The following is a 57,671-nucleotide window of genomic DNA, read 5'->3' as shown; positions in this document are numbered from 1 at the left end:
TGAGCGGTGTCACCGTTGGCAACAACCAGATAAGGAAAGGTGCCGCAGATGCCGTGTTTGCCCACATCCTCGCATGCGGCAAATCCGAGATCTCGGAGCAGCTCAGGCAGGCAGTTGACGACATCGCCCGGGCCGGTGGAACTCCGCTGGTTGTTACGAAAAACGGCAAAGCCCTCGGTGTCATCTACTTAAAGGATATTGTAAAAGGCGGGATCAAGGAGCGCTTTGCCCAGTTGCGGAAGATGGGTATCAGGACGGTCATGATAACCGGTGACAACCGGCTCACTGCCGCAACGATCGCTGCTGAGGCGGGAGTGGATGATTTTCTTGCAGAAGCTACACCGGAGAGCAAACTGAAACTTATCCGGGAGTACCAGACCGGGGGAAGAATGGTAGCCATGACCGGCGACGGCACCAATGACGCGCCCGCCCTCGCACAGGCGGATGTCGCCGTGGCTATGAACACCGGCACCCAGCCGGCCCGGGAAGCTGCAAACATGATCGATCTCGATTCCAACCCGACAAAACTGATCGAGATTGTCGAGATCGGCAAACAACTGCTCATGACCCGGGGAGCTCTTACCACCTTCTCGATTGCAAACGATATTGCAAAATACTTCGCGATCATCCCGATTGCATTTGCTTCAACCTATCCGGCACTTGGTGCCCTTAATGTCCTCGGGCTTCACCACGGGATCCTGTCAGCCGTGATCTTCAATGCGATTATCATCGTTCTGTTAATACCCCTCGCGCTTCGCGGGGTCGGGTACCGTGCCATGTCCGCAGAAGAGGCGCTTCGCAATAACATCCTCCTCTACGGGATCGGAGGGCTTATCGCTCCGTTCATCGGAATAAAACTGATTGATATTCTACTCGTTCTCACAGGTGTGTAAAACTCATGGCCACTCCTCCCCAGTGTCGCCCGGATCCCGATACGCTGCTTGCGCATATACAAAGCGAAGAGCGACAGAGAACGCGGGGCAAGCTCAAGATCTTTTTAGGCTATATTGCTGGCGTGGGAAAAACGTACGAGATGCTCCATGCGGCCCACCTGCGAAAGCACGACGGGATTGATGTCCGGATCGGGTACGTTGAAACCCACGAGCGGTTTGAGACCGAAGCACTGGTCGAGGGGCTTGAGATCATTCCAAGGAAAATGATCGAATACCGGAACGTTACCCTTCCGGAAATGGATCTCGACCGGATCCTCGCGGTCCGCCCGCAACTCGTGCTTGTCGACGAACTGGCGCACACGAATGCACCCGGTTCGCGCCACCTGAAGCGCTACTTGGATGTCGAGGAACTGCTCGATTCCGGTATTGATGTGTACACAACATTAAATGTCCAGCATATCGAGAGCCTCAACGACGTTGTTGCCCAGATCACGGGCATCATTATCCAGGAGACGATCCCGGATAGGGTTATCGACGAGGCAGCCGAGATCGAACTGGTGGACCTGGCCCCGCCGGAACTTCTCCAGAGGCTCCGCGACGGAAAAGTGTATGTTCCAGAGATGGCGGCCCGGGCTCTTGAGAAGTTCTTCAACGAAGGCAACCTGTATGCCCTGCGGGAACTGGCCCTCCGCCGGGCAGCTGATCGGGTCGACAACCAGATGCTTGCCTATATGCAGACCCGCTCCATTCCGGGACCCTGGGCTGCCGGAGAAAGCCTGCTGGTCTGCATTGGTCCGGGACCCTTGTCGGAACGGCTGATCCGTACTACCCGGAGGCAGGCGGATCGGATGAATGCCCCCTGGAGTGCTCTCTATGTCGAGACACCCTCCCATCACCGCCTCTCGAAGAAGGGAAAAGAACAGGTATCAAAAACGCTCCATCTTGCAGAAACCTTAGGTGCCACAACGGCTACGGTATTCGGGGTCAACGTGGCAAACACGGCGATCGAGTATGCCCGCAGGCACAATGCTACCCGGATCATCATAGGAAAGACGCTCCGGCCCCGCTGGCAGGAATTCGTCTTTGGTTCTGTTGTGGACCAGCTCATCCACAACAGCGGCACCATCGATATCTATGTCATCAGCAGCGAGGAAATTATGCCGCCGTCATCTGCGGAGATGGAACCATTGCTCCCGGCAACACCCCCGAAGGATTATGTTGCGAGCGTGGTCCTTGTTGCTATCATCACAGCTGTTGGCTGGCTGATCCATGCATTCATCTCCCCGGTAAATCTCGCCATGTTCTATATGCTTGGTGTTGTTTTCATTGCATGGAAACGAGGACTGCGCCCGGCAGTCTTTACCGCAGTCATCGGGGTTCTGGCGTTTGATTTCTTCTTTATCCCGCCCTACCTGAGTTTCCAGGTGTCTGATACGGAGTACCTCATCACGTTTGCCGGGATGATTGTTGTAGGAGCCTTAATCAGCATCCTGGTGGCACGGGCACACGAACACGCCGAAGCAGCACAGATCCGTGAACAGGAGACCGGAACCCTGTATGCCCTCTCGCAGGATCTGGCTGTTGCTGCGGATGCTGATTCCATCATTGCGGCAGTCACCCGGCATATCCGGGAGATTTTCTTATGGGAGAGTGTTGTCCTCATACCGGAAGATGATCACCTTATCGTTCGTCCACAGGGGACAGGACCTGCCCTGACAGCCGATGATATCGCAGTAGCTACCTGGGCATTCCGGCATGGTGCTGTTGCGGGTTACGATACCGACACTCTGCATGGATCCCGGCTCAGGTACATACCCCTCATGAGTTCGGCCGGGGCTATCGGGATCCTTGGCGTGAAGCCAACCGAGACCGACGGTATCATCGACCATGAACAGGAACGCATCCTCACGGCCTTTGCGAGCCAGATCGCGCTTGCGCTCGAACGGGTGAAGCTGACGAAAAGCAACCGGTAAGGACGGAAGATCTTTTTTTAGAGCTACCCGGTATCAATCTGTCAAAAAATGCATTCAGGAGTGCAAGCCTGCCGGCTGCTCCTGTAGAGGCGTGCATTACGATCGGGCAGGAAACACCGGGCCGTAACCCTGGCAATTGCCGGATGGGTCCGGGCCGGTATCGGGAAACACTACCGGAACACGAATACGAATAACCTCTTTCCGGGGGCCCGGAAAAGAGGTTTTATTCCACGTCCGCAAACCGGTATCCCCCTTTTGGCACCGCAATCTCGAACCGTGCCCCCTTCCCCGGTTCCCCGGTCTCGGCAATCGTGATTTCGGTAATTTCAAGGATCTCGCGGGCAAGAAAGAGCCCGAGGCCGGTATTTCTCCCATAGCCCTGATCGAAGATCTTCTCCTTCTCATCTGCGTAAATACCATCCCCGTCATCTTCGCACACAACAACGGATTTCCCTGCGTGCTCCTCAACAGAGAAGCAAAGGGTGGTGATCTTTCCCCCGTGCCGGATTGCATTGTCGATCAGATTGAAAAAGACCCGGGCAATCAGCGGATCGGCGAAAACCTTTGCCCCTTTGGGGATCTCGTTCTTCACGAGAATCTGCCCCGGCAAAACCTGGTGTATCGCTGAGTCTATGAGCGTGCGGCAATCGTACCATGCAGGAGAATTAACACCGATTGATTCGTATTCCCTGCCAAAGGCTATCTGGCGTTCCATGGTCTTTGCAACCTGCTCTTCCTTCTCAACAAATTCTGCCATCTTTGCCGGATCACTGAAATATTTTTTTGAGAATCCCAGGTATGCGGTTAAGGCGTGGATCTGGTTTTTCAGATCATGGCGTGTTATTCCGGACAGGATACTGAGTTTCCGGTTCGACTGCCTGAGTGCATCCTCGGCCTGTTTTCGTTCCGTGATGTCCCGCATGGACTCGATTGCTCCCGTTATCTCGCCTTTCGTATTGTACAGCGGCGTTGCAATGATCCAGAGCACGGTCCGTCTTCCCCGGAGCCGGGAGATGTCCAGTTCTGCTGCGAACATATCCCGTTCCTTATGGAGATCCGGGTAATGTTTTTTCATGATCGCATCATCGCCCTGGATGATGAGATCGATGAGGATCGGGCGGCGGCGCCCGAACATCCTGAACGCATGTTCAAAATTCCCTTTTCCCAGGATCTCAGGAGCCTCGACTTGTAAGAGACTGGCAATGGCCTTGTTCCAGGCAATCACTTTTCCTTCCGTATCAATGGCAAAGGTAGGGTCGGGCAGGAAATCAATGATCGCGCTCATCCGGCGCTCCGATTCGAGGAAGGCCTCCTCTGCCAGTTTGCGTTCCGTAATGTCCCGGGCAGATCCGAGAGCGGCAACTCCCCCCTTGTACTGGATGGTGGACACGGTGAGTTCCACATGCCGGATCATCCCGTTTTTACGGATAATGCGGCACTCATACTGGTCCGGGGCGTTTTCTCCCCGCCTCCGTTGCACGGCAATATCCTCAACCCGCTGCCGGTCCTCCGGGTGGACCAGGTCCATAAACTTCATTGTCTGGAGCTCCTCCTTTGAGTACCCCGTGATCTCGCTGACTTTGCTGTTGGAAAAGACGAAGTGGTCTCCCTGGTAGATATAGATACCATCGTTCACCTGTTCGGCAAGTGTTCGGTATTTTTCCTCACTTTGTATGAGATCCTGGTGGGCTGCAGCAATCTCTTCCACCTGCCCGCGCAGTTCCTCTTCGGTTGAGGTGATCTCTTCAAAGGCTGCGCTGAGCTCCTCGTTTCTCTGGTTCAGCGCACATTCCCGTTCTTTATGCTCTGTTATCTCCCGGATGGATTCGATGGCGCCGGTGATCGTTCCCTGCGCATCGTAGAGAGGAGATGAAGTAAACCAGAGATAACCTCCCCTGCCGTCATGAAGATGCGGGATGAACCGTTCTGCGGTAAGCCGGTTGCCATCTTTCCTGATTCCCGGGTATTGTTCCGCAGCGGTCTCGTCGTAACGGAGGACGAGATCGATGAGGATCGGCCGGCGTTCCCTGTACAGCGGAAGCGAGTACTCATAATTCCCCTTATCGAGCATGTCGGCCTGCAGAACGCCTGTCAGGACTTCCATGGCATGGTTCCAGGCTATCACCACGCCGTTTTTATTGATGGCAAACGTTGCATCCGGGAGAAACTCAATGATGTCCTCAAGTTCCCGCATCGAATCCCGCAGTGCCAGGTCCTGCTCTGTCAGGACATCCAGGTTGGCCCGGAGTTCCTCTTCAGCAGCCGACAACTGCTCGTACGAGGCAAAGAGTTCCTCGTTTTTCTTTGCCAGCTCCTCTTCGGCACGTTTCCGGTCGGTGATGTCGGTCAGCATTGCAAAGGAGCCCTTGAACGAACCGTCCGGGCCGAGGATGGGAGTTGCTGACACGCTCATGGTCCGGATACTTCCGTCCGCTCTCACGAACCGGCGGTCGTACCTGCCCGGCAGCCCTTTCGTCCGCTCTTCGAGCCGGATCTGCTGGTCGGAACGTTCCTCATCGGTAAAGAAGGACTGGATCGATCTGCCGATACATTCATCCGCTGCAATTCCCAGCATCTCCGCCATCTGTTCATTGACATAGGTGGTGACAAAATGCTCGTCCATTGCCCAGATGCCCTCAAGGGAGGTTTCTACAATGCGGCGGTAATTCTCCTGGCTCTTTTTCAGTGCGGCATCCGTTGTGCGATGCTCAACGGCGATCCGGATCTTGTGCGAGAGCTCGGCAAACTGGGCCCCGGGATCCCCGCCTTTCTGGAGATAAAAATCCGCCCCGTTGTTGATGGCCTCGATGACCACTTGCTCTCTTCCCCGTCCCGTGAAGAGAATGAAGGGAAGGGTGCTGAATCGTGACCGGACTTCTTTGAGGAAGGTGATGCCGTTCATTCCCGGCATCTGGTAATCGGAAACAACGGCATCAAAAGAATCTTCGCCGAGTAACCGGATGCCGTCAGGTGCGCTCAGTGCAGTTGATACGATAAAATCCCCGGACTCTTCCAGATAGAGTTTACCGATATCGAGCAGGGCCGGTTCGTCGTCTACATAGAGGATGCGGTACATGGATCACATCGGACTGATATTCCGTATTGATCTACGGGGATAATATACTCATGGTTCTTCCTCCTGTTATTCTCAGGACGCGGACTCCGGAAAACCCGTGCAGCATGGGGAGCGGGGACGGGATTAAATACGCCTGTTTCGGGCTCCGTTTAATTTTTTTGTATCCGGGCCCCTGACGGAAAACCCCGTAAAACGTTTCTTTTTGCTTCCTGTGGAAAATCTGCTGGAATATGGCCCCGTTTGCCAAAATACGCCTGGAAACGACCTCGTCTTTTGGCAGTTACCGGCCCTGCAACCGGGGTTGTTTTCGCCACGTGATTTACTCCAACCGGGCCTAAAAACGCCCACAGAATGTGGATACGGGGGTCATATATCCGGAGAAAAATAGTAAACATTGCGGGTCTGTCTTCGGATATGGGGGAAGAGGACCGCTCAGCAGACAGCCGGGATTATTCCGGGGATGGCGGGTTGATATACGGCGGAGGGGTGATTTTTACCTTATTTTTCCCGGTAAACCGGTATGTTCCCTCCGGCACTACCATCTCGAACCGTGCCCCCCTGCCCGGCTCCCCGTTCTCGGTGATGGTGATACCCGTAAGAGACAGGATCTCGCGGGAGAGGAAGAGGCCAAGACCGGTATGTTTGCCAAACCCTTTTGTAAAGAGCTGCGCTTTATCCTCCGTGCTGATGCCATTGCCATCATCTTCCACCGCGATGATGAGCTCCCCATTGTCTTTTCGGGTCATAACACGAATGAACGTCATCTTTTCCCCGCCATACCGGAGGGCATTATCGGTAAGATTGTAGAATACTTTTTCCAGCAGCGGATCGGCAAACAGTTCCAGATTTGGATCCTCCGCGTCAACGCGGATATTCCGCAGCGTGAGCCGGGCTTTTACTTTTTCCAATACAGCCTTCACATTCTGCCATGCAGGGGCATGCACCCCCATCTCCTCGTAATCCTTGGTGAAATGGATCTGATGAGCCATGGTATCGGCAATTCTCTGTTCTTTGGCAATGAACTCTTTTAGTTCAACCGGGTTTTCCACTGCCTCCTCACTGAGCATGATATAGGCATTGAGTGCCATGAGCTGATTATTGATATCGTGCCGGGTAATGCTTGAGAGGAGGTTGAGTTTTTTGTTTGCCTGTTTATAGGCCGCCTGTGCCTGGCTGAGTTCGGCTGTTCGTTCAATTACCCGCTTCTCGAGTTCATCGTATAACGTCCGGAGTTCTTCCTGTACCCGTTTCTGTTCAGCCATGGATCGTGCGAGTTTTAAGTTGCTGTAACTGAGCCGGGAGATGATACCGGAAAACTTTACCATGTAATTCATCAGGTGATTAATCTGCTCGTGGCTGAAACGGGGGACCGTGCGCAGGGCCGCCATATAGTTTTCCCGGTCAAACCCGAACTCTTCAGCCTGGGCAGAAAAGACAGAATCATCAATGATCTCATCCTCATAGAAGAACTGTCCCGTGTAAATATTGCCAACATGCTTGTCGCCGATAACGAGCGGTGTCACCACGTCCCACAAGTTGTTCCGGCACTTGTATGCGACATACTGGCCGGGTATCAGGTTCCGGGCGAAAAAGAGATCACTTTCCTTACAGATCCGGGCTGATCGTTCGTTGACACGGTGGAATTTTTTACAGATATCCGTCCAGCCGGACGATTCAATCACGTTCCCTTTCAGATCAACAATTGCCGTCCCCATGCCGGTCAGTTTGGAAAAATCATCCATCAGGGACTGGATTGCCGGGATATCCAGGATGTTGATGAGTTCCAGGTCACTGATATCCGTACCGGGCATTAAAATCGAGTCCAGTTTTAACTTGAGTCTCTCCTCGCTCTCGTGGAGATCTGCTGTCCGTTCCCGTACCCGTATCTCCAGCTCGTCGTGAGCCTTTTGTAACGCCGCCTCAGCCTGCCTGCGTGCCGTACTATCGGTACCGATACTGAGCAGACCCGAATACTGTCCGTTTTCATCCGTGAGGGCTTTGTTCTGCCACCGTACCCAGACCCGTTTCCCGTCACGGGTGATGTTTTCATTCTCGTTGAATGTATTGTTCAGGGGATGGCGGACAATCTCGTCAACCATGAGCTGGAGATCACGCCCGGATTCTGATTCTACGACCGGGACAATGGTCCCTATCGCGGGTTTACCGATAATTTCGTCGCTGGTATACCCGAAAAAACGCTGGGCGAATTCATTAAAAAAGGTAATATTCCCTGTTTTATCCACTTTCAGGATGATGCTGTTGGCGTTCTCGACCAGGGTCCGGTACTTCTCCTCACTCTTACGGAGGTCTTCCTCAGCGCACTTGCGCTTTGCAAGCTCGTTCTCGGCACTATTTTTCAGATCCCGGTACTCACGGGTCTGCCGGTAAATGTCGGTTACGTCTTCAATGACGATCATTGCATTGAGTTCTGCACCGGACCGGTGCGGGACGACCGTTGTGCTCTGGAACCGTTTTCCCCCGTTCGGATGGATCGCCGGGATGATGTGGGGGTGGAACTGCGGGGAGAAGATCGCAGCCGGGCCGCCGCTAAAGACGATATCAATCCGTCCCCTGATAACATTCCTGTTCAGATCAGGAAACCGCTCCAGAAGGTTTGTACCGGACATCTCATCCGCTGAGATATCGCTCCAGTCTGCGATGCAGTTATTCCAGAACAGAATAGAATAATCCCTGCGGATGATGATGATGCCGACCGGCAGCATGTCATACTCCGACCAGTCCGTAACAGGGATCTCTTGTTGGGGCATGTACCTAATCCCGGGAAGTCATTCTCTCAATTCCTTCAAGAAGCGCATCCATTGAACCGATCTCAAGGATGAGCAGGATATTTCCGCTTATGGTGGTGCCTTCAAGATGGAAGTGGGCATTGGCAAGCACAACGCGGTTATCCGCAGATTCTTTTAAGGATTGGGCAAGGGCAGATATCCTGATTTCCTGGTACCTGGGGAGAGAATAATTCAGGTGCTGGTCGAGTACGTTTGCGATCGACCCCATAACGGCATTGATGATGATATTTCCAACTTCCTTGAGAGTCTCTATGCGCATGACGTCAAGATCCTGGGCATCCTTATCCTCCTGGGTCATGAGGGTAACGAGCAGCGCAGCACTTTCCTGCGGAAAAACGAGAGCCGCAACACCACTCATCGTGCCCTTGAAGTGGAGCGAGATGGTTGAAAGGGGGGGAACGTTCTCATCAAGGATACGGGTAAGTTTCTCCATGCTTTCGATACTGATTGAGGGAACCTTGAGGGTGATGGGGCATTGCGTAATCTCGTTGAGCATCCCGGCGGCCCGGCCTACGCCAATATTGATAAGTTCGCGTATTGCATCCACCGCGTCTGCATCGAGTTCCATTACACTCGATCTCCAGCGAGAATTTTTTTCACTGCGGGCAGGAGGGTATCCTTGTTCACCGGCTTGTTTATCAGTCCCCGTGCCCCCATCTGGTAACATTTTTCCCGGGTGGGCTTCTGGATATCGGAAGTGAGGATAAGGATCGGGATGGCAACCGTATTCTCTTTCAGCTTTTCGAGAAGGTAAAAACCATCGAATTCCGGCATAAGGAGATCGCTGATGATGAGATCGGGGGCTGCCGTGCTGATACATTCTATCCCATCGTTGCCGTTTTCCGCGGTTAGTAGTTCATAGCCCTCTTCTTTGAGGATCGAACTGATGATCTTCCGCTGGAAGGATGAGTCATCAATGACAAGGATCTTTACCATATCTCCAGAACTCCACACAATCCCTGAAAGGATTACTGGTGAAAATATACGCCGTATTCTGATATAATTACTGAGGGTTTAAGAGGGAATCTCTGTTCTCCCCCTGGAGGTCCACCAGGGATTTTTTGCAGTATCTCTTCCCCATTTCCCAGTTCATTACCTTCGCACGATGGTGCGGCACGTTTTTTTAGTCCCGGGGCCCAGGTCTGGTTTCTCGCGTAGCAGCGATCAATGCGTTTTGAAAGAAGGAGCATATCAGGATCGTGTTCCGGACCGTGTTTGTGGGAATGGAGGGGCAGGTGCAGGGGGTGGACAGGGCACCCGCTCAGCAGAGTGTCGGGATGATTACCGCGATGGGGGGGGGATGTACCGGACCCGTGTGATTTCACTCCTTATTTTTATCGGTAAACCGGCATGCCCCCTTTGGCACCGTCATCTCGAACCGTGCCCCTTTTCCGGGTTCTCCGGTCTCGGCTATCGTGATTTCGGTAATGGAAAGGATCTCCCGCGAAAGAGCCAGGCCCAGCCCGGTGTTCTTCCCGAATCCCCGCTCGAAGATCAGCTCTTTTTCCTCTGCCGGAACGCCGATTCCGTCATCCTCGCACACGATGAGATGATCGTTGCCGGATTCCTGCACAGAGAACCGGATGGTTGAGATCTTCCCGCCATATCGCACCGCGTTCTCCATCAGGGCGTACATGACTCTCACAACCAGCGGGTCGGCGAACACTTCTGCACCGGAAGGGAGATCGTTTTCTATCACTACCTGCCCGAGCGGCGCCTCCTTTGCCGCCGTGTCTACCAGCGAGCGGACGTCCTGCCAGACCGGGGCATTGATCCCGATGTTTTCATATTCTCGTGTGAACTGGATCATGGATGCGATGCGCTGTGCAGCTTCTGCTGCCTTTATGAAAAACTCACTTTGAGCGGTCGCCGGCTGCTTCTTCTTAAGTATCGCGAGGTACCCCAGCAGCACGGTGAGCTGGTTTTTGATATCGTGCCGGGTGATACCGGAGAGGAGGGTGAGTTTCTTGTTTGCCAGACGGAGTGCTTCTTCCGCCCTCCTGCGTTCCGTGATATCCCGGAATGTCCAGATCCTCCCATGGTACTGCCCGGTGCGGTCAATGACCGGGGCTGAATAGCGGTCATACACTTTTCCGCTCGAAAACTCAACAATGGCCTGATCGGATTCTTCCGGATGACTATTGAGATCCCTCACGTTTCTGATAAACTGGTCCGGGGACGTTGCTCTTAAGGCCACGTATTGCAGGAGTGCTTCGTCATTGGAATCCTGTAAAATGGTGTCCGGAATTTCCCACATGCCTATAAGCCTCTGGTTGATGAGGATCCGCTCGTTCTTTTCATTGACAACAAGCATTCCGTCCGGAGAGGCTTCAGCCTGGGCTTCCAGAAATGCCGCCCGCTTAATCTGTGCCAGCCCGGCGGTTCTCCGTTCATCCTCGATTGCAATCGCTTTTGCAACGACTGCGAGAATCTCGAGATCCTGCTGGGCGGGGGAGACGGTATCCTGGTACACTACACAGAGTGACCCGAGGAACCGGTCCCCGATTTTTACCGGGATACCCACGTAGGTCCTGAGCTGGTAGCGCCTCACATTCGGGTCCGTATCAGCATAGGCGGATTCCAGAAGATTGGGAATAATGGTTGGAGAAGCGCTGCCGTTCTGGATGATATCAGTACAGATGTGTCCATCCGGCGTGTCGGAGGGAGCAAAATCCGAAGGAGTGTTCCACATCCCGAGCGAACAGAGCATGCCCCCTTCCAGCCGGTTATAGAGTGCACAGGATCCCTTGAGCATCCTGCCGGCCAGTCCGGTCAGGATCGTGATATTTTCCAGGGGATCAGGACCGAATGTCAGAAACGTGCGGTTGATCTCCGATAAGCGCTCTTTGGCCTCTTTTTGTTCGGTGATGTTTTCATGCATCAGGACAAACCGTTCCGGTCTGCCGGACTTGTCTTTTAACGGAAAAATGATCGCACGCACCCAGACGGGAACATCCGGGTAATCCGGATACGTGTCATGCGCATTGAACCTGATATCCGGCATCATCACCAGTTCGCCGTTTTTCACCCGTGCGATCAGGCTCTCAAGTCCGGGTTGTTTCTTCACAAGATCAACAAAAATGGAAAACTCCGGCGGGGGAACCGAACCAAAAAGCCGGGTGTGGGCATGATTGACTTTTAATGTGAACCCCTCCTTATCCACGATCTGGATTGACAGGGGATTTTTTTCAATGATATCGCGTAACCGTTCTTCACTCTCTTTGAGCGCCATCTCCATCTGCTTGCGCCCGGTGATATCTGTTATGAACCCTTCAAGAAACAGCAGGTGCCCGTCATCCGCAAAAATACCCTGTCCCTGTTCCCAGACCCAGCGGGTCTCCCCGTTTTTTGTTCTGAGGGGATACTCTTCTTTAAAGGGTTCTCTCCGGCTCAGGGCGTTCTGTATGTTGTCCCAGAGGGGCTTTTGGAAATCCGTATGCACGAGATCGTTATACGTGAGTGTTTTATTCTCCAGGAGTTCATCGGGGGAGTAGCCGGTTATTTCCCGGCACCCGCTGCTGATATATTTCATTGTCCAGCTGCTGTCGTTAGTACAGCGGTACACAAACCCGGGCAGGTTACTGATCATGGTTGCCTGGACCCGTTCACTCTCCCGCAGCGCAATCTCTGCTTTCTTCCGTACTACCGCGGACCGGATCTTGTGCGCAAGTTCCGTGAACAATGCAACCGGTTCCCCGCCTTTCTGGAGATAGAAATCAGCCCCCTCGTTGAGTGCCTGGATCACGATCTCTTCCCGCCCGCGACCGGTGAAGAGGATGAACGGAATGATATTTCCCAAAGACCGTACCCGTTTTAAAAGATCGATGCCGTCCATTTCGGGCATCTTGTAATCCGAGATGATGGCATCGTAGTTCCCCGAACTCAGCATCGGAAGCGCAGCAGATGCTGACGTGACGATGTCGACGCGGAACTCTCCCTGGCTCTCTAAAAAAAGCTTTCCCATATCCAGAAGGCCACGTTCGTCATCGACATACAAAACAGTGAGCATGATGATTCGGGAGGATGTGATTACTGCATTTGTACCGGTAATGACTATTATACGTTACGATGGGGTGTCCATGTATCAGGGAAAAACCTTCCGGCCCTGATTATCCGCCGGTATTCCATCCCCCTGAAGGACCGGAATTCCCGAATGTGATTCCCGGGGGAGAACAGGCCCTGTACGAACCCGGATTCCCCGTCTGGTTTTTGGCCCTCTTACGGCAAACTCCGTAACACCCTCCGTTTCAGTTCTCGTGGAAAATATGTCCAATTATCGCCCTGTTTTCCAAAATACGGCTGGAAACGACCACATCTTTTAGCCGTTAATGGCCCGCTCATCGACGTCGTTTTTGCCACATGGGTTACCCCTGCCAGCCTCCGGAAACGCTGGCAGAATGCGGATATGAGGGCAGATTTTTTTGGTGTAAAAACAGGAATTCATTGCTCTGGCCGGTCTCGTTCCCGTGCAGGTTTCCGGATCCGGTGACCGCATATACGGTTATTTGCGCGATCCTGTGGCCGGGGGCGTTACAGGGAAACCCTTCTGTCCTTCAGATTTTAACGAGCACCATGAATCGTGAAAAAATTTATTTAGTCAACCCACACACGTTGACATATGCTTCTGCCCATGGACGAAAAACAGTTCGCGTTCTGGACAATGCGGCGCAGCGGAACATCGAACATCACCATTGCCAACCGGCTTGGCATCTCCCGGCAGGCTGTGTCCAAGGCCCTGCTTGCCATGGACGGGAAGATCGAATCGGCCCTCCGCGATATGGCGAAGTCAAACCAGATCGCGATCGAGGCGGTCAATACCGGGCGGGGGATCCTGCTCGGGCGGTCGATTCCCCTCCAGATCCCGGCGCTCATCTTCATCTCGGAAAAACACGGGGTCCAGGTATGGTACGATCATGAGGGCGACTGCGGCACGTGCCAGCGCTACACCGAATGCATCGAACTGCTCTGGGACTATGCAGGCGAGCTTGGCATCAGGATTGAGAAGACTGCCGACCCGACACAAATGGCAGAAGAACTGTTTACCAACGTGAAGGCTCTGATATGACATTTCATGTTTCTGAAATAATCCGGAAATATCTTGCATGGTGTCCGAACTCTGTTGCACGACCCGTGCGTGCAGCACCCCCGGCGATAGCAACACCCCCGGTTGCAACCGGTCCGGCACAGCCTGACGGCGGGGCCGGGGGATCCGGGCGGATCGACCGGGGAATCAGGCTCACGACCGGGAGTATACTGTTCCTGTTCCGGAACAAACGTCTGCTCTGGTTCTCACTCCTGTTAGGCCTGGTGATGATCTTCAATCTTGTCTCGAGCACCTGTCTCCAGATCATATCCGGCAGCTCGCTGTTTCCGGGAGCAGGCTTTGTTACCAGCCCTGCACCCGTTATGATAGAGCAGGGCTCGGTTACCTGGATTGCCCTTGCACTGATCGTCAGTTTTGTCAATGCCCTGCTGACGTACTATCTGCTGGCAGCGCTGATAGCATCGGTATCGCTTCTCCTCTCGGGCCATGATGCAACCCTTCGCAGCGGACTGGCACGCGTTGCAGGCTGCGTGCGGCCGCTTGTCAGCTGGGCTGCAATAGCAGCAGTTGTCGGGACCGGCTTCCTGATCCTCATGGAGTCTGCAAAAACAACGAGCGGGACCATCGAAAACTCCGGCATTTTGTATGGTGCCCTGGCATTCGGGGCCTGTTTCTATGCCCTTACCCTCTTTGTTGTCCCGGCCCTTGTCCTTGCGGGTAAAAACCTGATCGGCGCAATCAGGGAATCGGTATCCCTGTTCAGGAACCTGTGGGGCGAGGTCATCGTCTGTTTCATCATCTACTTCCTGATCGTGTTTGCTGCCATGGTGATAACCATGATCCCCGTAATCGCGATCGGGTTTTCAGCAGGCAGTACTGCAGCACTGGGAGCGGTTTTTGCTCTCTACCTGCTGGTGATGTTCGTCCTTATCTTTATCGGCACAACCGTCATGGGGATCACGATCACCGGCCTCTATACCTATGGGAAGACCGGGATCTTTCCCGCACTGTCTGAAGGAAAACGAATGGATACGAAAGACGCATGATCTCCGGCGATACAAGATCCGACTGGGACGAAGATGTCCTGAAGGTTGAACACCTCACCAAGACCTTCGACCGCAGGCATATCCTTGAAGATATCAGTTTTTCCGTTGGCAAAGGCGAGGTGTTCGGCCTTCTGGGTCCGAATGGTGCGGGTAAGACCACGCTCATCCGGACCATTCTCGATATCTTCCGGCCCGATACCGGGACGATAGCGCTCTTCGGTACGACATTCTCCGACGACATTAAGGACTCCATCGGCTACCTTCCCGAGGAGGGGAGCCTTGACAAGGAGATCGCAGTCTCGGAGTGTATCCGGTATTTTGCCGAGCTCAAGCACGTGGAGGCGATCGACCGGAAGATGGACGCATGGCTGGAGAAGCTGGATCTCACCGCGTACCGGGATAAAAAGATCCAGGAACTGAGCAAGGGCATGCACCGCCGCCTCCAGGTTATTCTTGCGGTCATCCACGAGCCGGACCTCCTCATCCTCGACGAGCCGTTCTCGGGGCTCGACCCTCTCAACACAAAAACCCTCAAGGATATTCTTCTTGACTTGAGCAGTAACGGCACGACACTTATCATGAGCACGCACCAGATGGACGAGGTGGAACGGATGTGCAACCGGATCCTCATGCTCAATAACGGGAAGATGGTGCTCTACGGAAGCCTTGATGAGATACGCCAGCAGTTCGGCCTGTCGATCGAGGTCCGTTACGAAGGCACGCTCCCGCATATCGATGATATCCTTGGCATCAACGACTCCGGAAACGCGGCGGAGCTGATCGTGGAGAAGGATGCCGATACCCAGGCGATATTACAAACGCTTGCTGCAAGCGTTGTCATCCGGAAGTTCGAGGTCAAGCAGCGGTCCATGAACGAGATCTTCCTCGAGGTGTGCAGGCGATGACGGCAAAATCCCTTGTTGTTGCAAAATTTGAATTTCTCAAGACCGTAAGGCGCAAAGGGTTCATCCTTGGCACGATCGGGCTTCCCGTGTTCATGCTCGTCATCCTCGGGCTCACCATGTATGCCGGCGCCGGGATAGGCTCGGCCGCAGCGAACCAGACCTGCGGGTACGTTGATGGTACCGGTTTTGTGCAGGCAGCGCCCGGCTTTGTCCCGTACCCGGACCCTGCAACCGGCAAAGCGGCGCTGGTAAACGGCGATATCCACAGCCTGCTGATAGTCCCCGGGGGGTATATCAGTACCGGCGTGCTCAAGGTCTATACGATGGACAACTCCCTGCTCGGGTCGACAGGTTCCAGCAGGTCGGTGCAGGAATTTATGGCACAGAACCTCCTGCGGCACGAGAACGTGTCCGACCGGGCTGCGCGGAATATCCTCTCCCCGATACCCCCGAATGTGATTGTCCTCGATGAGGCGGGTAATCCCAAAGGCGACCAGGAACTTATGGGCTTTCTCCTGCCGTTTGGCTTGACGATGGTCCTTGCGCTCGGCATCCTCACCTCGTCCGGTTACCTGATGCAGGGAATCGGCGAGGAGAAAGAGAGCCGGAGGGGCGAGTTTCTGCTCTCCCACTGCTCTGCCGAGGAACTGCTCGCCGGAAAGATCCTCGGGTACGCGGGAGTGAGCCTGCTCCAGATCGGGGTCTGGGTTGCGATCGGTCTTGCCGTGATCGCCGCAAGCCCGTTTGCCGCCATGTTCTCTATGCTCCAGGTAACGTGGCTCGTCTGCCTCGCAGTCGTCTACTTTATTCTCGGGTACTTCCTCTTCTCGGTCTCGATAGCCTGCGCCGCCTCCCTTGCACCCTCCGTCAGGGAAGCCCAGCAGGTCTCGGCGATCTTCTCGATGTTTGCCGTCTTCCCGCTCATCTTTCTCCAGTTCCTCTTACAGGATCCAAATTCCCTCCTGATGCAGGTCCTGACGTATTTCCCGTACACGGCCCCGTTCATTGCAATGGTCCGGCTCACGCTCGTGACGGTACCGCCGTACCAGATTATCGTGAGTATCGCAGTCCTCGTCATCTCCATTGTTGTCCTCACAAGGCTTGCCGCACGGATCTTCCGGATGGGCATGCTGACCTACGGGAAACGGGTGACCCTCCGGGAAGTCCTGGGATTTATCAGAGAAAAATAATTATTTTTTGGTGACGGGAAGCCGGCGGGGTCATGCCCTTGCCAATCCGAAATCAGCCCATCCGGTCTTCCTGATTGTCATGAGGATCCCCGTTGTCAGAGTTCCCGGAGGAGATGGGATCAGATACCCCGAAGGAAAACAACCGTCGCCTCTCCCCGGATCGTTTGAAAGATTACTTTTATTGGGATCATCTCTCCACTTTTTTTATGATTCATGATTCATTACCGGGGTCAATACAATGTATCCCCATACAAGAGGCTGACCTTCTGAGAATTAATGAACTTTCAAATATTCCGGAGATAGCAGAACATTTTGAGACGATCCCGCCAGTACCCATGGAAACAACGAAGGCGTTGTGGTCGCACATACAGAGCGGGATAATGTCCCTCTGGGGCATACACACAAACGGCCGGATCATCGGCGGCGCCGGGTTTTATGCACAGCCCAAAGGTACCAGGCTTTCCCATGCAGCAACTTTTTTTCTCTATATCGAACCTTCCTTCTGGGGCAGGGGGATCGGCACCCGGGCAATACAATTTCTCGAAAAAGAGGCAGGTAGCCGGGGATATCTTCGTATGGAGTGCATGGTGGCAGCAACAAATCCGGGTGCAATCCGCCTGTATGAGCGGCTGGGATACGAAAAGGAGGGAGTGAAAAAGCAGGCATTCAGGCTTGACAATTCCTATGAGGATCTGGTACTGATGGGCAAGGTTTTTTCACGGTAAATGGCAGTTGATTTTGTCCGGCAATCTGCCGGATTCTGAAAGGGAGAAATGTTCCTGTCCTGCCCATAACCACCCCGGATTACCTGCCACAAAAGACCACGCCGGAGATTTCGATACATTCTTCTCTTAAAAAACCGGGAACCTTTACTTACTCACCCATGGCAGCAAAGGAAGATCGTCATGTACTGATCCGGGAGTTTCTCCAGGCGCGTTACCCTGAGGCAGTATCCATATCCTTCATTGCCCGGGAACTGGGGATGAACCGGGGGGCGGTTGCAAAATACTTGGAAGTCCTCTTATCCCGGGGCCATGTGGAGATGAAGCCGTTTGGCAAAGCCAAATTATATGCCTCGTCCCAGAACATCCCGTTTGACGATCTCTTCAACTATCTCTCCGATGCGATTCTCATTCTTGACGCCGATCTCCGTATCCTGATGGTCAACAGGAGTTTTTTCAACACGTTCAATATCCGAAAGGACAGGAACATCATCGGGACCGAATTATCCCGGCTCAGCCTGCCCCTGTTCGACAATACCACGGTCCAGGAAAATATTACGCGGATCATCCAGTCGCAGACATTCATCAACGAGATGCTGCTGATCGAACGGGGCACCGAACGGATCTTCCTTACCGAATTCGTCTCAACCGTCATTCCCTCCCTTGCATTTACCGGAAAACCCGGGATCATGGTAAGCCTGCGGGATATCACGACATGGAAGAAAACGGAGGATGCCTTAAAAAACAGCGAACGGAAGATCCGGACGCTTTTTGAAGAAGTCCCAAGCGGTATCTTCCTCTTCCACGAAGACGGCACGATCATCAATGCCAACCGGGCTTCCCTTGATATCCTCGGCCTTGCACGGTTCACGGACCTTGCGGATCTCAGGCTTTACGATATCATGTGTTCAAGGAACACGATCCAGGACCTGATCCAGAAAGGAAAGATTGCCGAACTGACCCTCTCCTGTAACTTCGACCGGCTGAAATCGGAGACCCTCACGACAACAAAAAAGAGCGGGGTCGCCTATTTCCAGATTGTCTTTGCACCGGTTGCCGGCAGCGTGGGAACTGCCCCAAAAGAGTTTTTTATCCTCTTCCTCGACATTACGGCAAAAAAACTGGCGGAAAAACAACTGAAAGAGCGGTACCGTGGGATCGTTACCAACCTTCCGGGCATTGTGTACCAGTTCTATGCCCGGGACTCCGGGGAATGGGGAGCGTATTATGTCAATGAACGTACCCAGGAGATATACGGTGTGCCCGCAGAACCGCTGGAAACCTGGTTCGACCGCTTCGGTGACTGCATTGCGCCGGAAGACCGTACGCGCTGGGGAAAATCGATCGAGGATGTGATCCGGCGTGTTGCTCCCTGGGAATTTGAAGGACGGTTCATTCGCCCGACCGGGGAGGAGATGTATGTCCGCGGGATCTCGCAGCCGGTCCGGCTGAAGAACGAGACGGTCTGGAATGGTATTTTCCTCGACATCACCGACCGGAAACGGGCTGAGGAGGCATCGCACCGGATCGAGGAGCGGCTCCGGGGAATTACCAGCAACCTGCCGGGAATCGTGTACCAGTTTTATACAAGGGATTCCGGGGAATGGGGCATGCACTACGTGGATGATCGTTCCAGCGAAGTCTACGGCCTGGACCCGGAACCGCTCAATACATGGATCCAGCGGTACGGTGACTGTATTGCGCCGGAAGACCAGGAGCGCTGGATACGATCGATCGAAGATGTTATCCGGCGTGTTGCTCCCTGGGAATTTGAGGGAAGGTTCATTCGCCCGACCGGGGAGGAGATGTACATCCGGGTCCTCTCGCAGCCGGTCCGGCTGAAGAACGAGACGGTCTGGAACGGTATTATTCTTGATATCACGGACCGGAAACGGGCTGAGGAAGCGCTCCGGAGGACCGAGCTTAAGGAAGTGCGGTACCATTCCTTTTTTGAAAATACCTGCAACGGCGTCCTGATCTACGAACCGGTCGGGAACGGTGATGAGTATATCATCAAGGATGTCAACCGGGTGACTGCTGCACTCTTAAGGATGAACAAGGAAGACCTTGTCGGAAAACGACTCTTCGAAGAGTTCCCCGAGCTGCCAAACCCGGTAATCCATGACCTCCTCCTGCGGGTTCTCTTAACCGAGCAACCGGAGTTTGCGGCACCGCTCAAGTACAGGAACCGCGAGGACTTTCCCTGGATCTCGCACTATGTCTTCAAACTCCCGTCCGGTGAAATTGCTTCGTTCATGGTCGATGTAACGGATGCGGTAAAGGCGGGAAAAGATTTTAAGAAACAGCCGGTTTTTTAATAATGCCGGTGACGTTTTTCTCCTGCAGGGCAATGCAGGGAAACCTGCGCACAGGCTTGTCTAACCGGGGGATTTACGGTTTCCCGCTCCCATGGAACTGTTTTAATGGCGAGCAATAATGGATCTTTATCGTGAACGGGATGGTGAACAATATCGTCGGAATCCTTGCCTCACGGGAATCCCGTTAATGGCGAGCAATAAAAATTACCTTTATTCTTGCATTGGCGAAATGGTGTCGTGTGGAAACGAGTTCCACAAAAAACCGGAACTAAAGCGAGTCCTCATGGGCGAGGCCGGCCGGGTTCACAAAAACCAGAATGTGGCAGCACCTTTCGACAGTATCGCCTCATAGTCAGTGAACGCGGCGGGTTACCCAGATGAGTATAGTTATTGCAGGCAAATCAGGATTTGGATCGCAGGCTATTTCCCGCCCGTGACCTCGTCTTTTCCGGCCCGAGGCAGTTATCATGGAAACAAAGATTGGATATTTCGCATCAATCGAGCAGTACAAACCGATGGATGCTCTGGAACAGTCCGTACGGGCAGAAAAAGTCGGGTTCGACTCGATCTGGGTTGACGACCATTTCCACCCGTGGTATCACGACGATGCACAGTCCGGTATGGCGTGGGCCTGGATGGGGGCTACCCTGCAGGCAACCAAGAAAGTGTTTGTCTCGACCTGTATCACCTGTCCCATCCTGCGGTACAACCCGGGGGTAGTTGCACAGACCTTTGCAACCCTCCGCCAGATGTACCCGAAGCGCGTGGGTGTCGCGGTGGGAGCTGGCGAGGCATTGAACGAAGTACCGGTGACCGGCCAGTGGCCGAGCATTGGCGAACGCCAGGATATGACGATCGAAGCTATCGAGGTCATGCGGAAACTCTGGGAGAGCAAGACGCCGGTCTCCCACAAGGGAAAATATTTCACCCTGGAAAAAGCGTTCATGTACACCAAGCCGGATGACGAAGTCCCGCTCTACTTCAGCGGCATGGGCCCCAAGGGAGCAAAGCTTGCCGGCAAGTACGGCGACCACCTCATGACGGTCTCTGCCGATACCGAAACCCTGAAAAAAGTTACTATCCCGAAGTTCGAGGAGGGCGCAAAGGAGGCGGGCAAGGATCCAAAGAAGATGGAGCGGGCCATGCTCATCTGGTACTCCATTGATCCGGATTTCGACAAGGCTGTTGAAGGCAACCGGTTCTGGGCAGCCTGTCTCGTGCCATCGATGTTCAAGTACCGCGTCAGCGACCCGCCTGAAGTCCAGCTCCATGCAGACCTTGTCCACTCGGATATGCTCAAGAAGAATTTCCTCTGCGCAACCGATGCGGAAGGACTCATCAAGGAGATAGAGCGGTTCAAGAAGGCCGGTATCACCCACTTCTGTCTCGGGAATTCAAGCCCGAACGTCAATCTCGGAATCGACGTGTTCAAGGAAGTAATTCCCCACGTCAAATAATTTTTGGGATTGATAATCTCTTCACATCCATTTAACGAGACATGCGATGGAGTCTGACAATGGAACCAAAAAAAAATGCAGAGATTTTTGAACAGGGCGTTGTTGTTTTTCCCCGTATGGAAACCGAGGCAAATGCAAAACCCTGGTATTCGCTCCCGGGATGCGAGGGAGTATTTCTCAAAGACCTCGTGACCGGAAAAGAGACCTTAGGAAAATTCAGCTACCACCTTGTCAGGATCTGGAAAGACAGCGAGGTTGCGGACCACGACCACGAGACCCAGTGGGAGTGGAACCTGATAATCAGCGGGAAAGGAACGTTTGTCCTGGGGGACAAGGAGATCACGATTGCACCCGGCCAGACGTTTGTAACTCCCCCGAAAAACCATCATACCGTGAGTGCCGGCCATGAGGATCTCTCGCTCCTGGCACTCTTTGTCCCGGCGCTCGTCTGAAATTGTAGCGGATGGACCGGTTTACAACCGGTTCTTTTTCCGGGTTTCCCCCGGGGGGTTGGGGGGATAAGCGGATTTCCTCATTCCCCATTGACGGTAATGCCCAAATCAGGGGGTCCGGGCACCTGGGGGAAAACAAGCCCTGTACGGGATTCGTTTCTGCTCTCGGTACTATCCCCCTCCCGGAAAACCCCGTAAATCGCCCGGATTCAGTTCCCATCAAAAATACGCTCAAATATCGCCCCGTTTGCCAAAATACGACTGGAATCCACCTCGTACAATAGGGCCTATCACTCGTAGAATCGATGTAATTTTTATCGGTAATTTCCTCTGTCCGGCTAAAAGAACTGCCAGCAGAACGCGGATAACGGGGTCATATATCCGGGAGAGGATAAAAAGGATCGGGAAAAATGAGGTTACCCTGGAATATTCCCGAGACTTTCCCGGAGTTTCTGGATGATAACAAGCTTGTCGCTCACTTCTTTCCTCTTCTCCTTCTCGATCGTATTCACGATTTCCCGGAACGGGACGACAAGCGAAAAAATATTCATAGGCCTTCCCTTGTTTTTAGAAACCGCGACCCTCCGCGTCACCCAGTCCCGTCCGATCAGGTATTTCAGCGCCTGGCTTACTTCCGGCTGGCGCAGGTCCGCACAACGCTCAATCTCCCGGGAGGTAGTTTCCGGTATGACGGAAAGGTACACAAGCGTTGCTGCAACGTACCGTCTCATGCCGGTCCTTACAAGGAGATCGATATGTTCCATCTCCTTTTTAGAGAATCCTACAATTATTTGTTCCTGCATGGTAACTTCCTGTTCCAATTTATCCATAGTGTTTTATCCAGTAATAAATATTTATGAAGCAGTGCGAAAATTCCGGAACCGGAAAATTATTCAATGCTGAATCCGGCAGTGAATCTACCAGATGCGGATTCCGTCCAACAGCGAAGCCGGGGGCCCTGCTTCAGAAAGGGCTATAATCCTTCAGACGGTATAAAAGATGTAACAATTATGCAGAAATTATTTAAGATTGTGATCAGCCGGATTCAATCGCTCACGCGATCCGGAGGATCCCGGATCCGGTCCCTGGTCCGCCCGGTCGGGGGCATTACTTCAGAAAAGAGCCCGGCCCGGAAGTACACCATTGCATCCGCAATGCAGTGCGCCGGGAACACGGGGCCGTGGACCACGCTTGCCAGCAATCATGCGCCCATCTTTTCGCTCTTCACCTATTTTCCCAATCGTACATAATGCCGGTCAAGGATCTGCCGGGCTTTGCGGGATATTTTTCACCCAAGTACCTGTCCTGAAGCACGGCTTGATGAACCGGCTGCAAAGTATATGGCCTGCACCACCGGGCCGGAACCTGCCAGGATACCGGGACATACGGGTGTGAAAATTCCCGGGCGAACACACGAGAATGACGCAAAGGAAATTTCAGCATATGCCAGTCACATCTGATCCCTCCGCCGGATACATGAACCGTCCGGAAACAACTTCTGAATCGCAGAACGAACCCCACAAGAATGCATGGGTAACCGGCCGGGCACTGGCCCGCACCCCATGCCAACGGAGCATTGCATGACCAGCCGCCGCTGCACGCTCATCGAGGAGGGAGCACGGGAACTGCTCCAGCTCAACGGCTACACCGTACAGGTTGTCCCGCACGGTGTCAACACGCGGTACCCGCCGGTTCATCTTATCGCAACCGGGCCTTCCGGCGAAGTCCGTCTCATCCGCATCCGGAAGATCTTTCACCGGGAAGTGACGCCGGATACGGTTTCCATGGATTATCCCAAGGACATAGCCGGGCTCCGCAACCATCTCCTGCGTCATTCCGGCATGCCCGAAAATTCGTATGAGCTCTGGATCTACTCGGTGGCCTACGGTTTCCGGTGTTTTGAGATCCTCTCCGAAAGCGTCCGCAAGATCCAGAATCTTTCGTGGAAGGGAACCGTTATCTCCCGGACGAATGGTGCGGTATGACGTCCATCCGCAGGATGCAGGTTCTGGAACTGCGGGCAGCAAAAATTCTCCAGACCCGGGGCTACCAGCCGGTGATCGTGAGCCATTTTGTGAGGAGCTCGCGGTATATCGCGTTCAACCTGACCGCGAGGAAGACCCGGGAGGACGGGACTGTTGAGACCCTTATTGTAAAACTGAAAATTTCCCTCCATCCGCTCGCATCGCCTGCCGAGGCTGCGGCGTTCTGCAGCGATGAGATGGCGCAGGTGAAGAGATTTCTTACCCGTGTGCAGAATGAAGAGCCCGATTACCGGTTCGAGGTCTGGCTCGCCATTCCCCTGGACGGGTTCCAGCAGTTTAAGATCACCCGGGATGGGATCCGGGAGATTCCGGAGCCCGGGGAGTCTGTCTCTTGTCAGGAGCAAACCTCATGACCGGGCAGGATGCGCCCGGCACACCCGGGCTGCGGTGCTGGAAGAAGGTGTCACCGCATGCCGGATGACGGGAGCGGGCCGGCCGGGAAGGTCGAGGGCATCCCGCTCTTCCTGATCCCAAAAGCGGTTGCGGAGCAGATCAAGAAGAATGGCGATGCGATCTTCCAGATCCATGTCGAACGGAAATTCCACCACCGGTATACGGTCCGGGTCGAGACTCTCGATGAGCATGCCAGGCGGCTGAAACAGGGAGATTTCCTTCAGGATGGCGACAGCAATGGCTGATCCGCTCATGCATTCATGCCACGGACGGGGTGGTGACAGATGGAGGGCCTGCTCCGGGATGCAATCTGCCTGTTAGCCGGGCCCGGGCAGGTTGTCGAAGTCCGGGCGCTCGCGGACCAGCACACGCACAGCGGGTACTTCAGCGATCCGGATACGCTCATCCGGTCCGTGGAGCCGCTCGATTGTGACGGTTCGGTCCACGGCATCTACGTCACGCTCAACGAGGTGAACCCGGCTCTCCTCTCGCGCCGGGCACACCGGATCAAGATGCGGCTTGGAAAAAAGGACAGCACAACGAGCGACGCGGATATCCTGCGCCGCCGCTGGCTCCCGGTCGATATCGACCCGGTCCGGCCGAGCGGCGTTTCGAGTACGGATGAAGAGCACCGGCTGGCGCTCGCAAAAGCGGAGGAGATCGCCCGGTGGATTGCCGGGCTCGGATTCCCGGACCCGGTCCGGGCCGACTCCGGCAACGGGGCTCACCTGCTCTACCGGATCGATCTGCCGAACGATGAAGCGGCAACGGCGCTGGTGAAGCAGTGTCTTGCAACGCTTGATCTGCTCTTCTCCGACAACCGGGTGACCGTGGATACCGCGAACTTCAACGCGGCCCGGATCTGGAAACTGTACGGTACGGTTTCGCGGAAAGGCGATGACACGCCGGACCGGCCGCACCGCAGGAGCCGGATCCTGTCCGCGCCGAAGGAACTGAAGATCGCGAGTGCTGCGAGGCTCCAGGATCTTGCATCCCGGCTCCCGACCGAGCAGCACGCACTGCCGCCGGCCTCGAAGGACACGGGCTTCGACCTGCGCCGGTGGCTGGTTGTTAACAGCGTTAACACACGATCCGAGAAACCCTATGGCGGCGGGACGCTGTTCGTTCTCGACCAGTGCCCGTTCTCATCAGCCCACAAGGACGGGGCGTTTGCGATCCAGTTCGGGAACGGCGCAGTCTTTGCCGGATGCAAGCACACGTCCTGCGGCAGCGGTTCCCAGCGATGGCAGGAACTTCGCGAACGGTTCGAGCCGGACCGGGCAGCGAAGCGGAAGGACTGGGAAGAGAAACAGAAGAGCTGGCGAAAGGACCGGGCACGGGTCAACGCTGAACATAAGGGAACGGGTGAATATTCGGATGCCCCTGCACATAACCGGCGAATGGGAAAACCCCGTCATGATCCGGAACATTCCGGTTCCAGGGCAACGGCAGGACCCGGGAGGGGGATGAACCCGGCGGGCCCGGTTACGGAGACACCCGATCAGGGCGGAGCGGCAAACCCGCCTCCCGATCCGGTCAAATACGATGCCCGGACCGCAGCGTTCGATGTGCTGGAACATGGCGACCCGGTTGCCCTGATGCTCAAAACGTTTGCACAGGAACATGTCGGGGACGAGATCCTTGCCCGGTGCATGATCCTTGCAATGGCATCGCAGGCCGTGAAGAACTCGGACGGGCTGCACGTCTCGGTGACCGGGGATTCCGGCAAGGGCAAGAGCCACGCCTTTAAGAAGATGATGCAGCAGGTGCCGGACCAGTACAAAGTGAAAGGCACGGTGAGCAACAAGGCGCTCTATTACATGAAAGACCTCCGGCCCCGGACGGTCCTGATGAGCGACGATATCGATCTCTCGGACGGCATCCAGGAGATCCTGAAGTCCGCGACCTCGAACTTCCACGAGCCGATCACGCACACGACCGTTACCAAAGACTTGACCTCGCGTGTCTGTCGGATTCCCGAGCGGTGCGTCTGGTGGATTGCAAAGAAGGAAGGGACCGGTGACGACCAGGTGATGAACCGGATGCTCACCTGCTGGATCGATGAATCGGCCGAGCAGGACGCCCGGGTTCTCGCGGCAAAACAGGCCCGGGAGATGCTGGACCCGGATTCATTTGCTGAAGAGTCCGATGAGCTCGTGACCTGCCGGGAGATCTGGGAGGTCCTGCACGGGCAGATGATCTGGGTGATCATTCCGTATTCGCTGAGGATCCGGTTCAATGCCATCGGGAACCGGCGCAATCCCGATATGCTCTACGATCTGATCAAGAGCCACGCGACGCTCTTCTTCATGCAGCGCCGGCAGAAGACCGGCAGTGACGGCACGCTCTGCGTGTATGCGGACGAGACGGATTTTGCTGCGGCTGCCGAAGTCTTCACGCTCCTGAACGGCACTGCCGGCGGGCAGGAATCCAAGATGACGAAGAAGGAGTCCGACCTGCTCGCGGTAATCGAGAAGGCGGACCTCCACGAGTTCACCATCCAGGATCTCCAGCGGTTCACGGGCGAGTCCTACATGGGAATTTACCGGATGATCAAAGGCTACGACAGCCGGGGGAAGAACTACACGGGACTTTTGGAGAAATGCCCGGCGCTCTCCTTCACGGACCGGACCGTAACGATGAGCGAGGAGAGCGGGTATTCGGTCCGGCGCCGGACCGAGGCGTTCGAGTGGGACCGGGCGCTGTACCGGCAGTGGCGGAACGGCGGGGCCTGCTGGCTCGACCACGATCCGGATGGTGGCAGTGGTGCCGGGTCATTTACAGCATTACAGCACGTTTACAGCAGTTTTACAGCACCTGCTGTAAATGAAAATGATGGCCCCGGTGCGCCCGGTTCCTGCAAAGAGAATGATTCTGATAATAATTTTGTACAACAGGAAGATGATTTACAGCAAAACCGGAATTATGGAGGTGACAATAATTCCGGAAAAAGTTCTGATCCGTGTCTCCATAATTCCCCATCTGCTGTAAATGAAAATCGATCTCTGCCCGGACCTGCACAAACCAGAAATCCGGGTCTGCAATCTGCTCCGGTCGTTTACAGCACATGCTGTAAAACTGCTGAAACAAGCCCGGATCCGGACCCCCCTGCTGTAAACAAGGAGCGGGGCCGGGCCATCAAAGCCGGGGATTACAAAAAACTGGAGATCCCGGAGCCGAAAACCCCGTGTTATGCCTGCGGGAAGAAGGGCTCCTGGTATAATGAAAAATTTACCAAGGAGCGCCGGTCCCGGCCCCGGGACCGGCAACAGGCCCGGCGGATCTGCCGGTCGTGTTACAACGCGGCGGTCCAGGCGGAGCAGGAGGCGTCGGTTCCTTTACCGGGTACGGTGGATGTTTCCCGGTGTTGTCGTGTGACTTCTGATGTCGGGAAATGTTCTGTGTGCGGGGTTGCCCGGGCGGAGTGGATGGACCGGGATGGTGTGAAGCTTTGCGAGCGGTGTTATGGGAGGGGGGTGAGAGTGGATGGATAGGAACGGTTGTAATGGATATTTTGTACTCATCAACTTCCCAAGAATCATATGCAATCCAACCATAGTAGAAAAAAGGATAAACCGGTCATGAGTCTGACACAATTTTTACAAGATCCCGAAGTAAAAGATCGATTTCGGAGTGAATTCAAAAAGCCAGCGGTAACAAGAAAAATGCTTCTTCAGGCGCCGCCTCAGACAAATAACTATAGCCTTGTCGGATCCGCTTTTGATTATTTACTCAGGTTTTATCTCGAATATCATAACCAGACAACCAGGAAAAGCAACATCTGGCTTGCAGATACAGCACTCACACTCCTTGAATCATGGATCCGACGAGGACAAATTACTAAGGAACAATTCATCTCGGTACAAAAGATTGTTGAAAATGCAAAGGCCCGACACAAAACGTTCCTCCAGAACGGAGATCTGACTGATGAGTTAATCGGGTCTGCAATTCAATTGGCCCGACTCGAAATGGTCTATCGTATCGGGATTCTCTCCGAGTACATCGAGAGTATACGCAGCGAGGATGTCCAGGATCTGAAAAAAATGATCAGCCTGATTCCTCCGGAAAAGTTTCATGCGAACAATATCTGTATATTAAACCCGACTTTCGGATTCGCGTCAAAAGTTGTCGGAGGGGCGGACGCCGATCTCATCATCGATGATACATTGATAGAGATTAAGACGACTATCAATCCCAAGTTTGAAAGGGATTATTTTAACCAGCTTATCGGATACATGGTCCTCAAACGGATTTGTGAAATGAAAATTCTCACAGAAGCACCGGATGCGGAAACGAAAAAGAGCGATCTTCCCAAAGAAGAAGTATACGATTTTTCTTCGTTACCAATTCATAAGATCACAAAAGTCGGGGTATATTTCTCTCGGTATGGAGTGCTCCAGACAATAGATGTAGGATCCATGACGAACAATGGGAAGTTCAGCGGGGAATTTATTGACTGGTTCCTGAATACCTGTGGTGTTCCGGATGCTGAAGAATGATGAAAGTGCTTGTTCAGTAAATCTGGATTAAGGTACTATCAATACACTTTGCGATCGCTGATAGCAAATAGTGGGAATTGTCAGGTCTGCGGGGTTACCCGGAGGAGTAGATTGATCGGATGACGGGGTGAGGGGAAGGGAATTAAGAGAATTTAACGTTCGTGAGTATTTTTACTTCTTGCCTTGTTGACTGGCCCGAATAATCAAATATTAAAAAATTCAGTGGTAATCAAAGACATTTTAATAATTCAGATGATGATCTATAATCAATGGAGATTGCGGATCAGACTGTTGCTTATCTCATTATTGGACTAATAGGATTATTTATTGCACAATTAATTGCCTTATTTTGGAAATTTCATGATACGGATGTAAAAATGGAAAAGCGGCATGCTGAGTTCCAAAATGAATTGAACCTCGTAAATAATGAGCTTGAACAACTTCGGCCAATAAAAATGATTTTGACTGAAATCGGAACGACTCAAGTTGAAAAGATATTTCGGGGGCAGAAATAATGCCTTTCGCACCAGAGGAATTCAATCGAATGCAATTTCTATTAGGTAAATCCAAACATTCTCCCCTTTCGAGCCCTGAAGAAAGTGAATTGAGATCCTATATTGCAAAAGAGCAACCTGACGCAAAAAATAAACCTCTCGAAGATTTGATTGCATTAGGTTTGATTATTGTGGGAATCTATGCACTTTACAAAATATTGGAAGGTGTAGACAATCAGTCTCGGTAAAATAAATAAAAACCCTGAAGGATCAGTACTAAAATGATTCGAAATTTGGATCAATTAATTGAGAATAAACAAAAATTCCATTCTTTTGTTGAGTATTACTTTAGTCATCCTAAGTTCTCTGGGCCGAGTGTTTATTTTCACGAGAAAACTATCAATATGATACGTAAGTCCAATAATTTCAATGATTTAATTTCCTCGCAGGATTTTATTGAATGTTGTTATGCAACGCTTACATCGTGGGGAATGCATAAAATGGGGAAAAAAGGTGCAAAATTAAAAGATTTTTCAAGTTTTTCCAAAGCGATCCATAACAATATTTCCAAATTTGTTTCATTAAAAACCTATCAGTTGAAAGATCTAAATACTAACGATAGATCGAGAATTTTTTCACAAATCGAATCCCTTTTCGAGAATCTAGATATTATGGAAACAGACAGTTGTTTGGTGGGAAACTCGAAATTAATGCATCACATTTTGCCAGATTTAGTCCCCCCGATAGATAGAGAGCATACTTTAATGTTTTTTTTTAACAGTAAATCTCTCTTGTCGTATGATAAAGAAAAACAGAAATTCTCCGAAATTCTTGAAAATTATTGGACTATCTGTAAAAAAATAGATTTACAATATGAGGATTATCAAAAATATCCCCAATTCACGTCATCTATACCTAAATTAATTGATAATGCAATTATTGGATATATTATGAAAAACAACGCAGATGCCTGAAATTTCCTAAATTATTTTATGTGTTACGTTTTTTATGCAAACGTTTTGATATACCCCCATATGGAGCAGTTCTCATAGATCGGTATTTTTTTACCTAAAATGTGCAGGAATGCTGGCTAGGTTCTGTTTCCTGACGTGCAATTATCCCCCCAACTGGCTAGGGGGTGATGGGTCCCGTCACTCCAACTTCTGCCTCTGTCTCCATCCCGCCAGAAGAGCTTTGCATTCCTCCTTGGGAGGATATCTCGGCTTCTTCAGGATCACATGGTACGCTGCAATCGCTTCGGCATATGTAATGACTCTCTCGTTTGCGAGATAATCGATCAGCCAGCAGGTGCCACGGCACTCCACGCCGTTATCTGCGGCAGCATCCCGAAGGGCAACATCGCCGGTGATGAGAACGGTATTTCTCGTTCGTGCGAGAATCATGACGGAAAGATCTGTGTACGAAGGTTTGGGATATTTCCCCATCATCGCCGGGATTTCGCCAACCTCTTCAGAAGTGAGATGTTCGGGAAGCAGGCCCAGCTCGGCCAGCATATCAAACGGAGGATCGAGCAGTTCTTCACGGAGTAAATCGGTTATTAAAAAGGAACAGGGCAATTGGAATATTTTTGGGAGCAACTGCCCGAAATGCAAGTCAATTATCGTATTTGTATCAAGTACATAGTATTGCCGAGCACTCAATATCCGATTCTCCGTCTATTGAACAGAAGGTACTGATGCTCTGGTTTAATAACTCAGCAGCCTTCGATGTGGAAATGATTCCTTCGGCATGGGCCTTCAGGACCATGGATTCCATAAGGGCCGGTCTCTCTCCTTTTGCAGTATCATCGCCGGGCTCTTCCCGGTTCCAGTGGTTTGCCATGAAGATCTTCCGGATCCCGAGATATTTTTCCGGTGTAATTACCCCAAGGTCCATGGCACGATACAGCCATGCACCCATGGAGAGTCCGTATTTCTGTTTGAAGATGAGCAGCTCCTTGATGGAGAACTTATGCCGGGTTTCACCCAGTTCAAAGAAGACTTTCTCTTGAGGAACGAGGAAGGCACCGGCAAACCGGTGCATTGCTTTCTCTTCGTTGAGTTCCCCTTCCACATCGAGAAGGCAGTGCCCGAGTTCATGGGCAAGGGAGAACCGCTGTCGCGCCCGGGGAATATTTTCTTTCACGACCATAACCCGGTGGCCTGCGTATTCCGTGAACAATGCGTCGAATTTGGTAATCCCGCTTATGATCCCGATCTTGATACCTTTGTCTTCCAGCAGGTATGTCAGATTTTCAATCGGGTCGGTCCCGAGATCCCATGCGGTCCGGAGATCCCGTGCTGCCTCTTCCGCCTCTTCGAATGAAGAGATGGTCCGTGGGAACCCTTCGGGCATCTCAAAAACCCGTGCGCTTCCGGTCAGGTTCTCGATCTGGAGATAGCGCTCCAGCCATTCCTTTGTCTCGGCATTGATCTGCTTCTCGTCCCGCTTCAGCATCTTCTTGGAACGAAACGCCATGTGATTCAGCTGGACCTGCTGGCTCTCCGGACGGAGCAGGGATGCTATGGGAATCTGTAATGCCTTACTTAACTTGATCAGAGATTGTGAATCCGGGACCAGTTTGTTTTTTTCATATTTGTCGACAGTGGTATGCGAAACCCCGATCTGTTCCGCAAGACCTCTCAATGTTATTTTGAGAATCTGTCTCCTTAGCTTGATGCTCTCTCCCAGGCTCATACCCTCACCAAAAAACGGTTAGTTTACAAACTAACTATCTACCTACCTATTTGTAACCTAATATTTATAATGTTAGCATTTGTGACAGAGGCGGGTTTTCAACAAAGATAAGGAACAACTTCCCGAATTAAAACAGCTCATTAATGAAGAAATAACGTGAGATTTGACGCAAGTATGAATTTGTTGGCAAGTAAAGGATGATATTGAAACGAGCAAGTAAAATTGATCCATTCTGAAGTGGAAGGGAATCGGTGCAAAAACTATGGGAATCGATTTGATTATTGCTATATTGGGAATAATTACGGGAGCTTTTCTCGGCTTGATTTGTTCTTTTGGATTGTGGTTACTTGATAAAAATTATCAAGAGAAAAATGTTGCCACCGGTTTTTATTTAGAGATCAAAGAATCTCAAGTCAGAATTGATGACATGGCAAAGACCCTGAATAACATTGCAAACGCTTCGCAGCATGAAATTTTTTTTACTCATTCGCGAACACCCGGGACCATTTCGCAAAACAACACTATGAATTCTCAAATAAATAATATTGTTTTTGCACCGATTGAATCTTTTTACCCACAATACGGAATTTTTCTCGAAAATAAAAAGGAAATTTCCCGTTTTCATCCCGAATTAGCTAATTCTTTGTATACCTATTATACCAGTCTTTTTGAAGCAGAAAATGATAGACTGTTTTTAAATGAAGCCAGATCATCGGGAGACCTTTTTTCAAACAATCCAGAAATACTTAAAGCAAAATATGAGGATATGAAATCCAGAATACTTTATTGCTCGAACGAGATCCCTAAACTTAAAAGATTGTTAGAGGCGAGAATCAATAAAAAGGTATTTTTACCGGGTAAATTTTAAATCTGGGCAAACACAACTGCCCGTACCTGTTTTTTCGTGTCGATCCCTCTTATTCCCCTCCCTCCCTTCATCAAGATTCAAGACCCCTCTCCTCCAGAGTAATATTCTAACCCACGGGCCCGGGGGAAAGGAGCCAGTGAAAACATGGCAGATTTCGTACAGAACAGTGTAACCAAGAGTGCGATTCGCCAGCTTGCGAATCCCATTGCAGACGTGGCGGCGTTCAACACGATCGTCCAGTCGGTCATCACCGACAACCCGTTTGCCTGCGTAGCATACATGACTGCCGGCGAGAACAAACCCGCCGTTGAGAAGACCAAGGAATCCTACACGGTGAAGGTCTTCTACCAGGACACCGATTCGGAGACGATCGGCTACCTGTCGGACAAGTACAACACCATTGCCGGGTTCAATGCCGGAGCCACAGCGATCCTCGCAAACACGGCCCAGAACACGGCCCACGGCGGCACGCCCATCCGGGACACCGACAAGGACGCCTACAGTGCGACCCTGAAGTGCCACGACCCGAACGGCGAGCTCTACATGGTGACGTTCAGCCGCGACAAAGTGAGCATCTCCTCGTACTCGGATGAAGCCATCCGGACAAAGGTCGAGACCTGGGCGGACTCCGTTGCGGCCCTCGCCTGATCGTTCCGGACGAAAACGACCGGAGGGGAGGCGACCTCCGGTCCCCTCTCTTTTTTCGGTCTCTTCGTCTTGTTTGGAGGAGCTTTATGGAAACTGAAATTGTGGGGATCCTGCTCGGGGCCGTACTCCCGATCTATCCCCTGTTGTATGCGATTTACCAGAAGATCGGCCGGTATGATGAGGTAGTCGAGGAGTTCAAGAAGCTCCAGGACGAGCACGAAAACCACCGGGAGCGGTTCCATGGAACCTGAAACCGCCATGCAGCCGGTCGCAACCGTGACCGGTCTGTACCGGGGAAAGTTTGCCGGGCTTGAACCGCTCACTCCGGATAAGCCGCTGACCCGGGAAGAAGTCCGGCGCAATCCGATCTTCTATGAACTGGACCTGCACCCGGGCCAGGAGGATGAAAACCTGATCATCGATTTGATCTACGACAACCTCGCACCAATCCGGTTGCAGGACCTGAAGCGGGGAACCGATATCCCCCGGGGGGTCCGGTTCTGGCCGGACTGGTTCGATATCCCGCCATATGAGAAGATGCACGATATCGATGGCCGTCGGGTGTACCCGCGTTCCCCGGGGAAGCACACGGTCCAGATCCGGACCGGTCGCCGGAAGTTTGCGCAGATGGGCCGGGTCCGGGATTTCAGTCCGGAGAACGGCGGGTACACGAGCCCGGTCTTCGAGATCCGGATCGCGGAGGATGCGGATGGCGGATAACCGGATCCGGACGGCAGAGAATCTGATCCCGTGTGAGGCGGAAGAACATGTTCGAGAATGAGATGCAGACCCGGGCCGCTATCTGCGGGACCGGGATCCTGCTCGGGCTCGTCCTGGTGGTGGCCCGGCTTCCTCTTCTTCTTCTCATCGTCCCGGTCGCGGTGCTCTTCCTCGGTTTTGTGGCGGACCCGGAGGAGACGCATGCGGTCTGGTACGGGATGCTCTCCACGCTCGGCATCTTCAATCTCCCGGCGCTTACAGATGCAGAGCGGTTGAACTACGCGGTGAAGCGTCATTACTTCTGGTTTGGCGAAGTCGGGATGGCTGCGATGATGGCCGGTCTGTTTGCGGTCCCGGTCGGGATCTTCCTTGCAGGCCGGGCCGAGATCACGCTCGCGTTCATTGGGGCTGCGGTTCTGTTCCTGCCTTTGTTTGTGTTCCTGCCGAAGCTTATCCAGAAGGCGATGAAGGCGGATACGGATGCAGCGATCGAAGCGTTCGGCAAGAACGAGCAAATCAAAAAAGTATTCTGGGCCGTGTTTGTGATGATGACCGGGCTGGTCCTGGCCCGGGTCGTGGACCCGGTGACGGCGCAACAGATTGTCGGGATTATTACGGGGCTGGGAGTTTAAGATAAAAAAAAGATACCGTTATTTTTTGAGATCTTCACTCATTGTTTTGAATTGCTCGCTCGTGATTTCTCCCTTCGCATATCGCACTTTGAGAATATCCATTGCATTCGATCCTTCCATTACGGTTTTCTGCGAATTGCTTTCCCGTACTATGATGTACATGATCAGAAAGAGGATCCCCACCATCGGGATGAGGACAAGTATCCCCCAGAGCAGACCGTTCATTCCCCTCTTATTCGCATCCTGGTATACCAGATAACCAATGGCGAGGAAGACGAGAAGCCAGATCAGCATCATGCCCCAGCCGAAGAAGGGGAAACCATAGCCGTAACCCCCACCCCACATACCATCCATCATGTATGCCATGCTGATACGATACACTCCTGATATAATAACCATTGAGATGATACCAAAAGGATCTCACACATCACGGTTCCTGTTCATGGCTGGGCTTGTGCTCGCCCGGGTCGCGGATCCGGTTACGGCGCAGCAGGTGGTGGGGATAATTACCGGAATGGGGGGATAAGCGAAATCCCTCATTTTCCCTTATATGGCTATGCCCTAATCCCGGGGTTGGGACCATGGGAGAAATAAGCCCTGTACGGGCTTCGATTACCCTTTTTGATTCTCGGCCCCCACGAAAAACCCCGCAAAATGCCCCGTTCCGGTTGCGTTACAAAAGAACGACAATACAGAGTTATTTTGTCAAAATACGCCTGAAATCCACCTCGTAGAATGACCCGTACTGCACATGGGATTGCGGCCATTTTCACCCATAATTTACCCCAACCGGCACCCGGAACCGCCAAAAGAACGGGGGATATGAGGGTCATATAGTAAGACGAAGATAAAAAGAACCATCAAAATGAGGTTACCGGCTCCTGGCCGGGTGTTTCTGGATGTCAGGAAGCCGGTCGTTCGCTTATACCGGATTTTTCCTGAACAGAATCCGGTTGCAAGCATCCGGCCGGTTTTAAAAATTTCCCTTCAGATGAATGCCCGATACGGGAAAACGCTCTTTGTCATCCTGACGGAGTGTGGATCCACAACAGTATGATCGTGAAGGGGGATGACATATCCCCAAAAAAAACCTAATCTTTCTCTTTAATGACAATCGTGAACGCTGTCCCGGAACACCGGTCCAGTTCAATGGTCCCGTCCAGCTGGTCCACCAGCGAGATCACCAGCCGGAGCCCGAGCGTTTCTGCATTCCGCCAGTCAAAATCTCCCGGCACCCCGATACCATCATCCATTACGGAGAGGGAAAGGGTCTTCTCAACCTGCCGGATGGTGATGGACAACGTTCCTGTCCTTCCCTCGGGAAACGCGTGTTTCAGCGCATTGCTGGCAAGTTCGTTGATGATCAAGCCCAGCGGGATTGCCGTGTTGATGCTGGACATGATCTTCCCGATATCCATGTTCAGAACCACCTGCCGGGAATCAACTCCATAGAACGAGAAAAGATGGGTTACTAAAAACCGGGTGTAGCTGGCGATATCGATGTGGGCGATATCCTCGGACTGGTACAGTTTTTCATGGACAAAAGCCATGGCCCGCACCCGGTTCTGGGTCTCTGCCATGACCTGTTTCAATCGTTCATCGTCGATCTGGCGCATCTGGAGGTTGACCAGACTGATGATGATCTGGAGATTGTTCTTCACCCGGTGGTGGATCTCGCGGAGGAGAAGGCTTTTCTCATCAAGGGATGCCCGGATTATTTCCTCGGCATGTTTCTGTTCAGTGATGTCCCGTACCGTTGCCTGCAGGATTTCCATTCCCTTCCATTCGAACCTTGTCAGGAGTACCGTTGCCGGGAAGGTTTCGCCGGTGATTCTCCTGTGGGTCCACTCGAAGAAATTGGACCCTTCAACGACAGCTTTTTCGATCATTTCCCGTGCCTTTTCAATGGAAGGCCGCCCGTCCGGCTGGAATTCCGGCGATAACTCCCACGGCGCCTTTGAGGTGAAACCGGCCTCGTCCTGTGTACGGAACATTGCCACGGTGGCGGGATTGCCTGATGTGAACCGCCAGTCCGGCGGTTCCAGGGTCATGATGGCATCATGCGAAGACTCAAACAATCTAAGGTGCCTGAGTTCGTTCTCACGGAGGATTGTCGTTTTTTTCTCGATCCCCTGTTGTAATTTTTTGTTGAAATCCTTGAGCGTCTCTTCTGCCATCCTGCGCTCGGTAACATCTGACAGGGTATAATTGAACCCGGTGATCACACCCTCTTTCATTACCGGCGTCTGGGAAGTACGGACATACCGTTCGCGGTTATCCTTTGTCAGGACCCTGAATTCGTTTGCATTATACACCCCGGTTAACCTGAGTCGAAACCCTTCAGTAGCATAAGGGATATCGTCAGGATGGACGAACCGGGTGAAGTGCTGGCCGATCACTTCTGTTACCGTATAGCCGAACAGCCGCTGGACAACGGGGCTGATGTAGGTAACTGTCCCGTTCAGGTCCAGCGTGAGGATCACATCGCTGATGTTCTCGACAAGCTCCCTGTACTGCGCACGGCTTTTCTGCAGGGCCTCTTCTGCCCTCATGCGTTCGGTGACATCGGAAAAGAGCCCGATAATATACATTTTCCCATGTAGTGTCACTCTCGAACTGGCAACATTCAGGATCCGGATTGTCCCGTCCCTGCAGAGGAAGGGAAGATTATCAGCCTGGGTTATCTCGCCCATGACAAGTGCCCTGAATTTCTCCAGCATGTAATCAAGGTCTTCCCGACGATGGATATCGGCAATCGTCATTGACCGGAGCTCGGCCTCGGTATATCCGAGCATGCTGCATATGGCCGGGTTTGCCCTGACAAATTTCCGGGTCTCGCTCTCGGCGATGATGATCCCTTCGCTGGCATTTTCATAGAGTAACCGGAACTGTTCCTCGCTCTCCCGCAGTGCATCCTCCGTCCGCTTCCGACCGGTGATATCGTGCGATATACCAAGAACTGCATACACCTCATCGTTCTCATCGGTTAATGGAACAAGGGAATTATCCTGCCAGTACTCGCGGTCGCCATACCGGATTTTTGCCTCTTTGCGGAGGGGTTTTCCGGTATTGAATACTGTTTGGAGGTCACGTCCTTGTTCGTCAGCGACATCCGGGGGAAACAGGCCCTTTCGCGGCTGGTTCAGAATGTGTTCGATTGAAAGATTCAAGACTTGGGCCGCACGGGTGTTGATGAACAGTACCGTATCGTCCCGCCCTATGATGAAGATCGGGTCAGGTGCTGCTTCGGCAAGGGTCCGGTAATTCCTCTCGCTCTTCTTCAGCGCCTCTTCTGCCCGTTTCTTATCCGTAATATCACGGATGATGCCCCGGTACGAGGTGATTGATCCGGTTTTATCTTTCACAGCCGTCAGGGAACAATACGTTACTATCATCTCACCGCTCTTTTTCTTAACCACGACCTCATATTCGGCAGTGCCCTGCGCATTGACCATGGCAAGGATCCGCTTCCGGTCCAGGGGATTGGCATAGACATCCCGTTCGAGATCGAGATTGAGTATCTCCTCTTTAGTATTATAGCCGAACAACAGGATACCTTTCTTGTTCATGTCCAGGATCTTTCCTGCGGGTGATGTGATAAAAAGACCGTCGAACGAGTCTTCAAAGAGCGTTCGGTATTTCTCCTCGCTCTTCCGCAACGCCTCTTCTACCTTTTTGTGCTTGGTGATATCTTCCAGTGTCTCGACAGCACCGATGATCCTGCCCTCAGCATTCCTGATCGGGGCTGCAGTTAAATACAACCATCGGCCGGACCCGCCCATGTGCGGGAAGAAGTCGGTAGCTTCGTAGCTACCTTCCACAAGGGAGGATTTCGCATATTTTCCTTCATACCATTCGGGATTTTTCTCAATTGTATCTTCTGCAATGAGATCGGCCATGCAGGGATGTTCGCAGGAGTAGAATGCACGCCACTGCTGTTTCGTCCCGATTATCTCTTCTGCCTTGATCCCGCTGTATTTCTCAAGGGCCTCGTTCCAGTGGATGACCCGGTGGTTGCTGTCGATCACGAACTGCGGAATGGGAGAAACATGGATGATGGCATTGAGCCATACGTCCTGCTCTGGTATCAGAACACCGGGCATCATCCTTTTTTCTCCTGCACAATAATCGTAAACGCAGTCCCCGCACTCCGGTCCAGTTCAATCGTCCCCTCCAGTTGTTCCACCAGCGAGACGACCAGCCGGAGCCCGAGCGATTCGGCGTTCCGCCAGTCGAAATCTTCAGGCATCCCTATACCATCGTCCCTGACCATCAGGTGAAGTGTCTTACCATCTTCCCGCACCGCAATGAATAATGAGCCTTTCCTGCTGTCGGGAAATGCGTGTTTGAGTGTATTACTGGCAAGTTCGTTGATGATTAAGCCCAGCGGGATTGCGGTGTTGATGTCCAGCATGATCTTCCCGATATCGACCTTCAGGGTCACCTGCCGGGAATCAACTCCATAGAACGTGAAAAGGTGGGTAACCAGGAACCCGGTGTAACCGGCGAGATCGATGCGGGAGATATCCACAGACTGGTACAGTTTTTCATGGACGAGCGACATTGCCCGTACCCGGTTCTGGGTCTCTGCCATGACCTGTTTCAACCGTTCATCCTCAACGCGGCGCATCTGGAGATTGACGAGGCTGATGATGATCTGGAGGTTGTTTTTTACCCGGTGGTGGATCTCGCGGAGGAGAAGGACTTTTTCATCAAGCGATGTGCTCAGTTCTTCGGTCCTGGCCTTCACTTCAAGTTCAAGTTCTTCGCTGTAATGTTTCAGCAACACTTCTGCTTTTTTCCGTTTTGTGATATCCCGGACAACTCCGAGCATCACCTTTGTTCCCTGTATGGTAACGATATGGGTGTTGACCTCCACAGGAATGATAGTGCCGTCTTTTGCCCGGTGCTCCGTCTCGAATCTCGCAGTGCCGGACATCCGCTGTTCTTCAATAACTCTTTCCAACGGTGGGTTGTGGTGGTCAGTGGTGATGTCGAATGGGGTTTTTGCAATCATCTCTTCCCGGGTATATCCCAGCATCCGGCAGGCAACATCATTGACATCGGTGAATCTTCCCGGGGTCCCGTCAGCATTGATCTCATGAATATGAATCGCGTCGGTGGTATTGTTGAAAATATCCCGGAACTTCTGTTCGCTCTCCCGGAGTGCTTCTTCAACCTGTTTGCGCTGGATCAGGGTCCATGTATTCTTTGCAAGCAGGGTGAGCACGCTGATATCCTTCTCATCATAATCCACTACTTTGTTACCTACGCCAATGATTGCGATGATCTTATCTTCATTGAAAATGGGAACAACCAGCTCACGGATAACCGGGACATGACCCTCCGGCAAGCCTTTCTTGTGGGGCAGGCTGGCGTAATCATTATGGATGACCGGTCTGCGCTGGCGAATACAGTCCACCCAGATACCGGCTTTTTCCACCGGGTAATGCCGCTCGGGTTCCTTTGGGATAAAACAGTGTTTCCGGGTTTCCGTGGACCATGCAATCAGCTGGATCGTCTTCTCATCTGGATTAATAATATGGAAAAACCCGATTTTACTTGAAGTCAGCCGTTCTGCCTCATCGAGGGTATAACTCATGCATTCACTGACCGACATCGTATCGATCAGCTGGTTTAATTTTACCGCAGCCTGTACAGCATCCTCTGCCTGTTTGTGGGCGGTTATATCCGTATGGGCAGAAATCCAGACACTCCCGAATCCGGGATGTTCGAACGTTGATACAGCGGCCAGACACCAGAATGTGGTTCCGTCTTTCCTTATGTTTTTTACTTCCCCTCTCCATCCTCCCTTTTCATGGAGTGTTTTGATGATCTCTTCTGCAGTATCCCGGGGGCTCGTTTTTTCTTCCGGAGCATTGACCACAGAGACATGCCTGCCGATTAACTCCCCTTTCTCATACCCGAACATTGTATCAAATTTGGAATTGGTAAAAACAATCACGCCATCGCTGGCACGGATCAGGTAAACACCCTCGGCGATTGTCTCGAATATTCTGTTCTGGAGACGGAGCGCTTCTTCCGCCGTTTTACGCCCGGTGACATCGTAGCATGCACCGAGATAGCCGGTAAAATTCCCGTCCGGATCATAGAACGGTTTTCCGCTGTCTAACAACCAGTGGAAAGTGCCGTCGCGATGCCGGAGCCGGTATTCCATATCGAAAGGTTCCCGCGCATTGAATGCGGCAAGATAGGTCTTTACGCACCGGTCAAGATCATCCGGATGGACTCCATCTGCCCAGCCATCCCCCCTCTCCTGCTCAAAAGTGCGGCCGGTGAATGCAAGCCACTCTTTGTTGAAGTAGTCACATTTTGCATTGGTATCCGAGCGCCAGATCGGGTTGGGAAAGTCATCAAAGAGCTTTAAGTAGTAATCCCGGGACCTCCGGACCGCGTCTTCTGCTTTTTTCCGTTCAGTGATATCTTCCAGCGTCTCAACGGCACCGATTATGCTGCCCTTAGAATCCCTGATCGGCGCAGCAGTGAAATACAACCATATGCCGGACAGCCCCATGTGCGGGAAAAAGTCAGTGGCTTCATAGGCACCTTCCACAAGGGTGGATTTCGCATATTTTCCTTCATGCCATCCGTGGAACTTCTCCTGAACCCCGTCAACAAGGAGGTCTGCCATGCAGGGGCGTTCAGAGGAGTAGAATGCACGCCACTGCCGGTTCGTCCCGATTATCTCTTCTGCCTTGATCCCGCTGTATTTCTCAAGAGCCTCGTTCCAGTGAATGACCCGGTGGTTGCTGTCGATCACGAACTGCGGAATGGGAGATCCCCGGATGATCATGTTGAGTTTATTCTCGCTTTCCCGGAGGAGATCCTCATCTGTCTTGAGTTCGCGGAGGAGGAGATCGTACGGCCGGGTCAATGCCACCACAACAAATGCCCGGTAGAAGAGGTAGACCGAGATGAGCCGGAAGAGGTGGCCGAGCATGTTCATGAACCCGAACACGGAAATGTAGGAGGTGAACGCCAGTTCTCCGAGGATGAGAAATGCCTGCGCAGCAACGAGGAACTTCCAGACCGTGGGATCGAAATGGTCCCGTTTCAGGTACAGAATAACGATCGTGGCAATGAGAATGAGCGAGATGATGTATTCGCTCACAATCTTGAACAGGGTAAGCCCGGTGCCCTCGGTGAAACAGGCAGGGAAGTTCTGCCAGACAAAGATGCTGGCAAAGAGCAGGACACAGGCAGCCGTGCAGGCTGCGATGATGACAGCCACATCGTACTTTTTGCCGTTGGTTATGGATCGTCCTATGAAAAACGTAGCAACAAGGAACGTGATGCTCTGGAAATACCGTGCTGCAATCCAGAGCTGGGTGGGAAGGTCCGGGCTGTTGCCGGGGAACACGCCCATACCCTTGAACGCGAGAGTATGAACGAGATCGATGCTCCCAAAGAAGAGGAACGAGATCCCGACAATGAGGAAAAACCCGTCAGTGATCATCCTGCGGGTATTCCAGACGATGATGAAGATCGAGATGGCAACCGCAATGCCGGCGAGTTCAACGATGCCGTGAAAGAGAAGGTAATTTACCGTGCTGATGAGGTAAAGGACAATAAGGATGACCGAGAGGAAGGCACCCTGAAGGAGATTCGCAGGAGAGATGAGGGTATTTTGATCCTCGTGGTGTGTGGGGTGAACATCCGCCATCGCAATACCAGATCCGGTTCGATTATGCTTCAGTCGGGCTTTCAGGCAATAAAGGTATTTCCCATGAAAATTGCATTTTGCTGTGTGTGGTATGGATTGTTCACTCACTCCCATGTAGTGCTATGAACGCCGCCCCCGACGGGGGACCCCCGCGGCGGATCCATGTCAGGCAGAAAAAAATCAGATCGCCGCCGTGCGCCGGAGAGGCACGCAGGGGGGATCTCCACATACCAGAAATTTTCATGGTCCGGGTGTGAACGCCCGTTCATGTGCGTTTCAACAGGAATACACGTAACGTGGGCCGATTCCCGTTCTTCGCAGAGAAAATGGAGTAACGTGTCGTGAACCTGGTGCAGAATCACGGCTCCTGAAGATCTCCGGTTTTTTTATTTTTTATGGTACCTGTTCCGCTGTTTATCGTGAGAGTCTGAAAATTGCATGGAACGATTGTGCATAACCCCTGATTACCCGGCCGGAGAGTACATGGGTTGTTCATGTTGATCATGCACTGCTGGCGCCAGGGGATTTATTCATTCACTATGATTCACGGGCAGGTGGATTGCATCCTGCGGGGAGATCGTTTGGTGCTGACGGGATATCCCCCGGATGATCGAAAATTCTCTGGTTCAAATTGCGGACATTCTGCTGGATCTGGACAAGATTCTTTTCCTGAAGACGGAGCTGGAGGAGGATATTTTTACTGTCTATCTCTCCACCTTCAATGTCTGCTATCACACCCGCGATATTTTCATGGACAACTCCGACCGGGATTTTCAGCCGCAGGGCAGTTTCCCGGATATAGGAGAAAAACCGTTCGTTACTTTCCTGTAACGCGGTTTCAATGTGTTTTTGTTCTGATATGTCGCGGATCGTTGCCTGCAGGAGGTGCCTGTTTCCCTGCGTGAATGACGATACCTGCACGTCGGCCGGAAACCGGTCCCCGCCCCTCCGGAGAAATTCCCCTTCGAAACGGGCAAACCCGTCACGGTATGCAGTCCCGATATGATCGCAAAGGGTGGAGGGCGACCCGTGAGCGCCGGGCTGGACCCGGGGAGAGAGCATGGCAGGTGTGTGAGTTATCAGATCCTCAACATCAGGTATCCCGAACATCTGCAACGCCCGCCGGTTGCAGTCGATGAGCGTATTCTCGTCAAGGAGCAGGATGGCATCATGGGAATCCTCGTAAATCGCTTTGAACTTCCCCTCGGTATCCCGCAATGCCCGCAACGGGAAGAATGCAATGAATACCGCACTGGCACTGGCAACGATGATGGTGATAAACCGGGATCCCCATGGAGTCAGTACCGGTTCGAGCGTCTGCTGCACGAGTTCGAATACTGAAATCAGGGCAAACATTCCCATAAAGATGAGCGTGAGCGTCAGTGTGGGCATATCACTTACGTTTTTTTCTGAAATTTTTTTCTTCATAGTCTGACTCCTTCCGGTCTGTTGAAAAACGGGTACTCTGGATCCCCGTGGATATCCAAAGGAGCCGGGTCCCGGGTTTACCATTGTTGCAGTTATTCCGGTATCGCTGGACAGTGCTGTTCATTACAAATATATATACCTGTTTTCCATAAAATGCCCGGATAAGGTATTCTCATACGGTGTGGAAGATCGCCGGTTCTTACCAGAACAATCCTGTCCTCCAGGACAACGAAAAATGAGATCCCCCCGTGCTTTTGAACCATTCAGGAAAACCGGGAGATTATTTCAGGAAACCTCCGGTGTATTCCGGTTGGAACGGGGTACTTCCGGCAACCGTGATCGGTTATCCCCATAATCACTCCCATAACCGGCTGAAACATATATATGGTGGCTTCCCCCATGAAGCATTGTTATAACCCGGTCCGGATCGGGCCTGATGGCAGCTGTCGGATCCGGACTGGGGAAGAGAGGGTATCCGGGATCCCCACAGCGTTCTATCATCGACAGGGAATCCCGCCGGAACAGGGGGATATGATGCCGAACATTGGAGATTTTACCCTTAAAGATATGGTTGAGTTCTCGGCCGCATTGCGATCCGTGGGATACGGGGCGGCCAGCATGGAAGAGGCAGCCGATAGAATTGTCCATTACCTCTACGAAAACCTCACGGATCTAAATACCGGGGAAAAGAACTGCGCCCTGGTCCGCCTGTTCAAGACTCATTCCTATGGGGAGCTTGACCGCGACCTGCAGGAGTTTGCCCGGGGGATCCTGAATGGATCTCCGGAATCCCCGGACATGAAATGCCTGGTCCTGCTGGCAAGTGCCGGCAGGGAACCGGAATGGGACGGTCGCAAGACCTCCCGGGGACACAGGGCGATTCCCCTTCCAAGCGAACATTTTATCGAAGCATTCCCCATGGTCCGGCAGCTCATCCAGCAGATGGGACTTACCGTCAATACAATCCTGCGACCGGACCCGGCAGTGGTCTTCGATATGGTGCAGACCACCTACAATGTCTTCTGTATTCCCGATGCGGTTGGCAGCCCGTACGTCCCGGCCCAGAAGGATTTCGTAATCCCGTACGGGATCCGGTCGGTCATTGGTTTTGGAGGGATCCTGCCTTCGGGGAACCTCTTTGCCATCATTATATTTTGCAACGTGACGGTTCCCAGGGAGACTGCGGACCTGTTCCGGTCTCTGGCACTGAGTGTGAAAATCGCGGTTTTACCGTTCGATGACAAGACCGTTTTTCGATGATATGTATGAGAAACCGAATACGTAACGGAGGGGTAAACTGATGGATAATAGTGCGATGGCAGAGAGGGTCACTCATCTTGAAGCAATGGCAGATTCGTTAAACGAGCTCCTGGCTGTGCAGGAAAAGGTTGTGGCTGAACAGTCCGAACGGCTCAAGGAGAACGACGCGCTCCTGAAATCTATCCTTATGGGTTCACCCGCATTGCAGTTTGTGATCGATAAAGATCACCGGGTCATATCCTGGAACAAAGCACTTGAGGAATACAGCGGTATAAAAGAAACTACGGCTCTGGGTACCAGGAACCAGTGGATGCCATTTTACGATGCAGAACGACCCGTCCTCGCAGATCTGCTGATTGACGAAACAATTGAACAGCTTCCCGAATGGTACCAGGGCAAAATTAATAATTCCCGGTTTGTTGCAGGAGCGTTTGAGGCTACTGATTTCTTCCCGAAAATGGGTACTTCCGGAACGTGGCTGTATTTCACTGCCGCGCCCATCCGGAACGCCAAGGGTGCAATTATCGGAGCCGTTGAAACCCTGGTAGACATCACTGAACGAAAACAATCCGAGAACGCTCTCAAAGAGAGCAATGACCGGTTCCTCGCATTCATCAAGGAAGCGGCTATGAGACTCAAGAACCCGATGGAAGTGGTAGAACAAAACATTTCCATCGTTATTGAAGATATTGAGCGCGGCCAGTTCGAAAATTGCGATGTTTTACTCCAGCTCAAAATCCAGATCAGGAACCTGGAACAGATCCGGCAGAACATCATCGAACTCAATAAGATGATTGTGAACCATTCGGGTGATCTTTCCGAATCGTCGAAAAAATTCCTCACGGAATAGTGTATTCATGTCATTCACCCTACCGGATATCAAGGATGAGGAAATTTATCTCATCATGGCATCAGCTGCGGAGATCAGGAATAAGAACATTGAACTTATCAGAATGCTCCTGGCCAAAGACTATAACGTCCTCGTCATCACCACAAACCAGCCCTACGATATCTTAAAAAAGAATTATGAGAGAAACGGGATTGCGATGGATAAGATTTCCGTCGTCGACACGGTCACGAAATATGCCATCGGACACGATCATGAGCCGGTAAAGAACTGCCGGTTCGTCACCAATCCTGCCGATATGACGGGTATCGGGATTGCCGTGACTGAATCCCTCATCGGACTCAAGGGAAAGAAAGTATCCCTGCTCTTTGATTCGGTCAATGCGATGCTGATCTATATCTCCTCCCAGAATATCACCAGGTTTGTTCATTTCGTTACCAACAAACTGCGGCTGATGGGTTTTTCCGGCATGTTCCTTGCGGTTGAAAAAGGGCTGGATCCGGATATTCTCACCCAGCTGACCACGTTTGTCGATGAAGTAATTGATGATGAGAAAGATCTTCTCAACAACAGATAAGTTTCACGGGGAAACTGGCAGAACGACCGGTTCCCGGGTATAATGAAATCCAACCGGTAAAAACGAATCTGTCTGAAGACAGAATTATCCCCGTTCAGGCATTCCACCTCTCTACAAAAAAACAGCTGGGCATGCACCCGGGTCTTGAGTCCGTTTGTTAAAAAAAAAGAAATGACATCCCTGCTCATACGTTTTTTTGTTCAGAACTCAACGGGGGTACGGTCCGTTTTTTATCAGAAACGTTTTCATAGCAAAGAACCGGATTTCACCGGAGGGCACCCGGGTTCTCATGTACCTCTTATTGTAAAAAGGGCCTGTCGAAACCAAGCCCTGTACGGCCCCCGTTTCCCCGTTTTTGATTCCGGCCCCCGGGAAAAACCCCGTAAAATGCCCCGTTCCGGTTACGTTGCAAAAGAACGAATTTTCGGGGGTATTTTGCCAGAATGCGGCTGGAATCCACCTCGTACAACAGGGTATATCACGCGTGGAATCGATGCCATTTTTATCGGTAATTTACTCCATCCGGCTAAAAGAACTGCCAGCAGAACGCGGATAACGGGGTCATATATTATTCGTCAAATATCTGTCCGGGAACCCGGTCGTACAGGAACCCGCCCCGGTTTCAATAACCGCTACCCCTCAGGGCATATCGGGCACGAACCGGTACGCCCCGCCAGGCACCACCATCTCGAACCGTGCCCCGACGCCCGCTTCCCCGGTCTCTTTGATACTGATACCGGTTATGTCAAGAATCTCCCGGGATATGGCAAGGCCAAAACCGGTGTTCTTCCCAAATCCAAGATCGAAGATCTGTTCTTTCTCGTCTTGAGAAATACCGTTGCCATCATCCGCACATACAATGATCCTCTTTCCATCCCGCTCCTCAAGAGAGAACCGGATTGTGGTGATCTTCCCCCCGTGCCGAACCGCATTGTCAACCAGGTTGAAAAAGACCCTGGCAACCAGGGGATCGGCAAATACTTCCCAGTTGGCCGGGAGATCATTTTTGAGTACAACCTGATCCGGTGCAGCATCCCTGCCTACGTTCTCTAAAAGGATCCGGATATCCTGCCATGCAGGTTCACGCACGCCGACCTTGTCGTATTCTTTGGTGAACTGGATCATTCCCGCGATCTGGCTGCTTGCCCTGTTGATGCGGGAAAAATAGTGTTCATACGCGGGATCCGGCATTTTTTTGTGGAGCAGTCCGACAAAACCGTCCAGGGCCAGGAGCTGGTTTTTGATATCATGGCGGGTGATTCCCGAGAGGAGGCTGAGCTTTTTGTTGGCCTGCCGCAATGCTTCCATATCTCTCTTGCGCTCGGAGATGTCGCGGACAATGGAGAGGTCGACATCCATTCCCCGGTAACGAAATGCACGGATACTCACTTCTATGGGGAAGATACTCCCGTCTTTTCTCCGGTTTGCCGATTCAAATGTGGCATGCCCGTCCCTGAACAGTATTTTTGCAATGCCCGGCATGATCCTTTTCGCAATATCCTCCGGCACAACATCCCGTGGGGACATCTTCAGGAGCTCTTCTTTGGAATATCCCAGCATCCGGACGGCTTTATCGTTTACCAGAAGGTATTTTCCGGGACCCTCAGGGACTCGTTCAACCAGGTATGCCGCATCGTTGGCATTGTCAAAAATCATCCGCAACAGCAGCTCGCTCTCCCGGAGTGCCTGCTCCTTCTCGGCCAGCAGTTGGTAATTATTCCGGAGCTCTTCGTTTTTCCGTACGAGTTCCTGTTCTGCATTTTTCCGGTCCGTCACATCCTTGAATATTCCACGGGTGTACTGGCAGGTCCCGTTTACGATCCTGCAGCCTGCCATCCCCTCGACATAGATCTTTCTCCCGTCGCGGGATTTGAATACGGCATCAATAATCCCGACGTTCTCCCCGGAGATCACCCGCTGGAATGTTTCCCGGCAGTGTCTGAGGCTCTCCTCATGGATGATATCGAACAGGGTACGATCCAGGAGATCCTCTTCCCTGTATCCCAGCGTATCCAGCCATTTTTTGTTGACAAACAGGAAATGACCGTCCGGTGCAATGCTCTGGATCAGATCATTTGCATTCTGGAGATCATGGCAGCGCTGCTCCTGCTCGGCAAGGGTTCTCTGGGTTCTTCTCATGAGAACCGCCTGTCGGATCTGGTGAGTCAGCTCGGCAAACTGGGTTTCGGGGTCGCCGCCCTTCTGGAGATAGAAATCGACCCCGTTGTTGATGGCCTCGATCACGATCTCTTCGCGGCCCCGGCCGGTAAACAGAATAAAGGGGATAATTTTATCAGAATCCCTCACTCTCTTTAACAATTCGATGCCATTCATTTTCGGCATCTGAAAGTCAGAGATGATGGCATCATAGTTTCTGTTTTTGAGCCTGTCAAGGGCAACAAGGGCGGACCTGGCTGTATCGACAGAGAATTCACTGTTGTCCTCAAGGTATCTCAAGCCCATCTCAAGGAGTGTGGGATCGTCATCGACATAGAGGACAGAAATCCCGTCTGCCATAAGCTGTACATATCAGTAGGGTGGCATATCCCTTTCGAAATGAATTACGCATGCCGGGTGGGAATAAATCCCGGCCTGCGGTATACCTCAGAGAACAATATGGCGTGACCGGGAAAAAAACTGCCCTGCCTGCATCGTTTTCCGGTTATCTGGGAGTAAGCCGGTACGCCCAGTTTGGCACCATCATCTCGAACCGGGCTCCCTCTCCCGGCGTTCCGGTCTCGCGGATCGTAATACCGGTAATATCCAGGATCTCCCGGGATATGGCGAGGCCAAAGCCGGTGTTCTTCCCAAAGCCAAGATCGAAGATCTTCTCTTTCTCGTCCGGAGCAACGCCCGCACCGTCATCTTCGCAGACAATCGCCCGGTCATGGGTCCGCTCCTCCCAAGAGAACCGGATTTCTGAGATAGCGCCTCCATGCCGGATTGCATTATCCACAAGGTTGAAAAAGACCTTGGCGATCAGCGGGTCGGCAAAGAGTTCTGTCCTTGCGGGAAGATCGTTTCTGATGATGACGCCATCATGGACCGCGTCATTTCCCGCAGTCTCCACAAGGGAGAAGATATTCTGCCATAAGGGAACCTGTACGCCTATCTTCTCGTATTCTCCGGTAAATTTTATCAGGCTTGTGATCTGCCAGCTGGTGGCATTGATCTGGGAGAAATACCGGGCATACGCCTTGTCAGGGATTTTTTTCTGAAGCAGCTCAAGAAATCCGTCCAGTGCCTGGAGCTGGTTGTTGATGTCGTGGCGGGTGATGCTGGATAAGAGGTTGAGCTTTTTGTTGGCCTGCCGCAAGGCTTCTTCCGATCTCTTGTGCTCCGTGACATCGTGGCAGATGCCCTGGTACGCGATGATAGTTCCCGCGGCATTCCGCACGGGGGTCGCACTTTGCGAATGCCACCGCCAGGTGCCATCCTTGTGCCGTATCCGGTATTCGAACCCGCTGACTTTCTCCCCGTCATGGATAACCTTTCGGAATTCTTCAGCGTTCCCTGGCAGATTGTCAGGGTGAATAAAACCTGATGCCGGCTGATTGATAACCTCGCTGGTATCATGCCCCAGTATCTCTGTCCACTGGGGCGAGACATAGGTAAACACACCTTTTCGGTTCAGGGAGAAGACGATCTCGTTTGCGTTCTCCACAAACGAGCGGAACTTCTCCTCGCTCTCCCGGAGGCCCTCTTCCATCTTCTTCCGGGCAGAGATATCCATGACAATCCCCCGGAACCCGTCAAGGGTCTTGTTCCGGTAAATCGGCGATGAATAGATGACAATCGGGAACCGGCTGCCATCCTTTCTCAGGCCAATGTATTCTTTGGGTTCAAAGGAGATCCCGTGAAGGATCTTCAGCATGCTGTCCCGGACGTCTGCGTGCTTGGCGGGATCAATGTGGGAGAGGACATTTGTTCCCTGCCGGATATCCTCATCGGTCAATCCCAGTACCGAGAGGGCATGCCGGTTTGCATACGTGATCTTAAGATCCAGATCAGCTTCAAAGACCATCTGGGGCAGGGAATCGGCGAGATCGCGGTACCTCTCCTCGCTCTCAAAAAGTGCCTCATGTGCCTGCCGGGAGGCAGAGATATCCTCGTAGGTTCCAAGAACCCCGATGATCTCCCCGTCCCTGTTTCTGAGCGGAACTTTGCTGGTGCGGAGCCACGACGTGCTGCCATCGGGCCGGATCTGCGGTTCTTCGAAATTGATCTTCGGCCGGCCGCTCTCCATAACTTCACGGTCATCAGCCCGGAAGTGTTCCGCGATTCCCGCCGAAGAATGGTCATAATCGGTTTTTCCGACCAGATCGGCCGGGTCCGGATATCCCACATCGTTTGCAAGTGATTTGTTGCAGCCCAGAAAAACCATGTTGCGATCTTTCCAGAAGACTCTCTGCGGGATGGTATCGAGGACGGTCTGGAGCATCTGACGGGACTCAAACGCAGCATCTTCCGCCAGTTTCCGTTTCGTGATATCCCGTGCTGTCCCGATGATAACCGCTCGGTTCCGGTTGTCGATGGCATTGATGGTTTTGTCCTCATACCACCGGCAGGTACCATCTTTCCTGCGGATCCGGAACTGATCGGAGGGGAGCGGGGAGCCGATCGTATCACGATTCTCATCGAGGTGACGCTGTATGATTCCGAGATCCTCCGGGTGGATGAATTCAGTAATATTTTTCCCCACCATCTCATCCGGCAAAAAGCCAAGCTGGTCAACCGTCCGGGGGCCCACGTAGAGGATCGTGCCATCCCGGTCAATGGAGTAGATGATATCCTGGTTTACTTCAACAAGCGTCCGGTATTTCTCCTCGCTCTCGCGCAGGGCATCTTCTGCCTGTTTCCGGTCCGAGATATCAATGACAATGCCCCGGAACCCGGAGAGTTCTCCCTGCTTGCAGACAGGATCGCCATAGACGAGCGCCGGAAATGTGCTGCCATCACTGCGGGTGATGGTATATTCGCGGTGCTCGCAGGGTTCCCTGCGGACAATCTTCTCCGCATTCCCGATCAGGCGGGCGTGCTGCGATGGATCGACGATCGAGAGGGCAACAAATCCCCGTGCCACATCCTCTGGTGTGTAGCCGAGCTGGCTGTATCCCTGCCGGTTCACGAACGTGACCCGGAAGTTCCGATCAATCTCAAAGACAATCTGTGGCAGGAGTTCAGCAAACTCGCGGAACCGGGCCTCGCTCTCCCGGATCTGCTGCTCGCTCCGGGCCAGCTCCTGGTACTGCCCGCGAAGCTCCTTTTCCGTTGCCGTGATCTTGTCGTACGCGGTCCTGAGTTCGACCTGTGCCCGCCTGCGGGCAATGGCCTGCCGGATCTTATGCGCCAGTTCGGCGAACTGGGCTTTCGGCTCGCCGCCTTTCTGGAGATAGAAATTGGCCCCGTTGTTGATAGCCTCGATCACGACCTCCTCGCGGCCCCGGCCGGTAAAGAGGATGAAGGGGATATCGCCGTACTCTTTCCGTACCGTTTTTAAAAAGGAGATCCCGTCGGTCTCCGGCATCTGGTAGTCGGAGATGATGGCATCGTACAGCGGGATGGAAGAAGAGTCCAGGGCTTCTCTTGCCGAGAGCGAGAGATCAACGGAAAATTCGCCGGACCTCTCAAGGAAGATCTTCCCGATTTCGAGGAGACCGGGTTCATCATCAACATAGAGGACCCGAATCTCATCCGCCATATAATATTCATATTTGCCTTGCGAGATATCCCTTTCGCTCTCCTTGGCTCTCCTTTACCACCGGTGACCGTCAGGATCCACGTGTCTGCCGGATCGTATCGTGGAACCCTGCGGAGGAACAGATCCCAAAGATCCCAGGAGAAATACCGGCATAAACCGGATACCGGGGACCCTGGTGTGATCTTACACAATTCAGCCGCGATACTGATGCTGTGACCGGCCCGGGGAGTGCAGGTGGCTTTTTGTTTTTCCGGGTTTATCGTCCTGTCCGACGATTGCTAAACGGGCCGTTGTAGCTGGTCCGGCCACGGTTGCAGAGAGGAGCCGGGCATTATCCGTGTTTTTGATTTTTCCCCGGAGAACATTGAAGAGGACGACTGCAAAAAAAAACAATAGTCCGGATATACAGTGGCAAAGGTAAAACAAAAATCACCACTACCAGAACCACGCCGGCTGTTGCATGTACTGCCAGGTTTTTCCCGTCCGAAAGAGAGCGATAGACCGCGTCTGATTTTTTTTTAAGAATTATTGCCATCCCCTGGTGCATTTCCGGAATGCAGTATACCGTCTGCTCCGGATTTGTCATCAAAAATGTGAAATGGTTTTTTTTTAGAAGGGAAATATCCTGAGAAGATGACCCGCGATTTTTTTTTAAGGAGCGGGAATGCATACACCCGACATGGACGAGATCTGCTATGGCCGACAGTTTTTTTTTTTTGTTGCGGTTATCAGGCGTCCCCGTCCACCAAAAAAATAATCACACCGTACATCCATCGTTCATACCGGGAGCGGGCTCTTCCTGTTCCGGATTATTACAAGGTGATTCTGAAATGGTTGACAAGAAATTAGGCGATGCAGAGAAACTTCTCGGCGGCGGAGTATCGACAATCGGCAAAGGTGCCGAAGGATTCAGCAAGGAGTTCATGGATTTTTTGCAGAAATACCAGGTCATCGGCCTCGCGGTTGCGTTTGTTATCGGAACGGCTGCAACGAAACTGGTCAATTCTACCGTGAGCGATATCATCATGCCCGTTATTGCCGTGCTTATCCCGGGCGGGAACTGGAGAGAGGCGGTTTTCCAGATAGGACCCGTAAAGTTCCTGCTCGGTGATTTTGTCGGTGCAATCATTGATTTTGTCATCATCGCGGTGGTGATCTTCGTGCTTGTCAAGTATATCATGAAAGGAGATGTCTCAAAGAAGATCTGATGACCGGTCTTCCCTTTTTTTACTGTTTTGGCAGGAATAACAGCAAGCCTCAGCGTGAACCGGGTCCTGTCGGCCGGATTTTTGCATGTCCCGGGTGACGAACAGAACGGCAAGAATGTCCGGACATGTTGTTCTGCCGTGTTCTGATCATCACCTTTATGATTAGGTAAAACCTAACTAACGAAGGATCAGAGCATGACGGAACAAGAGGAGCACCTGTTCGAAGTACTGGATCACCTGCTCAGGATCAGGAACGAATGCTCCTGCTCGATCTTCTCTGAGTGCGGGCTCTCCGACATGACGGTGAAACAGATAGCCTATCTCCGGCTCATCAACGATGAGGGAGATATCACGTTCAGCCGTCTTGCAGAGATCACGAAGAACTCCAAGCCCACGATAACCGAGATGATCAACAAATGCGTCCGGATGGAGTGCGCGTACCGTGAACAATGTCCCGATGACGGCAGGATCCTCTATATCCGCCTGACAGAAAAAGGGAGATCGATCGCACAGGCGGAACAGGCTTCCCTGCGCAGGATGATTGAACGACTGATGGATTCACTGGATGAACACGAGCAGGAACTCCTGGTGGAGATCCTGAAAAAAGTCAGGTAATTTTTTTGTCCTGCACTTTAGTTAGGTAAATTCGAACTAAATGATTGGGGCTACCATGCAACCAGAAAAAACTGAAACTAACGTTAAAGACACCGCAGATATGATCGTCATACCACTCTTTGAAATTGTCGTGTACCCGGAGAGCCGGACAAAATTCCCGGTTGACCTGGCCACCGGAGATCTCCTGCTCGCCGCTATGGAACGCGGAGATGAGGATGCCGTGCATGCGATCGGGCTCACCGTCAAGAGCGGCACCCGCCCGGCAGAACTGACCGCGGAGTCGCTGTACCGGGTCGGGAACCTGTTCCGGATCCTCCACGCTGAGCCAAGCGATGACGGGTACCTGATCTGTGCGCAGGTTGCCGGGCGGGCAAAAGCCGTCTCGATCTCTGAAAAGGACGGGCGGTTTTATGCAGCGTACGAGCCGGTTTCGGACATTCTGGATCTCGATGATGATCTGCGGGCGCGGATCCTTGCCGATATCAAACTCACGATCCACGAGATCAGCAGCCGCTTTACCGGTTCGGAACAGTTCACCGGCCCGATCGACCGGATGCAGTCGATTGATGAGATCATGGGCTTTGTCATGCCATTCCTGCCGGTTCACTTAGCCGAGAAGCAGGCCCTCCTCGAGATAATCCCGGTCCGGCAGCGGTTCATCACGTTTCTTGAACTCCTCATCCGGGTGCGGGAGAACATCAGCATCCGGATCGAGATGGCAAAGAAAGTCACCGACCGGGTGAGCAAATCGAACCGTGAGGCCATGCTCCGGGAGCAGCTCCGGGTCATCCAGGAGGAACTTGACGAGAGTGAAGGAACTCCCGGTGACCTTGGCTACCGGGAACGGATAGAACAATCCGCTTTGCCGGACGAGGTTCGCAGGAAGGCAATGGCCGAGGTAAAAAAGCTCGAGACCGGGGGCAGCCAGAACCACGAGGCCTCCGTTATCCGGAACTATCTCGATCTCATGCTCGATCTGCCGTGGACAACTGAAGAGAAGAAGAGTATCGACATAGCAGAGGCAAAACGGGTGCTCGAAAGCCATCACAACGGCCTTGAGAAAGTCAAGGAGCGGATCATCCAGCACCTTGCGGTCATGAAACTCCGGCAGGAGAAGCAGGGTTCGATCCTTCTCTTTACCGGTCCGCCCGGCACGGGAAAGACGAGCCTTGGGAAAAGTATTGCCGAGGCGCTCGGCAGGAAATATGTCCGGGTCAGCCTCGGGGGTATCCGGGATGAGGCCGAGATCCGCGGGCACCGGAGGACCTATGTCGGAGCCCTGCCCGGGCGGATCATCCAGGGCATGCAGAAAGCCGGCACGAAGAACCCGGTCTTCATCCTTGACGAGATCGACAAGCTGGCAACCTCGTACAACGGGGATCCGGCCAGTGCCCTCCTCGAGGTGCTTGACCCCGAGCAGAACAACACGTTCTCGGACCACTACCTCGAAGTTCCCTATGATCTCTCGGATGTGCTCTTTATCGCGACTGCAAACTCCCCTGCAACGATCCCGGCCCCGCTGCTCGACCGGCTGGAGGTGATCGAGATCTCGGGCTACACGAAGAACGAGAAGTTTGCAATAGCACAAGACCACCTCATTCCGGAGATCCTCAGAGAACACGGGCTCGATACAGAGAAACTCCAGTTCGAAGATGAGGCCCTCAAAGTAATAATTGAGAAATACACCCGCGAGGCCGGGGTCCGGTGGCTCAAGAAACAGCTGGCAAAAGCTGCACGCCACGTATCCGAGAAGATAGTCTCCGGAACTGCCGAACTTCCGTTTGTCGTTACAACGAAAAATCTTCCGGACGTGCTCGGAAAGGAACTTATCCGGCAGGAAGTTGCCCGGAAGGAACCGGTGCCCGGCGTTGTTACCGGCCTTGCCTGGACCCCGGTCGGGGGGGAGATCCTCTTTATCGAGGGGACGTTCATGCCCGGCACCGGCAAGCTCACCCTTACCGGCCAGCTCGGCGATGTGATGAAGGAGTCGGCAACAATCTCGCTCTCCCTCATCCGTTCCCGGCTCGGGAACACGGAGAACGGGTTCAATTTCATGACCAGCGACATCCACGTCCACGTACCCTCGGGGGCTACACCCAAGGACGGGCCTTCAGCGGGCGTGACCCTCTTTACGGCCCTTGCATCCTTGATCACCGGCAAAACGGTTGACCCGGGTCTAGCCATGACCGGCGAGATCACCCTGAGCGGTGCAGTACTGCCGGTCGGGGGGATCAAGGAGAAGATCCTTGCGGCTCACCGGGCCGGGATCAGAAAAGTGATTTTGCCCAAAGAGAACGAGCGGGACCTGGAGGACGTACCTGAGGATGTCCGGGGCGACCTCGCATTTGTGCCGGTGGAGACGGTTGAGGAAGTCCTCAAAGAAGCGCTGGGTATCGCAATGCCCCGGTCCTTAACAATGCCTGCCGGGAACAGTTTTGTTCCGGTGCAGAATCTCTGAACGAAAAATGCGGAAACGCGGAAAAGGGGGAGATGTCCCTCTTTTTTTACCCGGTTTTACCGGTGCAGCGGAAACGTGCATCACTGAAAACTAAAAAAACCGGTTAAGGGGTCTTCACTCTTGGAGTGCAATAAAAAAAATGCATTTTTCAGGAAGTTTATTTTGTTTGTTTTTTTCTTTCAGACGATAAGAAATGCTTTTTTGTTGAAAACTCCGCCATTTTTTTCTTAAAAAAAGGCTGCGGGATTTTTACCGGTCAGCGGTATTCCTTCCGGAAATACCGGCACTTTTTGCTCACCACGCACATCTCGCACAACGGTTTTCTTGCATCGCAGGTTGCCCGCCCGTGGGCAATCAGGACATCCGTGAGATCGCCCCAGAGCTCCCGGGGGAAGAGTGCCATGAGATCGCGCTCGATGATGGCTACGTTATCCGTATCCGAAAAGCCGATCCTCTGCGCAAGCCGGCGGACGTGGGTGTCAACGGCAATTCCCTCGTTCCTGCCAAGCGCGTGATACATCACGATATTTGCGGTCTTGCGGCCAACCCCCGGAATCGTTAAGAGTTCCTCCATCGTTGCCGGCACGTTCCCGCCAAAATTGTCGAGCAGGGTCTTTGATGCGGCGATGATGTTCTTTGCCTTTGCGTGGTAGTAGCCGAGGCTGTGGATGATCTTCTCAACGTCTTCGATCTTCGCTTTCGCGAGCTCATCCGGGCCCGGGTAATTCGCAAAGAGCGTGGGTTTTACCTTGAGGACGCCTTTGTCGGTTGTCTGGGCGGAGAGGATGGTGAGGATAAGAACTTCAAAGGGCGTTCCGCGTGCAACCGTCTCCGGGGCTTCGCGGGCATCAGGATAGCGCGTGAGAAGAAGCGAATAGATCTGTGCGGCATCCTGTTTTTTCATGGTCCTATGGGGTAGGGCGGATTCGAACCGCCGTCAAAGCGTCCCAAACGCTCTAGGATGGACCAGGCTACCCTACTACCCCGTGCCATCATACCTGTGCCGGCAAGATA

44 protein-coding genes and 1 tRNA gene (1 of these 45 running past the window's edge) are annotated in these 57,671 nt (G+C 52.7%); 29 read left to right on the top strand and 16 right to left on the bottom strand.

The window, feature by feature from the left end; translation table 11 throughout:
* Both kdpB and WC598_RS11870 read left to right on the top strand, forming a co-directional pair.
* Positions 1-893, top strand: partial view of a potassium-transporting ATPase subunit KdpB gene (gene kdpB, locus WC598_RS11875; protein ID WP_372961718.1) — the 3' portion only. Its footprint begins 1,210 nt before the window's first position; 893 of the gene's 2,103 nt are visible here — the last part of the coding sequence; its start codon lies off the left edge, out of view; the stop codon is at positions 891-893.
* Between the two features lie 5 nt (positions 894-898).
* On the top strand, positions 899-2,866 hold the full coding sequence (locus tag WC598_RS11870) for a DUF4118 domain-containing protein (RefSeq protein ID WP_372961717.1): 1,968 nt from the start codon (positions 899-901) through the stop codon (positions 2,864-2,866).
* A 223-nt stretch (positions 2,867-3,089) separates the two neighbouring features.
* Here WC598_RS11870 and WC598_RS11865 read toward each other — a convergent pair whose 3' ends face one another.
* The 5 genes from WC598_RS11865 to WC598_RS11845 form a co-directional block, all read right to left on the bottom strand.
* A complete protein-coding gene (locus WC598_RS11865; RefSeq protein WP_372961716.1) occupies positions 3,090-5,942 on the bottom strand; it encodes a PAS domain S-box protein in 2,853 nt (950 codons plus the stop codon).
* Positions 5,943-6,391: 449 nt separating this feature from the next.
* On the bottom strand, positions 6,392-8,710 hold the full coding sequence (locus tag WC598_RS11860) for a PocR ligand-binding domain-containing protein (protein ID WP_372961715.1): 2,319 nt from the start codon (positions 8,708-8,710) through the stop codon (positions 6,392-6,394).
* A 4-nt stretch (positions 8,711-8,714) separates the two neighbouring features.
* Positions 8,715-9,317: a chemotaxis protein CheC gene (locus WC598_RS11855; protein WP_372961714.1), complete on the bottom strand. Its 603-nt coding sequence runs from the start codon at positions 9,315-9,317 to the stop codon at positions 8,715-8,717.
* The gene (locus WC598_RS11850) at positions 9,317-9,685 is read right to left on the bottom strand and encodes a PleD family two-component system response regulator (protein ID WP_372961713.1); all 369 of its coding nucleotides are present in this window, start codon (positions 9,683-9,685) and stop codon (positions 9,317-9,319) included. The genes WC598_RS11855 and WC598_RS11850 overlap by 1 nt, the downstream gene beginning before the upstream one ends.
* A gap of 385 nt (positions 9,686-10,070) precedes the next feature.
* On the bottom strand, positions 10,071-12,758 hold the full coding sequence (locus tag WC598_RS11845; protein WP_372961712.1) for a PAS domain S-box protein: 2,688 nt from the start codon (positions 12,756-12,758) through the stop codon (positions 10,071-10,073).
* Positions 12,759-13,367: 609 nt separating this feature from the next.
* Between WC598_RS11845 and WC598_RS11840 the strand changes: the two genes are divergently transcribed.
* From WC598_RS11840 to WC598_RS11805, 8 genes are all read left to right on the top strand, one after another.
* Positions 13,368-13,814: a hypothetical protein gene (locus tag WC598_RS11840; RefSeq protein ID WP_372961711.1), complete on the top strand. Its 447-nt coding sequence runs from the start codon at positions 13,368-13,370 to the stop codon at positions 13,812-13,814.
* On the top strand, positions 13,811-14,839 hold the full coding sequence (locus WC598_RS11835) for a DUF6159 family protein (RefSeq protein WP_372961710.1): 1,029 nt from the start codon (positions 13,811-13,813) through the stop codon (positions 14,837-14,839). Before WC598_RS11840 ends, WC598_RS11835 begins: the two co-directional genes overlap by 4 nt.
* The gene (locus WC598_RS11830; RefSeq protein ID WP_372961709.1) at positions 14,836-15,744 is read left to right on the top strand and encodes an ABC transporter ATP-binding protein; all 909 of its coding nucleotides are present in this window, start codon (positions 14,836-14,838) and stop codon (positions 15,742-15,744) included. Before WC598_RS11835 ends, WC598_RS11830 begins: the two co-directional genes overlap by 4 nt.
* Positions 15,741-16,934, top strand: a complete 1,194-nt coding sequence (locus WC598_RS11825; RefSeq protein ID WP_372961708.1) for an ABC transporter permease — start codon at positions 15,741-15,743, stop codon at positions 16,932-16,934. The genes WC598_RS11830 and WC598_RS11825 overlap by 4 nt, the downstream gene beginning before the upstream one ends.
* A 113-nt stretch (positions 16,935-17,047) precedes the next feature.
* A complete protein-coding gene (locus WC598_RS11820) occupies positions 17,048-17,659 on the top strand; it encodes an N-acetyltransferase family protein (protein ID WP_372961707.1) in 612 nt (203 codons plus the stop codon).
* 158 nt (positions 17,660-17,817) lie between these two features.
* A complete protein-coding gene (locus WC598_RS11815; RefSeq protein ID WP_372961706.1) occupies positions 17,818-19,974 on the top strand; it encodes a PAS domain S-box protein in 2,157 nt (718 codons plus the stop codon).
* A 467-nt stretch (positions 19,975-20,441) separates the two neighbouring features.
* On the top strand, positions 20,442-21,431 hold the full coding sequence (locus WC598_RS11810) for a TIGR03557 family F420-dependent LLM class oxidoreductase (RefSeq protein WP_372961705.1): 990 nt from the start codon (positions 20,442-20,444) through the stop codon (positions 21,429-21,431).
* A gap of 59 nt (positions 21,432-21,490) precedes the next feature.
* The gene (locus WC598_RS11805; RefSeq protein WP_372961704.1) at positions 21,491-21,883 is read left to right on the top strand and encodes a cupin domain-containing protein; all 393 of its coding nucleotides are present in this window, start codon (positions 21,491-21,493) and stop codon (positions 21,881-21,883) included.
* 416 nt (positions 21,884-22,299) lie between these two features.
* Here WC598_RS11805 and WC598_RS11800 read toward each other — a convergent pair whose 3' ends face one another.
* The gene (locus WC598_RS11800) at positions 22,300-22,713 is read right to left on the bottom strand and encodes a MarR family transcriptional regulator (RefSeq protein ID WP_372961703.1); all 414 of its coding nucleotides are present in this window, start codon (positions 22,711-22,713) and stop codon (positions 22,300-22,302) included.
* Between the two features lie 201 nt (positions 22,714-22,914).
* Between WC598_RS11800 and WC598_RS11795 the strand changes: the two genes are divergently transcribed.
* From WC598_RS11795 to WC598_RS11760, 8 genes are all read left to right on the top strand, one after another.
* The gene (locus WC598_RS11795; protein WP_372961702.1) at positions 22,915-23,133 is read left to right on the top strand and encodes a hypothetical protein; all 219 of its coding nucleotides are present in this window, start codon (positions 22,915-22,917) and stop codon (positions 23,131-23,133) included.
* A gap of 330 nt (positions 23,134-23,463) precedes the next feature.
* Positions 23,464-23,868: a hypothetical protein gene (locus tag WC598_RS11790; RefSeq protein WP_372961701.1), complete on the top strand. Its 405-nt coding sequence runs from the start codon at positions 23,464-23,466 to the stop codon at positions 23,866-23,868.
* On the top strand, positions 23,865-24,281 hold the full coding sequence (locus WC598_RS11785) for a hypothetical protein (RefSeq protein ID WP_372961700.1): 417 nt from the start codon (positions 23,865-23,867) through the stop codon (positions 24,279-24,281). The genes WC598_RS11790 and WC598_RS11785 overlap by 4 nt, the downstream gene beginning before the upstream one ends.
* A 57-nt stretch (positions 24,282-24,338) precedes the next feature.
* Positions 24,339-24,566 (top strand): hypothetical protein, encoded by a 228-nt coding sequence (locus WC598_RS11780; RefSeq protein ID WP_372961699.1) that lies wholly within the window; start codon positions 24,339-24,341, stop codon positions 24,564-24,566.
* Positions 24,567-24,605: 39 nt separating this feature from the next.
* Positions 24,606-27,815, top strand: coding sequence for a hypothetical protein (locus tag WC598_RS11775; protein ID WP_372961698.1), 3,210 nt, complete (start codon positions 24,606-24,608; stop codon positions 27,813-27,815).
* An 87-nt stretch (positions 27,816-27,902) separates the two neighbouring features.
* Complete coding sequence (locus WC598_RS11770) at positions 27,903-28,820, top strand: hypothetical protein (protein WP_372961697.1); 918 nt, start codon at positions 27,903-27,905, stop codon at positions 28,818-28,820.
* Between the two features lie 269 nt (positions 28,821-29,089).
* Positions 29,090-29,335: a hypothetical protein gene (locus tag WC598_RS11765; RefSeq protein ID WP_372961696.1), complete on the top strand. Its 246-nt coding sequence runs from the start codon at positions 29,090-29,092 to the stop codon at positions 29,333-29,335.
* Between the two features lie 479 nt (positions 29,336-29,814).
* Positions 29,815-30,288, top strand: a complete 474-nt coding sequence (locus WC598_RS11760) for a hypothetical protein (RefSeq protein WP_372961695.1) — start codon at positions 29,815-29,817, stop codon at positions 30,286-30,288.
* 177 nt (positions 30,289-30,465) lie between these two features.
* On the opposite strand, the gene WC598_RS11755 is transcribed toward WC598_RS11760, so the two are convergent.
* Together WC598_RS11755 and WC598_RS11750 are read right to left on the bottom strand one after the other, a co-directional pair.
* Positions 30,466-30,828: a hypothetical protein gene (locus WC598_RS11755; RefSeq protein WP_372961694.1), complete on the bottom strand. Its 363-nt coding sequence runs from the start codon at positions 30,826-30,828 to the stop codon at positions 30,466-30,468.
* Between the two features lie 118 nt (positions 30,829-30,946).
* Positions 30,947-32,011, bottom strand: a complete 1,065-nt coding sequence (locus tag WC598_RS11750) for a helix-turn-helix domain-containing protein (protein ID WP_372961693.1) — start codon at positions 32,009-32,011, stop codon at positions 30,947-30,949.
* Between the two features lie 262 nt (positions 32,012-32,273).
* Between WC598_RS11750 and WC598_RS11745 the strand changes: the two genes are divergently transcribed.
* From WC598_RS11745 to WC598_RS11725, 5 genes are all read left to right on the top strand, one after another.
* On the top strand, positions 32,274-32,879 hold the full coding sequence (locus WC598_RS11745; RefSeq protein ID WP_372961692.1) for a hypothetical protein: 606 nt from the start codon (positions 32,274-32,276) through the stop codon (positions 32,877-32,879).
* A gap of 144 nt (positions 32,880-33,023) precedes the next feature.
* A complete protein-coding gene (locus tag WC598_RS11740; protein WP_372961691.1) occupies positions 33,024-33,527 on the top strand; it encodes a hypothetical protein in 504 nt (167 codons plus the stop codon).
* A gap of 86 nt (positions 33,528-33,613) precedes the next feature.
* A complete protein-coding gene (locus WC598_RS11735) occupies positions 33,614-33,778 on the top strand; it encodes a hypothetical protein (RefSeq protein WP_372961690.1) in 165 nt (54 codons plus the stop codon).
* Positions 33,768-34,247 carry a hypothetical protein gene (locus tag WC598_RS11730; RefSeq protein WP_372961689.1) on the top strand — a complete coding sequence of 160 codons (480 nt, stop codon included), beginning with the start codon at positions 33,768-33,770 and terminating at the stop codon, positions 34,245-34,247. The genes WC598_RS11735 and WC598_RS11730 overlap by 11 nt, the downstream gene beginning before the upstream one ends.
* A 47-nt stretch (positions 34,248-34,294) precedes the next feature.
* Positions 34,295-34,879 carry a hypothetical protein gene (locus tag WC598_RS11725; RefSeq protein WP_372961688.1) on the top strand — a complete coding sequence of 195 codons (585 nt, stop codon included), beginning with the start codon at positions 34,295-34,297 and terminating at the stop codon, positions 34,877-34,879.
* An 18-nt stretch (positions 34,880-34,897) separates the two neighbouring features.
* Here WC598_RS11725 and WC598_RS11720 read toward each other — a convergent pair whose 3' ends face one another.
* From WC598_RS11720 to WC598_RS11705, 4 genes are all read right to left on the bottom strand, one after another.
* A complete protein-coding gene (locus tag WC598_RS11720; protein ID WP_372961687.1) occupies positions 34,898-35,245 on the bottom strand; it encodes an SHOCT domain-containing protein in 348 nt (115 codons plus the stop codon).
* A gap of 725 nt (positions 35,246-35,970) precedes the next feature.
* Positions 35,971-38,985: a PAS domain S-box protein gene (locus WC598_RS11715; protein WP_372961686.1), complete on the bottom strand. Its 3,015-nt coding sequence runs from the start codon at positions 38,983-38,985 to the stop codon at positions 35,971-35,973.
* Positions 38,982-42,563 (bottom strand): MASE3 domain-containing protein, encoded by a 3,582-nt coding sequence (locus WC598_RS11710; RefSeq protein WP_372961685.1) that lies wholly within the window; start codon positions 42,561-42,563, stop codon positions 38,982-38,984. Before WC598_RS11710 ends, WC598_RS11715 begins: the two co-directional genes overlap by 4 nt.
* Positions 42,564-43,100: 537 nt before the next feature.
* On the bottom strand, positions 43,101-43,991 hold the full coding sequence (locus WC598_RS11705; RefSeq protein ID WP_372961684.1) for a PAS domain-containing protein: 891 nt from the start codon (positions 43,989-43,991) through the stop codon (positions 43,101-43,103).
* 399 nt (positions 43,992-44,390) lie between these two features.
* On the opposite strand from WC598_RS11705, the gene WC598_RS11700 reads away from it, so the two are divergent.
* From WC598_RS11700 to WC598_RS11690, 3 genes are read left to right on the top strand one after another with little or no spacing between them, the layout of a single operon-like run.
* Entirely contained in the window at positions 44,391-45,251 is an 861-nt protein-coding gene (locus WC598_RS11700) for a hypothetical protein (RefSeq protein WP_372961683.1), read from the top strand.
* 40 nt (positions 45,252-45,291) lie between these two features.
* Complete coding sequence (locus tag WC598_RS11695) at positions 45,292-46,101, top strand: PAS domain-containing protein (protein ID WP_372961682.1); 810 nt, start codon at positions 45,292-45,294, stop codon at positions 46,099-46,101.
* Positions 46,102-46,108: 7 nt separating this feature from the next.
* Positions 46,109-46,675, top strand: coding sequence for a hypothetical protein (locus WC598_RS11690; protein WP_372961681.1), 567 nt, complete (start codon positions 46,109-46,111; stop codon positions 46,673-46,675).
* 639 nt (positions 46,676-47,314) lie between these two features.
* Here the strand turns inward: WC598_RS11690 and WC598_RS11685 are convergent.
* Positions 47,315-49,192, bottom strand: coding sequence for a PAS domain S-box protein (locus tag WC598_RS11685; RefSeq protein WP_372961680.1), 1,878 nt, complete (start codon positions 49,190-49,192; stop codon positions 47,315-47,317).
* Between the two features lie 145 nt (positions 49,193-49,337).
* The gene (locus tag WC598_RS11680; protein ID WP_372961679.1) at positions 49,338-52,376 is read right to left on the bottom strand and encodes a PAS domain S-box protein; all 3,039 of its coding nucleotides are present in this window, start codon (positions 52,374-52,376) and stop codon (positions 49,338-49,340) included.
* 830 nt (positions 52,377-53,206) lie between these two features.
* Between WC598_RS11680 and WC598_RS11675 the strand changes: the two genes are divergently transcribed.
* The 3 genes from WC598_RS11675 to lon all read left to right on the top strand — a co-directional run bounded on the left by WC598_RS11675 (position 53,207) and on the right by lon (position 56,657).
* Complete coding sequence (locus WC598_RS11675; RefSeq protein WP_372961678.1) at positions 53,207-53,584, top strand: MscL family protein; 378 nt, start codon at positions 53,207-53,209, stop codon at positions 53,582-53,584.
* Between the two features lie 195 nt (positions 53,585-53,779).
* Positions 53,780-54,199 (top strand): MarR family winged helix-turn-helix transcriptional regulator, encoded by a 420-nt coding sequence (locus WC598_RS11670; protein WP_372961677.1) that lies wholly within the window; start codon positions 53,780-53,782, stop codon positions 54,197-54,199.
* A 100-nt stretch (positions 54,200-54,299) separates the two neighbouring features.
* Entirely contained in the window at positions 54,300-56,657 is a 2,358-nt protein-coding gene (lon, locus tag WC598_RS11665) for an endopeptidase La (RefSeq protein WP_372961676.1), read from the top strand.
* Positions 56,658-56,913: 256 nt separating this feature from the next.
* Here the strand turns inward: lon and nth are convergent, their stop codons facing one another.
* Positions 56,914-57,561, bottom strand: a complete 648-nt coding sequence (gene nth, locus WC598_RS11660; RefSeq protein WP_372961675.1) for an endonuclease III — start codon at positions 57,559-57,561, stop codon at positions 56,914-56,916.
* A 7-nt stretch (positions 57,562-57,568) separates the two neighbouring features.
* Positions 57,569-57,643: transfer RNA gene (locus tag WC598_RS11655), tRNA-Pro, on the bottom strand.
* Between the last annotated feature and the right edge of the window lie 28 nt (positions 57,644-57,671).

The sequence above is a fragment of the Methanoregula sp. genome, from assembly GCF_041645475.1.
Lineage (GTDB): Archaea > Halobacteriota > Methanomicrobia > Methanomicrobiales > Methanospirillaceae > Methanoregula.
The sequence above is the reverse complement of the archived record's forward strand: the minus strand, read 5'-3'. Positions and strand labels throughout refer to the sequence as shown.

What these genes read in the sequence shown, in the direction of transcription:
- WC598_RS11765 (WP_372961696.1), top strand. Translation starts at nt 29,090, where the DNA reads ATGGAGATTGCGGATCAGACTGTTGCTTATCTCATTATTGGACTAATA.
- WC598_RS11865 (WP_372961716.1), bottom strand. Translation starts at nt 5,942, where the DNA reads ATGTACCGCATCCTCTATGTAGACGACGAACCGGCCCTGCTCGATATC.
- WC598_RS11780 (WP_372961699.1), top strand. Translation starts at nt 24,339, where the DNA reads ATGCCGGATGACGGGAGCGGGCCGGCCGGGAAGGTCGAGGGCATCCCG.
- WC598_RS11745 (WP_372961692.1), top strand. Translation starts at nt 32,274, where the DNA reads ATGGGAATCGATTTGATTATTGCTATATTGGGAATAATTACGGGAGCT.
- WC598_RS11755 (WP_372961694.1), bottom strand. Translation starts at nt 30,828, where the DNA reads ATGCTGGCCGAGCTGGGCCTGCTTCCCGAACATCTCACTTCTGAAGAG.
- WC598_RS11820 (WP_372961707.1), top strand. Translation starts at nt 17,048, where the DNA reads ATGGGATCAGATACCCCGAAGGAAAACAACCGTCGCCTCTCCCCGGAT.
- WC598_RS11790 (WP_372961701.1), top strand. Translation starts at nt 23,464, where the DNA reads ATGACCAGCCGCCGCTGCACGCTCATCGAGGAGGGAGCACGGGAACTG.
- WC598_RS11700 (WP_372961683.1), top strand. Translation starts at nt 44,391, where the DNA reads ATGAAGCATTGTTATAACCCGGTCCGGATCGGGCCTGATGGCAGCTGT.
- WC598_RS11695 (WP_372961682.1), top strand. Translation starts at nt 45,292, where the DNA reads ATGGATAATAGTGCGATGGCAGAGAGGGTCACTCATCTTGAAGCAATG.
- WC598_RS11725 (WP_372961688.1), top strand. Translation starts at nt 34,295, where the DNA reads ATGTTCGAGAATGAGATGCAGACCCGGGCCGCTATCTGCGGGACCGGG.
- WC598_RS11850 (WP_372961713.1), bottom strand. Translation starts at nt 9,685, where the DNA reads ATGGTAAAGATCCTTGTCATTGATGACTCATCCTTCCAGCGGAAGATC.
- WC598_RS11835 (WP_372961710.1), top strand. Translation starts at nt 13,811, where the DNA reads ATGACATTTCATGTTTCTGAAATAATCCGGAAATATCTTGCATGGTGT.
- WC598_RS11860 (WP_372961715.1), bottom strand. Translation starts at nt 8,710, where the DNA reads ATGCCCCAACAAGAGATCCCTGTTACGGACTGGTCGGAGTATGACATG.
- WC598_RS11705 (WP_372961684.1), bottom strand. Translation starts at nt 43,991, where the DNA reads ATGAAGAAAAAAATTTCAGAAAAAAACGTAAGTGATATGCCCACACTG.
- WC598_RS11720 (WP_372961687.1), bottom strand. Translation starts at nt 35,245, where the DNA reads ATGGCATACATGATGGATGGTATGTGGGGTGGGGGTTACGGCTATGGT.
- WC598_RS11690 (WP_372961681.1), top strand. Translation starts at nt 46,109, where the DNA reads ATGTCATTCACCCTACCGGATATCAAGGATGAGGAAATTTATCTCATC.
- lon (WP_372961676.1), top strand. Translation starts at nt 54,300, where the DNA reads ATGATCGTCATACCACTCTTTGAAATTGTCGTGTACCCGGAGAGCCGG.
- WC598_RS11735 (WP_372961690.1), top strand. Translation starts at nt 33,614, where the DNA reads ATGGAAACTGAAATTGTGGGGATCCTGCTCGGGGCCGTACTCCCGATC.
- WC598_RS11715 (WP_372961686.1), bottom strand. Translation starts at nt 38,985, where the DNA reads ATGATGCCCGGTGTTCTGATACCAGAGCAGGACGTATGGCTCAATGCC.
- WC598_RS11830 (WP_372961709.1), top strand. Translation starts at nt 14,836, where the DNA reads ATGATCTCCGGCGATACAAGATCCGACTGGGACGAAGATGTCCTGAAG.
- WC598_RS11825 (WP_372961708.1), top strand. Translation starts at nt 15,741, where the DNA reads ATGACGGCAAAATCCCTTGTTGTTGCAAAATTTGAATTTCTCAAGACC.
- nth (WP_372961675.1), bottom strand. Translation starts at nt 57,561, where the DNA reads ATGAAAAAACAGGATGCCGCACAGATCTATTCGCTTCTTCTCACGCGC.
- WC598_RS11675 (WP_372961678.1), top strand. Translation starts at nt 53,207, where the DNA reads ATGGTTGACAAGAAATTAGGCGATGCAGAGAAACTTCTCGGCGGCGGA.
- WC598_RS11710 (WP_372961685.1), bottom strand. Translation starts at nt 42,563, where the DNA reads ATGGCGGATGTTCACCCCACACACCACGAGGATCAAAATACCCTCATC.
- WC598_RS11760 (WP_372961695.1), top strand. Translation starts at nt 29,815, where the DNA reads ATGGGGAAAAAAGGTGCAAAATTAAAAGATTTTTCAAGTTTTTCCAAA.
- WC598_RS11785 (WP_372961700.1), top strand. Translation starts at nt 23,865, where the DNA reads ATGACGTCCATCCGCAGGATGCAGGTTCTGGAACTGCGGGCAGCAAAA.
- WC598_RS11815 (WP_372961706.1), top strand. Translation starts at nt 17,818, where the DNA reads ATGGCAGCAAAGGAAGATCGTCATGTACTGATCCGGGAGTTTCTCCAG.
- WC598_RS11670 (WP_372961677.1), top strand. Translation starts at nt 53,780, where the DNA reads ATGACGGAACAAGAGGAGCACCTGTTCGAAGTACTGGATCACCTGCTC.
- WC598_RS11740 (WP_372961691.1), top strand. Translation starts at nt 33,024, where the DNA reads ATGGCAGATTTCGTACAGAACAGTGTAACCAAGAGTGCGATTCGCCAG.
- WC598_RS11855 (WP_372961714.1), bottom strand. Translation starts at nt 9,317, where the DNA reads ATGGAACTCGATGCAGACGCGGTGGATGCAATACGCGAACTTATCAAT.
- WC598_RS11805 (WP_372961704.1), top strand. Translation starts at nt 21,491, where the DNA reads ATGGAACCAAAAAAAAATGCAGAGATTTTTGAACAGGGCGTTGTTGTT.
- WC598_RS11775 (WP_372961698.1), top strand. Translation starts at nt 24,606, where the DNA reads ATGGAGGGCCTGCTCCGGGATGCAATCTGCCTGTTAGCCGGGCCCGGG.
- WC598_RS11840 (WP_372961711.1), top strand. Translation starts at nt 13,368, where the DNA reads ATGCTTCTGCCCATGGACGAAAAACAGTTCGCGTTCTGGACAATGCGG.
- WC598_RS11750 (WP_372961693.1), bottom strand. Translation starts at nt 32,011, where the DNA reads ATGAGCCTGGGAGAGAGCATCAAGCTAAGGAGACAGATTCTCAAAATA.
- WC598_RS11730 (WP_372961689.1), top strand. Translation starts at nt 33,768, where the DNA reads ATGGAACCTGAAACCGCCATGCAGCCGGTCGCAACCGTGACCGGTCTG.
- WC598_RS11770 (WP_372961697.1), top strand. Translation starts at nt 27,903, where the DNA reads ATGAGTCTGACACAATTTTTACAAGATCCCGAAGTAAAAGATCGATTT.
- WC598_RS11870 (WP_372961717.1), top strand. Translation starts at nt 899, where the DNA reads ATGGCCACTCCTCCCCAGTGTCGCCCGGATCCCGATACGCTGCTTGCG.
- WC598_RS11810 (WP_372961705.1), top strand. Translation starts at nt 20,442, where the DNA reads ATGGAAACAAAGATTGGATATTTCGCATCAATCGAGCAGTACAAACCG.
- WC598_RS11800 (WP_372961703.1), bottom strand. Translation starts at nt 22,713, where the DNA reads ATGGATAAATTGGAACAGGAAGTTACCATGCAGGAACAAATAATTGTA.
- WC598_RS11680 (WP_372961679.1), bottom strand. Translation starts at nt 52,376, where the DNA reads ATGGCGGATGAGATTCGGGTCCTCTATGTTGATGATGAACCCGGTCTC.
- WC598_RS11685 (WP_372961680.1), bottom strand. Translation starts at nt 49,192, where the DNA reads ATGGCAGACGGGATTTCTGTCCTCTATGTCGATGACGATCCCACACTC.
- WC598_RS11845 (WP_372961712.1), bottom strand. Translation starts at nt 12,758, where the DNA reads ATGCTCACTGTTTTGTATGTCGATGACGAACGTGGCCTTCTGGATATG.